Raw genomic sequence first — 40,723 nt, 5'->3', positions numbered from 1 at the left:
CCTGCGCACTGCAACCGCGGTACTGCCGCCCGGCAGTTCGTGTCTGCCAGGCCCTGCTGTCTCTCTGGGCTACGAGAGAAACCATAACCACACCATCGACCAATGTCTACTCCCGTCGGCATAGATTTTCTAGAGTTGGATGGTGAGGTACGGTCATGCGCAGTAATGGAGGGCGACACGTCGGGGCCGAATCCCCGCGATCGCATCAGGCATACCCCAGGAGCAGTCGAGGAGACGGTGACCCACATCCAGAAGGAGAGCCGGCCCGGCCGGTTCTCCGTCCAGACCGAGGTGGTCGACGGCGTCCTCGTCGTGACCGTGGACGGCGAGATCGACCACGACGTCAAAGACGTCCTCAGCCAGGCGCTGGCCTCTGAGGACGGCATGGCGCCGCCCCGGATCGTGGCGGATCTCAGCGGTGTGACCTTCATGGACTCCAGCGGGATCAACGTCTTCGCCGCCGCCCACCTGCGGGTGAGCCAGGCTCAGGGGTGGCTGCGCATGGCCGGCGCCCAGGAGTCCGTCGTGCGTCTGCTGCAGATGGTCGGCGTCGACACCTTCATCCCATGCCATCCCACTGTCGAGCAGGCTCTGAAAGCCTGACCGCCCCGACTTCAGCCGGGCCCATGGCGTCCTGGTGACGGCGCGGCTGCACCTGCAACTCCTGGCCCACCGGCACCGGCCCGCCTACGCCCAGGCCGACTTCCGCGACCGTGTGCAGTTTGACGCCGGCGCGCCGAGAGACCTCCCGCAGCACCTCGAACCCGGTCGCCGACGGAGGCCAGCGTGCGTACGACCTCGCGCGGGTGCTCGGCGGCGGTGTCACGGAGCAGGCCGGGCAGGTCGACCGATTCCGCTTCGCGTTCCGATGTCGGCGCTCAGATGCGGGGTGGTGTCGGCGGCGAGCGAGGACTGCGGATCTGCTGCGTCCGGGGTCAGCCGGTGCCACCATGCGGGCGTGGCCTGCTTGACCAGCGGGGTCGTCGCCTGCAGAGTCGGGAGGCGGCGCCGCAGCGGCGCACCGCCTCACTCTGCCGGCCGGTCCGCCCGTCCACAGATGGCAGGCGGCCCTGACACCCAGGAGCGGCTGATCCGATGGTCCTCGACCTGGTGGTGATCGGTATGGCAGTCACCCTGGGGCCTTTGCACAACAGTGCCTTCATCCTGCTTCTCTCCTCGCGGCACGGCGTCCGCCAGGGTCTGGCGTTCCTGTTGTCGTGGCTGGCCAACCTGGTCGTGGTGATCGCCTGTGTGATGCTGCTGACCGGCGGTCAGCCCCCGGCCCGTCACAGCGTGCCCTCGACCGCCGTGATCGTTGCGAAACTCGTCATCGGCCTGGCACTGGTGCTGTACGGCGCACACCGGCACCGCCGGCCGCCCCGCCCGCACGGCCCACCCCGCTGGACCGCCCGGATCGACAACGCCTCCCCGGCCGCGGCAGCCGGCCTGGCATGGTTGCTGCAGCCCTGGGCGCTGGTCGGCGCCGGCGCCGCGACCGCCGTCGACGCGAACCTCTCCGCCCTCTCCGACTGGCTCGCACTGGCCGGCTACTGCCTGCTGGCCACACTCAGCCTCATCGTCATGGAGATGTACGTGGTCTGGGCGCCCGCGGTCGCGAACACCCGGTTGAACGCCCTGCGGAGCTGGCTCGCGCAGCATCAGGAACAGCTGGTCGTCACGCTCTCCCTGCTCCTCGGCCTGTGGCTGGCGGCCCGGAGCATCGCCGAGCTGGTCGCCGCCTGACAGCGGAGGCCCCGGCGGCGGCACCACCACTCCCCCACGCGTTCCCGGTGGTGGGGCGTATGCCGACCGGCTCCTGCTCGACGACAAGGCCGCCGAGGACGAGGCCGCCGTTCTCTCCCTGGTCCGTCGACCGGCCGGTGCCACACGAATCGGCTCCCACGATGCCCTGGGCGTGCGGCGCCGTCACGGGATCGGCCACGGAGCCTGTTGAGCAGTGGCGTCGACAACACCCGAACTTCGATGTCACGCGCTCGAGTTCAAATGACACAGAGGCTCGGCGCCGTGCGCACAAGGGCGCTCGCAACGCCCCCGACACTCGCAACAAGGGTAAATGAAAAGGTTAAATTCAGGGTCTAGTGGTCCGGAGCGGAGGTGACTCAAGGCGCGGTGAACAGGGTCGGGAAGCGGGGCGCGAGCCAGGGCTTGCGCCCCCAGGCAAGTACCTGACCCTGCCCGATGGCCCGCCACGGGTTGCGGCGGCCCAGCGCTATGAGGAGGAAGGTCACGGGTTCGATCAGGATGGTGCAGTCCGGACGTTCCAGCGGCGTCGGAGACACGTTTACGGCGCCGTCGCCCAGGCTGACGTCGAACGCCGCGCCGCCCCGGAGGCGGATGGTGTAGCGGACAGTCAGATCAGCGATGGCGTCCGTGTCGACGACGCGCGGCATGACCGAGAGCATGAACGGCATGCACAGCCCGACCCGGTCGGGGTCGATCATGTGCGGGCGCTTCAATGCCCGAGCGAGGTCGTAGCCGTGGCCCAGCATGTGCGTCAGCAGGTACGACGCGAGAACGTGCCGGTCCATGGGACCCAGTGGCGTGACCAGTGCCGGCCCGGCGGTGCTCTCGTCCCTCGCGACCCGATCCACGGCGTCCAGGAATACGTCGGCCTGCTCTGTGATCATCGACGCCAGCGGCTGCGCGCCGCGCTGCCCGAACGTGGCGAGGGCCTGTGCGTTGGCGGCGGCCAGACTCTGCGGCGTGCCATCCCCGTAGGGGCGTTCGTGCCCGGCTGCAAGGTCGGCCATCAACTCATTGGCCAGTGCCAGGTGGGCGGCCGCCTCGCCGACCGTCCACTGCGAATCCGGTACGGGAACGGCCGTGCCGGAGGCGCTGTTCAACAGCGTGGCGATGTCACCGGCGGTCTCACGTATCGCTCGTGCGAGCCCGGCGGGTAGCGGCCCGTGTATGTCCTGCTGCGCCGTAGGCTGCATGCAGCCTTCCCCCTCCCGCCTACCGCGTCCGTCGCGTGTCAGGCGCGCCGAACCCAATCAGACCCGAAGGCGCGCGACAAGCCCTGGCACTCCACGGTGTGCTCCGGCCTCGGGGTGCGGTCCGATGCGGTATGCGGACCTGCACGTGCGGCCTGATGCGTTACGCGTACTGCCAGGCGATACCAGGCGACCGGCAAGGATCTGCTCAACGGCACGTCCGACGACCAGTTCCACAGCTCTCAGGCCTCCGCCCGCTTCTCCGCCGCGCAGGGCAGCGGTCCGCTGCTGCACGGCGTCATGTGACCTGTGGGGGTGCCTCAGCCCCAACGTGTCTCGGGCGGCGCAGCTCCCATGGACGAGACGTGGCGGGCGTCGCGGCCACGTGCCGCAGCGGCCGCTCAGAGGTGGCCGTCCAGGAACTTCCGTACCTCGGCGATGGTCGTAGGCCCCGTGCCGTGCGCCACCGCCTCTCCCTCCTTCAGCAGGACGTAGGACGGCGCTCCGGTGATCCCGTAGCGCTCGGTTGCGGCCGGACAACGCGTGATGTCGGCGCGGACGGCCGTCAGGCGGCCCGTGTAGTCGTCGGCGATGTCACCCATGACGAGGTCCATCGCACGGCAGGGCTCGATTGCCTTGGGCCATGTCCCGGTGAAGTATGCGAGGACGGGGACTGCGCTCATCCCGAGGATGAAATTGAACTCCGCGTCCTCACGGGGTTGGTGAACCCGCTTCGCCATGGAATCTCCTGACCTCACGTTCCGTCATTCCATCCCCATCATCCCTCGCGCGGTGTGCCAGGCCGGCCCGGTCGGTCGTCCGGTTGACCTGTCGGAAGGGAGGCATGGGGCCGTCGCAGAACCACGGTGGTCCCCGGCGCGAGCGGCCCGGTCCCCCGCCCCTGGTGACCGGCCTGGCCGCCCCGCCGGTCACCCAGCTGCAGCCCGCCGCGCGCCCGTGGGTCAGCTCGTGCCAGGGCAGCGCTCTCCACGACGACATGAAAGCCGTTCTCCAGGGCATAGCGGGCCAGATCGCCGACCAGATGCTCGATGAGCGCGTCGACGAGCGGGCCGGTGCGCATCGTCCACCGGATCCAGTCGAGCCGTATCCGCCACCGCGCTTCTCAGAGACAGCGCCCCGACGGGCTTCCCGAGGCCTTGTCTGTCTTCACATCAACCCACCGGGTCTCAGCCGGCTGATACCGCTCTTCCCCGGGCCGCATGAGCCAGCTGATGGCGCCGAGAACGAGGCACGGTTCCTGGACCGCTCGCGGACGCGGTCGTGGGCGGTCGAAGTAGGCGTCAGCTGACCCGAAGACCGACCGCCAGCGTCAGTTCAAGGACCCGGTGTGGCGATGCGAGATCCGGAAACAGCTCCCGCAGCTGCGACATCCGGTACCGGACCGTCTGGGGATGGACGAACAACGCCGCCGCCGCCTCGTCCCGCCTGCCCTGGTGCAGCAGCCACGCCCGCAATGTCTCCTCCAGCCGCCGTGCGGTCGCGACAGGCAAGGCCCGCAACGGTGCGAGGGCTCGGGCACGCAGGTCTGCGAACGCGTCCACGTCGGCGCTCAGCACCAGCTCGGGCAGGTGGTCCTCGGTGTCGCGAATATCAGAGGAGAGGGAGCGCGCGCGTATGGCTCGTGCGTACGAGGCGGACGCACGAGTCCATGGCCGGGCCGGGCCGACCACGGCGGTGCGGTCGGTCAGCTGCCGCAAGAGATGTGATCGGTCGGCATCGGGGACGAGCAGCACACCGGTGGCGTCCGGCAGATCGTCGAGGACGAGGGTGCTCGGGTCGAGCGCGCGGTAGGCAGGCCGGGCCTGGGCGGCGGGCAGCAGGACCGCGGTCAGCGAAACCGGAGGCTGCCACCCGGCCCGTTGAACAGAGGCCAGCAGCACGTCCGGGCTCGCGCCGGCGAGGAGGTCGCGGGCCAGGTGTTCCAGGTGGCGCTCGTGGGCCCTGCCCCGGGCGGCCAGTTCGTCGGCGTGGCCCGCGGCGCTCGCGGCGGAGAGCTCGTCGATGTAGGCGAAGGTCAGTTCGGCGAACTTGGCGACCTCGGCGGCGGGCAGACCTGCGGGTACGGCACCCGCTGCCAGGCATCGCCAGGCCACGCGGGCGCCGACGCGGTAGGCGCTGAGCAGGGCGTCCATCGAACGGCCGTCGCGCACCTCGCCGCGGCCCAGCTCGTAGGCCGCGTCTCCGGCGTCGCCGCCTGTGGCGTTCCCGCTCGCGAGGTCCAGGTAGTGCCCCAGGGCGGTGCGGACGGCTCGGCGGATGGTGGCGCCCATGCGGCCCGAAAGGGCGTTGGCGTAGGGAGGGACCTCGTCGATGATCGCCTGGACGACCTCGTCGGCGGTGGTCTTCAGCGCGGCCCGAAGTGCGGTGACCGTCGTCTCGTCCAGGGCCAGTTCGCTGGCCCTCCGGATTGCATGGCTCACGTTTTGTTCCCTGCGAACAATTCAGCCGACCAGATTTACGTCCTGCGGTCAGGACTTTACGCCTTGAGGCGCAGCAAGCTGGAGTCATGACGAGTGCAGCCCTCCGCAGCAGGGCGTGGAAACTGCTGGAGATGGTCACGACGCCGCTGCTGCCGTCGGACTACCTCGACCTGGTCAGCCCGCTGCGTGCGGGCGCTGACCTGCGTGGGCGCATCGAGGCCGTGCACCCCGAGACGGGTGACGCCGCGACTGTCGTGATCAGGCCGGGACGGGGCTGGCGCGGCCACGCAGCCGGTCAGTACGTGCGGATCGGGGTCGACGTCGACGGGGTGCGCCTGTGGCGTGCCTACTCCATCACCTCGCCGACGAACCGCCAGGACGGCCGCGTCACGATCACCGTGAAGGCGATCCCGGACGGCAGGGTCAGCAACCACCTGGTCCGCAGGGCGAAACCGGGCACGCTGATCCAGCTCGACCAGCCGACCGGTGACTTCGTGCTGCCGCAGGCCAAGCCCGCCAAGGTGCTCTACCTGACGGCCGGCAGCGGCATCACGCCCGTGATGGGCATGCTGCGCGACATCGAGTTCGACGACGTCGTCATGGTCCACTGCGCGCCACAGCCGCAAGACGTGATCTTCCGCAACGAACTGCACGACCTGGTCGCGGACAAGAAGCTGCGGCTCACCGAGGTGCACACCGACACGGACGGCATGCTCGACATCGCCCGTCTCGACGAACTCGTGCCCGACTGGGCCGAGCGCGAGACCTGGGCTTGCGGGCCCGCGGGCCTGCTCGACGCCGCCGAAGAGCACTGGACCGAGCACGGCGTCCAAGAGCGTCTGCACACCGAACGCTTCCGCCCCGGCATCGTCGTCGCCGGCGACGGCGGCGAGGTCACGTTCAGCGCCACCGGCAAGACCGTCGACGCGGACGGCGCCACGCCGTTGCTGGACATCGGCGAGGAGGCCGGCGTGCTCATGCCCTCCGGGTGCCGCATGGGCATCTGCTTCGGCTGCGTCTCGCCGCTCAAGGCGGGCGCCGTCCGCGACCTGCGCACCGGCGAGATCACCGAGGCCGAGCCGGGCGTCCTCATCCAGACCTGCGTGTCCGCCGCGGCGGGCCCCTGCGACATCGAACGGTAGGAGCACCTTGACCGCCATCGACCCCACCGCCCACCTGACCGCGGAGCAGATCGAGGAGCTTGGCCGCGAGCTGGACGCGATCCGCGACGAGGTGATCGCCGGCCGCGGCGAGAAAGACGCCGCCTACATCCGTAAGGTCATCTCGGCGCAGCGCAAGCTCGAGCTGGTCAGCAGGGGCGTGCTGCTGTTCTCGGTCTTCCCGCCCGCGTGGCTGCTCGGCACCGCCGGTCTGTCCGTGGCGAAGATCATGGACAACATGGAGATCGGTCACAACGTCCTGCACGGCCAGTGGGACTGGATGCGAGACCCGAAGATTCACTCCACCACCTGGGAGTGGGATCACGTCTCGCCGTCCGAGCAGTGGAAGCACTCGCACAACGAGCTGCACCACACGTACACCAACGTGATCGGCAAGGACAACGACCTCGGCTACGGCATCATGCGCGTCGACGAGGACCAGAGGTGGCACCCGTTCCACCTCGGCCAGCCGCTGTGGAACTTCATCAACGCCTGCTTCTTCGAGTACGGCATCGCAGCGTACGACCTGGAGCTCGCCAAGAACCTGCACAAGCGCCGCCGCAAGAACCCGGAGTTCCGCGCGCGGGCCAAGGCCGTGGGCCGCAAGATCCGCAAGCAGGTGCTCAAGGACTACGTGATCCACCCGCTGCTGTCGGGCCCCTCGTTCCTCCCCACGCTCGCCGCCACGTTCACCGCGAACCTGGTCCGCAACGTCTGGACCCACTCGGTGATCATGTGCGGGCACTTCCCCGAGGGCGTGCAGGTCTTCGAGCGCCGGTCGATCAAGGACGAGACGCGCGGCCAGTGGTACCTGCGCCAGATGATGGGCTCGGCGAACATCAGCGGCAGCAGGGCCATGCACTTCATGACCGGCAACCTGTCGCACCAGATCGAGCACCACCTGTTCCCGGACCTGCCGAGCAACCGGTACGCCGAGGTCGCGGTGAAGGTGCGCGCGCTGTTCGAAAAGTACGAGCTGGAGTACGTCACCGGGCCGCTGCCCAAGCAGGTGTTCTCCGCGTGGCACAAGGTCTTCCGGCTCTCGCTGCCGAACAAGAAGCCCAAGGTCAAGACGCCGGACCGCGAGCAGGAGCTCGTCGCGGCCTGATTCCCGGTATTGGTTCAGATCTTTCGGCCGTACCGGCGGCACCGCCGGTTTCGGTGAGATCCGCTGCTGACGGTGGGCGGCCGCGACATCAGACCGTACGACACGGGATCCGGGCAGCCCGGTGTCCGGCGCGCTGCCCGGACGTGCGCCAGGAGCTCAGCACACAGCCCCCGGCGAGGTGTTGTGGTGCGCTGACCTGCCGTGGTCGGGCCGGTAGTCGGGTGCGTACGCGCACTCGGTCCGCCGACGGGCGGGCTGGGCGGAAGGCATGGGCTGTGACGTGGACACTGCCGGAACCGATGCTCGCCGCCCCTGTGTCCGACCCTGCGCTGCTGCCGGTAGGGCGACGTGCCGGGGTCCTGGCAGCGTGAACTGGTGGTCCGGGGTTCAGGATCCGGTGCGATAGCGGGTGAGCATGAGGGCGACGGCTTCGTCCACGATCGTGGTGTCGGTGGGGTCGGGCGGGACGAAGTCGGTCCGTACGAGCTGGGGCCACAGGAGCTGGCCGCAGATCATGCCGAGGAACTGTTCGGCCACTGCGGATGCCGGCTGTGTCTGTCCGTCGGCCGAACGGAAGTCGAGTGTGCCGGCCTGCGCTTCGGCGTCCAGGTAGTCGCGGAGCCGGTCGAAGAAGGGTCCGCGGTCGATGGCGAAGCCGGTGCCGACGATGTCGGCGAGTTCCGGCATCTGGGGAAGTTCGGTGATGATGAGGCGGCACAGCGCCGCCGTGCCGGGCCGCGAGACCAGGCAGGCGTAGTCGCGGCCGATGTGGTCCAGACCGTACCGGGGGTCACCGGGCGGGGGCGGTTCGGCGTACTGCACATCCAGCTGCCACTGCTCGGAGGTGACGGCCGCGAACAGCGCGGCCTTGGAGGGGTACCGCTTGAAGAGGGTGCCGGTGGAGACGCGGGCCTCCCGGGCGATCTGGGCCAGGGAGGTCTTGTCGTATCCCCGGGCGAGGAAGAGGTCGCGGGCGGCGCGGATGATGCGCGCGCGGTTCTCCGCTTTGATCTGCGCGTGATACCCGGCCTGGCACGTATCGCCACCGGTTTCCGCTCGGTCACGGTCCGCCACCGACATACCCACGCCCCTCGCCCGTCTCCCAGCCGCATCCTCGCTGTCAGAGAACGGTCTGGCCACCGTCCAGGATAAGGTCCTGGCCCACAGCGAAGGCGGAGACATCGGAGGCCAGGTACACGACGGCTTCCGCGACCTCCTCGGGCAGACCCATGCGCCCCAGCGGAATGCCGGAGCTGATCGCCTCCAGAACCGCCGTCTGCTGCGCGGGATCCTCGATCCCGAGCTTCGAGTACAGCGGGGTGTCCACCGGGCCGGGACTGACCGCGTTGAACCGGATGCCGTGCGACCTGAGCAGGTCCGCGTTCCACGACCGCATCAGGGAGCCGACAGCCGCCTTCGTCGCGGCGTAGGCGTTCGACTGCCCGTAACCGCCGTGCGCGCTGTTGGACGCGTTGAGGATGACCGAGGACGGGTTGGCCAGCACGGGCACCAGGGCCTGCGTGAGGAAGAAGACGCTCTTGACGTTGATGTCGAAGAGCCGGTCGAAGCTGTCCTGCGTGTGGTCCTCGAACGGCCGCCAGTCCGAGACGCCGGCGTTCAGGAACGCCACGTCCAGCTCCCCGAAGTGTTCACGCACCCGCTCCGCCAGGCCGCGCTGCGCATCGAGATCGCGCGCATCGGCCCGCACCACCGGCACCTTGTCCCCGAGGATCTGCCGCGCCTTGTCGATGCTGGCCGGGGTGACCCCCGTGACCAGCACGTCGGCCCCTTCCGCGACAAAACGCTGCGCGGTCTCCAGACCGATCCCACTCGTGCCGCCGGTGATGAGGGCGCGCTTGCCCGCAAGACGATTCATGTTCCTTGTTCCTTGCCGAGTCGTGAGGTAAGTCGATGGACTCACCACTTGAAGGTAACTCCCGCGCCGCCCTGGAGGCAAGTCGATCCACTTACCATCGGCGCCTGGAGCGGTTCGGCCACGCCGGAGAAGGCGGCCGACACCGGCTCGAAGGCCATGCCGCTGCCGTCCTCGAGGAGCCGGGCGACGGTGGTCTTCCCGACGCCGGGCGGGCCCGCAGGATGGTGGAGCCGAGGCGCTGCCGGGCGACCGTGCGGGCCCGGCAGCGGCGTCCGCGGCCAAGAGGTGGTCCTGCCCGACGACGTCTTCCAGCTTTGTGGGGCGCAGGCGGTCGGCGACCGGCCGGGAGGACTCCTCGCCCAAGAGCGGCAGGTCACTACGCCCGGTTCCATCGGTCTGCCGGGTCGCAGACGGGCGTGCGCGGACGGGGCGAGCCCTTTCACGGGACGCTGACGAGCGAGGGCTCAGTCGTTCGCGGGGAAGCTCGCGACGCTCATCGGGCACCGGGGCGGTCGCGTCGCGGCAGCCGCTCGGCGACCAGGCCGTAGGAATCCTCGACCGCGTCGGTGACCAGCCGCTCGGTGATGCCGGGTCCCGGCCCGAGCGAGATCCAGTGGCGTTTGTCGAGATAGCGGCCCGGTGTGATCGAGGCGTAGCCGCGTACGTGAGCGCGGGCGTGTTCGGGTTCGCACTTGACCGTGATGATCTGATCGTCCGGGTCGTCGGTGACGATCAGGAACACCTTGCCCGCGACCTTGTACACGTCGAGTCCCGGGGTGAAGGGGTAGCCGTGGCTGACGTCGGGGAGGGCCAGGGCCGCCTGGCGGGCGGTGTCCTGGAGCCGGTCACCGGCCGCGTTCACCGGGCCGCCCGCGTGCCGGTGCCGTAGGTGTGCGGGTCGACAGGCCGCTCGGCCCTGGGCAGATGGGCGACGACGAGCCGGTAGGAGTCGGTGACGAGCTCCCTGACGAGCTCCTTGTCGACTCCTTCTCCGCTCTCCAGGGTGATCCAGTGCTTCTTGTTCATGTGGTAGCCGGGGGTGATGTGGCTGTACTGCTCCCGCAGGGCGTGGGCCTCGCCGGGGTCCGCCTTGAGGATCACGACGGGACGCCCCGGGACTTCGGTCATCAGCATGAACACCTTGCCGCGTACCTTGTAGACCTCCCAGTCGGGGCCGAAGGGGTGCTCCAGCCGGGCTCCGGGGAGTTCCTCCGCGCAGTCGGCGGCGGTCTTGTGCAGGGCCGATCCGTTCATGGGTGGTGAGCCTTCTCAGGTGGTGACGGACTGTGGCATCGAAGGAGGCGGAGGGCGCGCCGCGCGGGCGCGGTGGCACGTCCCATCCTTGCGTCGAAGCCGACTGGAAGGGCGGTAGGCTGCGGACACGTGATGGTCGACAAGCGACACTCCGGGCCGAGCAGGCAGGCCGGCCCAGCTGCGGTCCCGCTGTACGGTTTCCTGCCCCCGGTCGGTACTCCGTACGGCCTTGAGGTGAGTACCGTCGAGGATTTCTTCGCCCAGCACGACGACTGGCCGTGGAACCCGCCCCGTCCGGGCCGTGCCACCTTCCACTACCTGATCCTGGTCACCGAGGGTGAGTTGCGGCACGACGTCGACCACGTCACGCGGACCGTCGCCCCCGGCCAGTGGCTGTGGGTGCGTCCCGGGCACGCGCAGTGCTGGCATCCGCCCGGCGCGGCCCGAGGCCCGTTCATCCTGTTCGAACCGGACGTGCTGCGGCCCGACCTCGCCGCTCTCCTGGCCCCGCTCACCGCGCACGAGGCCCCTGCCGTGCTCAGCCCCCACCCCGACGACACCGCCTGGCTCCAGCAGACCGCGCTCCAGCTGCTGGACGAACACCGCGCACTGGGGCGCCGCCCCCTCGGCGTCCACCACGCCCTGCGGCGCAGCCTGCTCGAATCGCTGCTGCTGCGCCTGGCCAACTCCCTGGGCATCGCCCCCATCGGCACGGCCACGGCCGGCGCGGGCCGTGCCGACAGGTACGGGCGCTTCCTGGACGCCTTGGAGCTGCACTTTCGCGAGCTGCACCACGCCGCGGACTACGCCGAGTTGCTCGGCTGCTCGGTCCGCACCCTGAGCCGTGCCGCCCGGGACGCCACCGGCAAGGGGGTACGTGAACTCATCGACGAGCGGCGCCTCCTGGAAGCCCGGCGCCTGCTGGGAGGTGCCCGGTGGGATGCCCGGGCTGTGGCCGTCCACCTCGGCTTCACCGACCCCGCGAACTTCGGCCGCTTCTTCCGCGACCGCACCGGTCTCACCCCGGCCGCCTTCGCGGCCGGCGAGGCCACGACCGTCCCCCCTCCTCTCCCTGGTTGACGATCTCGGTGGTTTCCGGCCGGGCGCAGGAGGTGTGCAGGCCCTCGCGGCAGAACTCCGCAGGTGCTGTCGGAGATGGCGAAGGGGGCGACGACCAGGTCGCCGCGCCTGACGGTGGTGACCTCCGAGCCGGTGTCCTCGACGACGCCGATGAACTCGTGGCCCATCCGGGCGGGAGCGTGAACCCCAGGACCGGCCCCTGCGCGAGCTGATCGGTGAACTGTCCACCCTCAGTCCCGAGTTCCGCAGCCAGTGGGCGGCGCACGACGTCCGTATCCGCCACGAGGGCATCAAGCGGTTGTGGCACCCCGAGGTCGGCGACCTGGAGCTGACCTACCAGCCCCTGGACCTGCCTCTGCCTCTGCCTCTGCCTCACCGGACCGTGCACGACCTGACCCTCTACACCATGAACAGCAGGTCAAGGCGGGAAACGTGTGCGGCCCCGGCCGGCGAGGACGCCGGCCGGGGCCGCAGAGGAAAAGCGTGGTCGTGAAGGGCGGTCGCCTACGCGGCGAAAGGCTCTGCGGGGCTTCAGCCGAACGATCGTCCCCGCAGGCAATAGGTGAGGCCCGGGGACACTGTCCCCTCCACAACCACGTTCTGCACAACACGGTCAACCGCGCGGGCATTCCCGCCCCGGCCACCGGCCGGAGCGGGCTCCCGTCCCGGCTCGGGGGAAACACGAGACGGGAGCCCTACCGCCATCTTCCCCGCACGCGGCCGTACGGGCGCGTCAGGAGCTGCGCGGTCTGCGCGCCGCCGTCTTCTTCGCGGTCTTCCTGGCGGCGGTCGTCTTCTTCGGCTGTGCCGGATCGTGCGAGGCGGTCGTCTTCTTCGGCTGTGCCGGATCGTGCGCGGCGGTCGTCTTCTTCGGCTGTGCCGGATCGTGCGCGTGGACCGCGGCCTCGCCCGTCTCTGCGCGGGGAGCATGCAGGACGGGCAGCATGCCTTGGCCGGCCTGGATGCCCGGCGAAGCCGGGCAACACGCGGTCGGGAAGCCGGGCAACACGCGGTCGGCCTGACGACGCGACACGCGGGGCCGGGCCGGCCGACTCGAAGGGCGCCGTCAGCCCTGGCGGGCCTTGAAGCGCGGGTTCTTCCTGTTGACGACGAAGACCACGCCCCGGCGGCGGACCACCTGAGCCCCCGGTTTGGACTTCAGTGAACGCAGGGACTTACGCACCTTCATGGATCTGCTTCCTTCTGTTCGGATGACGGCCCGCGGTCAGGACCGGGCCGTGGCTGCGCGGCCATAGCGGCGCTCGAACCGCTCCACCCGCCCAGCGGTATCCACGACCCGCGAGGTCCCGGTGTAAAACGGATGACTCGCCGATGAGATCTCGACATCGATCAGCGGGTAGGTGTTGCCGTCCTCCCACTCGATCGTCTCAGCCGAGGCCGCTGTGGAGCGGGTGAGGAACAGGGCGTTTGCGGCGCGGTCACGAAAGGCGACCTGCCGGGTTTCGGGATGGATGCGGGGCCTCACGGGGTTTCCTTCCTCATGGCCGTCCGCCCGGGGCGGAGGCGTGGTTCAGCGTTCCTCGCGGAAGGGGACGTGCGTCCCGGCGAGCGGGTCGTACTTGCGCAGGACGAGCCGGTCGGGGTCGTTGCTGCGGTTCTTGCGCGTCACGTAGGTGACGCCGGTCCCGGCCGTCGACTTCAGCGTGACGACGGGACGCACGGTGCTGCGTGCCATGAAGCCCTCCTTTCACCGACACCACCGGCATTGACCGGCGTATGTCAGGTTCGTGTCATGGAACAACCGCTCCTGCCGTCCCATTCCCGACCGGCACAGGAGCCCCACTGCCGCAGGCACGTCAGCGCGGCCGCTTACCGACAGGCCGGCATGGTCACCCATGCGCCGCGCATGTGCCTGGCGTCCACAGGGCGGGCGGGCTCGGAACTCGCCTGGCGGGCACGGGTCAACCGCCTCCGGCGCGTTCCGGTCCGGCGGCGGTGAGCGGCCCGTTCCCGCTTCGCCAGCCGCAAGGCGGAAATGGGCAGATCCGGCCCCATGACTTCCTCGACGTGATCCACCGGAGGCTGCCGGACTTCCCGAGCGGGTCCCTGATTCCGTTGGATTTGAGGTCTCGCCCTGTGGGGCGCCGCAAGAACGTGCGGAGGGGGTCCCCGCCGGTAACAGGAACCCCCTCGTTCCCCGATGGGTCGTGCTGCCGAGCCCAGGAAGACAGGACAGTTGCTACGGGGTGCGGCCGGGCCGCCGTCTCCCAGCTCATCACCGAACCGCCGTCACCACAAGATCGTTCGCCCCTTCGGGAGCCTTCGGAAGGGACGCCGAGGCTTCGGAACGCCGTATATGCAGGTCACAGTGGTGCGGGCCGGGATCGGGGGCTGGCGCTGCGGCCGGGTGCACCGACGGCCGCAGCAAGAAGCCGGTCGATATGCGACACGGACCGAAGACTTCAGAAATAAATCGGAATACCCGTCAGCGGGTAACGGAAAAGCGGAATGCTGATCCGGCAGGAGATGCCTCGCCCCTTATTGAGTTCCGCTCGCGAAACAGTCATGCCGCGGAACTTCACTGAATACAGGAACGGGGAATTCGAAACCCTCGTGGTCCGGCCGGTAACCGGGCACGGGGTGCTCCGGGCGGTGTACTGGCGCCGCGCCCAGGAAGACAGGAATTCGTTCATGCTGCATCGATACAGTCCTCGCCTCCGGCAGCAGTCCCCGGCCGGTGTGCCCGGCATCATGACGGCCCTCCCCGTGGGAGGTGTGTGATGGTGTTTGATCAGGTGCCCGGCAGGCGGCAGGCGGAGCATGACACCGTGCCGCCGGGGATCGGCAGCCAGCAGCAGTTCCGTGAGGAACTGACGAGGCTGCGCACCGGGCTCGGCGTGTCGCTCGCCCAGCTCGAGCAGGCCAGCCAGCGGCAGGGCAAGAGGCTTCCGCCGGCCACCGTCTCCAATGTGCTGTCGCGGGACAGGCTGCCGGAGTGGGAGTTCGTCGCCGATTTCCTGGCCGCGTGCGGTCTGGACGAGGCGCAGCGCGGGCCCTGGCAGCAGGCCTGGCGGGAACTGGCCGCGGCATCCCCGGCCTCCGGTGGCCCTGACGCCGCGGCCGCGCCCCCTCCCCCGGTCCCTTCCCCTTCCCCTCCCCCGGCCGTCACCCCGCCGCCGGTTCCCTCCCCGCCGGCAGCGCACCCCGGCAAGCCGCCGGCGGAGTCCCCGGCTGTCACCCCGCCTGCGGACGGCGGCCGGTGGCGGGCATGGCGGGCCGGCCTGGCGCGGCACCGCGCCGGCGTGGCGGTCTGCGCCGCCCTCGCGCTCACGGCGGCCGCCACCGGCGTGTATGCCGTCGACCAGCACGATCAGAACGTGCGGCACGGCGAGCAGCGGGAAGAGGAGAGGCAGCGGGAGGAGAAGTACCGCAAGGAGCACTGCGGGACCCAGAACCCGGCGCTGGTGACCGAGGCCGGCGGGGAATGCACGGGAGTGACCGACGGCCTCGACCGCTCCGACGTGTTCGGCTCCGCTCTGGAGCCGGTGCTGACGGCCATCGGCGCGGAGAACCACCGGGCGACCCGCGCCGGCCAGTACGTCACCATCGCGTTCCTTGCGCCGCTGACCTCGGTGGGCAAGGCAGGCAAGGCCAAGGACCTGACGCTCGACCAGTTCGTCGGGGAGGTCGAGGGCGCCTACACGGCCGTCGAACGGGCCAACACGGACGACGGCCCGCTGAAGATCCGTCTGGTCCTGGCCAACATGGGCAGCGGCGAACTGCACTGGAAGGACACCGTCGCCGCGCTGGACAAGGTCGAGAACCTGGTCGCCGTCACGGGCATGGGGCTGAGCCAGCAGGAGTCCGTCGACGCCGCCCGCGCGCTCAGCGCGAAGGACATCCCCATGGTCGCCGACCTCATCACCGCCGACGGGTTCGACACCACCGGCGCCATCGGCAGCCCGAAGACGGGGCCGGAACGCATCAACGGGCTGGTCCGCGTCACCCTGACCAACGCGGCCCAGCTCAAGGCGCTCGGCGCGGAACTGGGCGGCGACACGCGCACCGCCGCGCTGGTGCGCACCTACGTGACCCCGAACGGAACCCGCGACTTCTACACCGACTCCCTCTACCAGGACTTCCGCACGGTCAGCGGGCTGAAGAAGCACCTCGACCCCATGGCGGACTTCTTCTTCGACCCCCGCGGCGGAGTGGCCTCGATCCTGGGCGCCATCGGCCAGAACCTCTGCAACGCCCAGCGCCCCGTCGACACCGTGTACTTCGCGGCCCGGGAGAAGTACCTGCCGGACTTCCTCCAGGCTCTCAGCCGGCGCAGCTGCCACCGCCTGCCCATCACCGTCGTCTCAGGGTCCGACACGGCGGCCCTGGATCCCAAGACGCTCACCGGCCTGAACCAGGAGGGCGAGGCGCCCATCGCCGTCCTGTACGCCTCCCTGCCCAGCGCCACGAGACTGCGCGACCCGGGCAACAGCGATCACAATCTGTACGAAAAGTTCCTCGAGGCCTTCACCGGCGAGCACCACGGGCAGAAGTTCCCCGCCGGCCACGCCACCCGCGGCTACTGGCCCGTCCTCGCCCACGACGCCGTCCTCACCGCCACCACCGCCATCCGCAACGCGACCACCCCCACCACCCCGCGCCCCAACCGGTACGCCGTCCTCAACCACCTCTACGCCCTCACCGACGGCGCCGTCCCCGCCGCCACCGGGCGCTTCGGCATCGACCGCACCGGAAACCGCACCACGGTCCCCATCACCATCCACCGCCTCGGCACCACCTCCTGACCGGGCCCCGGCCCCGGGCATCGCGGCCGCGTCGCGCGCCGGGGTGCCCGTCGTCATGCGGGCACCCCGGCCTCGTCCCATGACCGCGGCCGTCCCGGCCGGGGAAGGGCCGGGTTGGCCCCCGTGCTGGAGGCCAGTTCGGGCACGGTGAGAGCCTCGGTGAGGCGGGGAAGCGGCAGGCGCGGGTCGCCGGCCGCCGCCTGGCGCGTCCAGACGTCCGGGTCGTGGCTGAGCCGCTCGATCAGATCGGGGCCCGCGGCCGGGTCGCGGACGGCCAACTGCCGGCAGATCCCGTCCGGATGGCCCGCGTAGCGGGCGGCGAGCCCCTCGCGGGGGGAAGCGGGGGTGACCGGTCGCCATCCAGGCGGAGAACCATGCCCGCACGCGATCGTCACACCTGTCACTGCCACGCAAACGCTGACCGGGCCGGGGGGAACTCCGGACCCGGTCAGCCCGCTCCATCTGCTCAGTGCACGCGTCCGAGGTGGATCACGCTGACGCGGACCTGCTGATCGCTGATTTCGTACATCACGCGGTAAATTCCGACGTGGATGCGCAGCAGGTCGGCGCTGCCGAACGCGCCGTCGGGACGGGGTTCGTCGGCGAGGCGGTCGACGGCTGTGAACACCTGACGCACCCCGGCCGGGTCGTCTTTGGCGAGCCGCTCCACCTGGGCGAGGGCCTCGGGCTCCCAGACGACCTCGTAGCTCACGCCTCGGCTCCACCGAATACGCGGCGGTACGCCTCGTCATGCGGGACGCCGGCGTCGTCGCCCCGGGCCTGGCGCGCACGGTAGGCAGCCAGGGCCCGCATCTCCTGCAGTTCGAGGGCATCAGCGGGGCTGACCAGTATCGCGATGGTCTGCCCGTGGTCGGTGATGGCGACCGGTTCACGGGTGGCGCTGACCTCGCGCGCGATGGCGCCCAGGCGGGCGCGGGCTTCCACGATCGAGTAAGTCGTCTCCATCATGCACACCACCTTACACAAGTGTGCACATCGCAGCAGCTTCTGACTCCATCGGGTGCTGCTGGAGCCTCGGGCTCAACCGCGACGCGCAACATGGTCCACGCCGGCGGCTGCCACCTGGCGGGCAAACGGCCGCTCGCGAGGCATCGGGCCCAGCGACGCGCGCCGGCTCGCCGAGGGCATTCCCGCCTGCACTCACTGCCGGCCGGACAGCGGACTGGGCTATCTGGTGGGATGAGGTCAGGCGCTCCCGGCGTTTCCGCGCGGTGAACGTGCCCGCTCCGTACGGCACAGTGGCGGGCCGTTCGACAGGAGACCGCCCGGGGGCCGGTGCCTGGCCTACGCTGATTTCCCTTGACCGGTGTCCGCCGCGGAGTCGGGCGTGGCACTCACGGGCAGGAGCCGGGGGCGTTTCGCGGTGCGGCCGTCGCCGGAGGACTGACCGCGCAGACGGCGTGTGAGCCAGGGGCCGAGGTATGCGGCCGCCCAGCGCAGTTCGGCTCCTGCGGCTTGCCGGCCCGAGGGAACCCTGTGCGGCGGGAGGGGGAGCGTCCAGGCGTCGTCGCTTCCGGGCAGGTGGATGGCCTGGGCGAGGGCTGCGGCGATACGTTCGTGGCCGAGGGGGCTTGCGTGGAGCCGGTCTGCGGTCCACAGCCGTGGGTCGGTGGTGACGGTCTGTCGGCCGGTTTCGGCGACCGCGACCCCGTGACGGGCGGCCGCAGCGCGGATACGGGTATTGAGGTCGAACACGCGGGACCTGATGGGCCGGGCCAGGGGCGCGATCTTCCCGATGTCGGGGAAGGTCAGTGTCACCACCTGGGTCCCGGCATCCGTGAGCGCGGCGAACATCTCTTCCACCTGCCCGGCCACCTCCGCGGCGTTGTACCGGGGCCGGAGCAGGTCGTTGACCCCGGCGACGACGGTGGCCAGGTCGGGGCACAGGGCCAGGGCAGACCCCAGCTGTTCGGTGCGGACCTGGCCGGCCGTACGTCCGCGTACGGCCAGATTGGCGTACCGAAGCCCGGGGTTGAGGGCTGCGAGGTGCTCGGCGAGCCGGTCGGCGAAGCCGCGTAGGCCGACGTTGTCGTCCCCGTCGCCCAGCCCTTCGGTCTGGCTGTCGCCCAGGGCGACGTAGCGCACGTATCCACCGCTGGGCATGAGCCGTCCGCCTTCCCTGGTCCGCCATCACATCATACTCAAGAAAGTGACTAGTCATATCAGTGAGTATCAGGAGAGGTCATGAAGGCTGTTGAACGACTTTCACGGGTACGCCGGCAGGGCGTCGTCCCTTGACGTCAGGACCGGTGCGGCCTGCGCCCGGGATGACGCCCGCCCGGCTCACCAGGTCTTGCCGGCCTGCTCCCGGACCGTGCGGTTGATCCGGTTGAAGAAGTTGGTCATCGCGATCTCCAGGGTGATCGCGCCCAGTTGCTCCTCGCTGAAGTGGTCGGCGGCGGCGTCCCAGATCTCGTCGGTCACGCCCGCCGCGCCGTCCTGGAGCCGGGTGGCGGCCTCGGTCAGGGCGAGGGCCGCCCGCTCCTCCTCGGTGTAGAAGGGCGTCTCGCGCCACGCGACCACGTGGTGCAGCCGCTCGTCCGTCTCACCGGCCTGCTTCGCGGACTTGACCGTGGCGAAGACGCACGGGCTGCAGCCGTTGATCTGGCTGACACGCAGATGGACCAGCGACAACAGGCGCTTGTCGACGCCTCCGGCGTGAATCGCCTTGTAGAGGTGCCGGATTGCTGTGATCACGTCGGGATCGGCCGGGCTCTTCATACGTGCTTCCATCGGTCCTGCTCCTTCGTCGGTGGTGCATCGGTTACCTGCGCCCTTCCGGGCCCGTCATCACCCGTGACGGAGCAGAACCGAGGAAGGTAACAACATGTCCGACACCAGCCCGACGGACCCGGTGGCCGAGACGTTCGAGGCCCAGCGCGACCGGCTGCGCGCGGTCGCCCACCGCATGCTCGGGTCGCACGCCGACGCCGAGGACGTGGTCCAGGAGGCCTGGCTGCGGCTCTCCCGCCAGGACACGGCGACCATCCACAACCTCGCCGGCTGGCTGACCACGGTGGTCGGCCGGATCAGCCTCGATGTCCTGCGATCGCGCCAGGCCCGCCCGGTGGCGGCCTACGACGACGCTCTGTCCGACCTCGTGGTGACGCTCGACGACAATCCCGCTCCCGAGGACGACGCGGTGCTCGCCGACTCGGTCGGGCTCGCGCTCCTCGTGGTTCTGGAGTCGCTCGGGCCGAGCGAGCGGCTGGCATTCGTACTGCACGACCTGTTCGCGGTGCCGTTCGACGAGATCGGCCAGATCCTCGGCAAGTCCACCGCCGCCGCCAAGATGCTCGCCAGCCGCGCCCGCAGGAAGGTGCAGGCGACGGAGCGGCCGACCGGTGTCGGCCGGGAACAGCGAGATGCGGTCCGGGCCTTCCTGGCAGCAGCTCGCCGCGGCGACTTCGAGGAACTGCTGCGGGTACTCGACCCCGAGGTGAAACTGACCGTCGACACCCCGGCCGGCGTGGTCATCACCCTCGGTGCCACCAAGGTCGCCGCCGGCGCGCAACTGTCCGCCAGCGCGGCCGCGCGGGGGCGGGCGGTGCTCGTCAACGGCCTCCCGGGGATCATTTCCTGGCGGGAGGACGGCACTCCGCTCTCGGTCCTCGCGTTCACCGTCGTCGACGGCCGGATCACCGGCATCGCGATCGTGATCGACCCGGCCAAGCTCGCGCTGCTGGACCTGCCGGATCCGGTGTGAGTCCCTGCCGGGGCAGGCCGCCGTCAAATCGCGGTCGGACCCTCGCCGACGAGGGCGCCGGCCGCGGCCCTGCGTTACGGCGTGTCTGCGGTCAGCTCACCGTGGGGTCGTCGTTGGTGAGGGAACCCGACAACTGCCGCGCCAGTGCCCGCTCCACCTCGGTGAGCGGCATGTCGGGCCGCAGCCGCTCCGGGTGGCCCGGGGGCGGTTCGACGACACCGGGCATCGGGCCGCGCCCGGCCCCGGGCCCCTGCCCCTGTTGCTCGCAGCCACGCGGCCGGGCGCGCAGGGTGTCCTTGTCGGGCCCGGGCTGTACGGGCGCCTCGTCGCGCCCCACCAGCCCCAGGCACATCAGGCCGTAGGCCACCAGGGACCGCCATACGGGCAGGACACAGTGCCGGACGACGATGCGTCCCGCCCGTGCGGCGGCCGTGGGGTGCCGCTGCCGGCTGTGCAGCGCGTCCCGCGCGGACCATTCCATGCCCTTCCTCCGCTCCCCCCGGGGTTGGCCGGTCGGCTCTGCACAGTGCCCGAGAAGACTCGGGTCTCGGTCGAAGCCGGCTGGGCCTGCGCCTGGGATCCGCCTGCCGGCTTCGTTGGTGTGCGGCGAGGGCGGCCGACGAGGGGTTCGGGCAGCCGGTGGCCGGGGCAGCGGGAACCTGCAGGCTGTCATGACCAGGGCCCGGGGCGGGTGGCGCGAACGACGGGGCCGGGAGACGGTGACCGGTACGCCGGGGCGCCGCCGGTCTCAGGGGCGTGCCATAGGTTGCCCGCCATGACTGGACTCGGCCCCGTCGCCTGGCCACCTGCCCCGATAAGGACCGAACGGCTCGTGCTCCGCGGGTCCGGGGCCCGAGACCGTGCGGCGTTCATCGAGCTGTTCGCCTCGCCGGAGGTGGGCGCCTACATCGGCGGCCCTCGGCCGCGTGATGAGCTGGAACGCGCGGTGCCTGAGGTGCCCGGGCGGCGCCCCGGCCTTTTCGTGGTCGAGGCCGACGGAGCGATGATCGGCACCATCGAGCTCAACCGGCGCGACGCGGAGCATCGCAGTCAGGTCCGTCCGGATGCCGGGGAGGCCGAACTCGGCTACCTGTTCCTGCCGAAGGCATGGGGACGCGGATACGCCGCCGAGGCGTGCGCGGCAGCGCTCGGCTGGTTCGCCGACGCGCTTCCCGGCGCGCCGGTGGTGCTCTGCACCCAGACCGCCAACGACCGCTCGATGCGCCTCGCGGCGAAGCTGGGGTTCACCGAGGTGCAAAGGTTCCAGGAGTGGGGCGCCGACCAGTGGTTCGGCGTGTGGTCCCCGGCCGCTCCGTCCGGCTGAGCCAGGTCGTTCCTCCCGGATCAGGCAGCGGACCAGATGAAGATGCCTGCGGTGTGGAGGGGCTCCTGGCGGGCACCGGCCTGGCCCTGTCGGCGTGATCGTCAGAAGCTGCCGAGGAAGCGATGCCACCAGCTGGGCCGCCCAACGTGCCGGGGCGGCCGGCTCGGACCGTAGTCGAGCTCCAGGCAGTTCCACCCGGTCGAGGTCCAGGGTCCGCGCCGGCGATGGCGTCCACGGGCTGGGCGGTGACGGGGGCCGGCCGTCCCGTGCATCGCCGAGGTGCTGTCCGGCCGTCAGCCGACTCGGCTCCCCGCAGTCGGGGCGGCGGCTCCCGTCCGCAGTCCTTGCCTGTGCCTGCCGGGCCCGTGGGCTGGGTGTGTCGTGTCGTCAGCTCTGCTTGCCCGGGGGTGCGGGCGGCGGGGGTGCGGGCGGCAGGATCCGGGGGCCCAAGGGCTCGGCCGGTGGTGCGAGCGAGCGCAGTTCGCGGGCGGCCTCCGCGCGCGCTTCCTCGTCCAGGGAGGGGTCGCCGGCCAGCCGTCGCAGGATCAGCGGGCCGTCCGGGTCCCCGGCTTCGACGAGGCGGCGGGCCGCCACGAACCGGGACAGGCCGTCGAGTGTGGGGTCCTCGGCCAGGGTGCGCAGCAGTGCGGGAAGCCGCGGGTCTTCGTGGCGTGCCAGCTCTCTGGCCGCTGAGCGCCGGATGAAGAAGTTGATACGGGGATCGAGGGCGAGCTCGTGCAGCAGGTCGGCTCCGCGGGCGTCGCCCGTGTAGGCCAGGTTCTGGGCGGCGTCGAAGCGGTGTTCGTCGTCGAGGCTGGTGTCCTGTGCCTGGGAGTGCAGGAGGCCGGGTCCGTAGGAATCGCCCTGTTCGATCAGGTGCTGGGCCGCCTCGGCCCGGTCCTGGGGGCGTGCGCTGCCATCGCGGGCGAGGGCTGCGAGCAGTGTCCGGGCCTCGGGAACATGTTGGGTCGCCAGGGTGCGCCCGGCCAGGTAGCGCAGGGACGAGTCCAGTTCGTGGGAGGACGCCAGGTCGCGCAGGAGGGTGTGGGCGCGGGGGCCGCAGTGCCCGAGCCAGGCGATGGCTGTCTCCCGGGTGGCCGGGGTCAGCGCGGTCTCGGTGGCGAGGCGATGCAGGAGGTGGGGGGCGCGGTCGTCGTGGCGTTCCATGAGCTGTGCCGCGGCCAGGCTGCGGGCGGACTCTGCGAGGCCGGTGTCCGCCGCGATGCCGAACAGCAGCTCCGGGACGGCGGGGTCGCGAAGCCGTGCCAGGCCCTCGATCGCGCGGGTGCGGCAGAGGCTGTCGAGTGTGGCGCACGCCCCGAGGTCGCGGAGCACCGAGGGCACCCGCGCGTCGGTGTGTTCGCACAGCCGCCCCACGACGAAGGCCCTGCGTCTGGGGTCCAGCGTCATGTCGAGCACCAGGGACTGCAGCAGGCCGATCGCCCGCGGCTCGTTCAGGTCGGCCAGTTCGAAGGCTGCTTCGGTGCGGATCGAGACGTGCACAGCGGTGTCGGCGGCGAGGGAGCGGAGGGCGTCGGCGGCCCGGGAGTCCTTGAGGTCGGCCAGCTGCTGGACGGAGATGCGGCGGTCGAGGTGGGCCCGGCCGCCGTCCCGGGCCAGCTTGTCGAAGACGTCGGGCGCGTCCGCGCTGCCCAGGGCTGCCAGGGCGGAGGCGGCGCCGGCCCGTGATCCTTCGTCGCGGACGACTCCTGTCGCCGTGGTTCCCGGTTCCTCCAGCGCGAGGGCTCTCAGCAGCCGCCGTCCGCGGGGGTCGCCCGTACGCCCGAGGTCCCAGGCCGCTCTGACCCGGGCATGGCCGTCGAGGCTGGGGTCACAGGCCAGGAAGAAGAGCACGTCGGACAGATCGGAGTACCCGTGGGCGGACAGTTGGCCTGTCGCCCACCATCGGAAGCCCTCACCGATGGTGGGGTCGTGGGTGAGTTCGAGGAGGAGTGCGGCGGTGCCGGGATCGCCGCTGTCCGCCAGCAGCCGGGCGGCCCACTGCCGGGAGAAGACTTCCACGTTCCGGTCCCGCGCCAGCGCGTGCAGTACCCCGGGCAGTCTGTCGTCCTGGAATGTCGCGAACTCCATTGCGGCCGCGGCCCGGTAGAGCGGGCTGACGCCGGGGCCGCCGGCTACGGCGCAGTAGGCGTCGACGACTCTGGGGTCGAGCAGGCCGGCCAGTTGCTCGGTGGCGGCCGCCCGGTGTGCCGAGCGGGCCCGCTCGCTGACGGCGAGGGCGTACAACGTGTCCGGGACTCTGGGGTCGTCGTGGTCCGCCAGCCGGCGTGCCGCCCACAGGCGGTGGCCGGAGTCCTGGGCCTCGCTGACAGCCAGGTCATGGAGCATGTCGAGGACTTGCGGGTCGCCGAGTTCCCGTAGCTCCGTCAGGGCCGCCACGACAGCGCTCCCGTGCAGCGCGCCGGACTGCACCAGGGTGCGGAGCGTTCCTCTCACCCGGGGGTCGAAGATGCGGGTCAGCGCCACGACGGCCTGGGTCCGGTCGCTTTCGGTCTTTCGGCTGTTGCGCGCGGCCCTGGTCAGCCCGCGCGTCGCCGCGGAGACGACGTCGTCGGGCAGGGCTGTGCCGAGCCGGGCGAGTTCGGCGAGGAAGAGGCAGCCCTCCAGACCTCCGAGACGGGCCGTGCGCCGTAGAGCGGGCGCTGCTTTGCGTATCGCCGCCGGCGAAGCGAGGTCGATGAGGAATCCGAGGTAGGAGGTGTCGGCGTTGTGCCACCGGGCCAGGGCTCTGCGCAGCAGGCTCGTGGCCGGCTCGCTCGTGGCGTGGCGGGCGGCGCAGTATTCCAGCAGCGTCTGGTGGACGAACACGTGGTCGCCGGCGTGGAAGGTCAGCAGGCCGCTGTGGCGCAGGGCGGTGGCGAGGAACTGCTGCCATTCGTCGGGGGGAACGGCGTGGGGCGGGGGCGGGGGTGCGGCGTCCGGGTGGGACCCCAGGATCTCGGTCGCGCGCAGTGTGCTGCCCTCGCGCCGCTCGGCGGCAAGGAAGTCGATGAGCTGCGGCAGCCGGCCCAGGGTGCGCTCGGCACAGGTGACAGCCTCGTCTCCGTAGCGCCGGAACCCGGTGCACAGTGCGCGGGGGTTGCCGGGCTCGGCCGGGTTGTACTGCCGCTTGTGGAGCATCCTTGCGAACTCGGCGTAGATCTGGCCGCGGACGGCCGGCAGGGGCTGGCCCGGGGTCGCCGCGTACAGCTGGCACAGCAGCGACGCCATGAGAGGGATGCGTGCCAGGCCCGCCAGGTGTGAGCGCTCGAGGTCGCCGACGAACAGCTGCGCCAGCCGGCCCGGGTCGCTGAGTCCATAGGCCGAAAACCAGCGATGGGCCACGTCCGCCAGCTCCACGAGCTGGAAGCGCTCCAGCTCGTAGCGGCCGACAGCCGGGCCGAGCAGGTCCAGCTCGCTCTCGGGGAGGGGACGCGTGGCGATGACGAAGCGGTAGTGCGGACGGTCCGGGTTCTCTTCGACCGAGCGCAGATGCCGCAGGACCCTCCACCGTCTGATGGGGTCCGCTATCTCGTCGAGTTCGTCCACCAGCACCAGCCAGCAGGCGCGTGGCGTCGGCGGCTCCAGGAACAGGGCCGGGGGCAGGGTTTCGACCAGGCCCTTGAGCCCTGAGCGCACCGCGCCCGCAAGGGCGGTGTCGAGCGCCTGGCCGTCCAGCGCCGCGGCGGGGACGAGTACCGGGACCACGCCCTGGCCGGGGTCCTGCCGCCAGCGGTCCACGCCGACTGCCAGGAGGGTGCGCAGGAGGCTGGACTTTCCCCCGCCCGCCCCCGCGAGAACGGCACACATCTGGGTGCTGCCCAGGATCCGGTCGATCGCGTCACCCTCGAACGGGAGCCCGTCCTGCGCCAGGCTGCCCAGCCGCTGGCGGACGTAGACGTCGTCCAGCGACGGCCCGGCGCTGGGCAGCATCGCGGGATAGGGGTGTTCCTTCGAGGTCTCGGCGGCGGCCGCCAGGTACTGGGCGAGCCAGCGGTCACGGTGGCGGGCGTCTTCGGGCGCGTCGGGGAACACGTTGACCTGGATGCCTCTGTCGCCCTGCTGGATCGCCGCGGGGGCGTGGAACGTATTGCCGGACACCTCGCGGCGCGCGCTGCCGGAGAACGCGTCAGCGGGGCCGCCCTCCCCCTCGGCTTCATCCAGCATTCGATGCCGTCGCCTCACTGCCAGCAGGTCCCGTCGCAGTACCGCCCACGATACCGGCGGCCCTCTCCCCCCGGGCCCTCTCCCCCCGGGCCCTCTCCGCCCGGGGGCTGCCGCGCAGGCGCCGGGAGCACTGTCTGAAGAAGCGGGCAATCCCTGTCGCCGGCAGCTTCGGATTACCCACGGCGCGGGTTCGTCATGAGCCGCGCGCGAGCACCCGCCGGCACGAGGGATACGGGCACTGGCGGTGCGCTCCCGGGCTCTCGTGCACGGCGGTGCGCGAGAGCCCGGTCCACGCTCCGGCCGTGTCCTGCCCGGTCCAGGTCCCGGCCGTATCCTGCCCGTTCCACGCTCCGGCCGTGTCCGGGGCATGTCGTCCCCGCCGGACGGTCGTCCCCGCCGGGGCGGGCCCCGAGCCCGCTGCACGGGGGTGGCAGAAGGCAGGGGGCCCGCTTGTCCCCCTGCTTCCGGGCGAGGGGCCGGACCGGATGCACCCCGCGCGGGCGGGGCGGAGTGGGGCGGGCGGAGCGGGTACCGGTCCCCTCCCCCAGGCCGGTCCGGGCATGGGTCCGGGCCGGTCCTGGCATGGGTCCGGGCCGGTCCTGGCATGGGTCCGGGCCGGTCCTGGCATGGGTCCGGGCCGGTGCGGGCATGGGTCCGGGCCGGTGCGCGCGGAACGCAGAAAAGGGCCCGCCGTCCCGGGGAACGTCCGGGACAGGCGGGCCTGATGTGGCGTCAGTCGTCGGGCGGAGGGGCATCGCGGGGCGGCCGGCGGCCGGGCGCGGCAGGGAGACGTGGGTCCGCGGCCGGGCGCCGCAGGGAGATGTGGGGCGCCGCAGGGAGATGTGGGTCACATTCGGCGGTGTCACATTCCGGGGGGCGGGCCCGTCGTAGAGGTGTATCTGTCAACGACGCGAGGGACACGTCATGGAAGCCCGTTTGAACCTGTTCGGCAGCGAGATCGCAGCCAAGACCGTGAAGTACATCAACACGGCGAGCATGGTGATCATCAAGGAGTCGACGCTGCCGAAGGCGACCCAGAACCTGGTGATGCTCCGCGCCAGCCAGATCAACGGCTGCGGCTACTGCACCGACGTGCACAGCAAGGACCTCGCGCACGACGGCGAGAGCGCGCTGCGCGTCAACCTGGTCGCGGCCTGGCGGGAGACCAACGCCTTCACCGAGGCCGAGCGCGCCGCGCTGGAGCTGACGGAGCAGGGCACCCGGATCGCCGACGGAGCCGGCGGGGTCACCGACGAGGCCTGGGCGAACGCCGCCAAGCACTACGACGAGGAGCAGCTGACCGCGCTGACGCTGCTCATCGCGCTCATCAACGCCACCAACCGCTTTCTCGTCATCAACCGGCAGCCCGGCGGCGACTACCAGCCCGGCCAGCTCGGCTAGGCAGACGTACGCGACAGGCCGATGTCCCGGCTACCGCTGAGCGGTGCCCCGGGACATCGGCCTTGTCGTGTCTGGGGGCGGGCCGGGGTGTCAGTCGCCGCGGTAGGCCAGCCGGGTGGCGAGGCGGGAGAACTCCTGGCGCCAGGGCCGGCCGAGGGCCGGGGTGGCCAGTGCGGCGCAGGCCTTGTCGACCAGGCCGGCGATCCTGCGTTCGGCGGTGGCTTTCGTGCCGCTCTCGTCCAGGAGGCGCCGCAGCAGTGCGGCGTCCGCATGCCCGTTGCGGGCCAGGAGGGCGCCGGCGTGCGGGGAGCGTTCCGCGGCGAGGGCCAGGAGCAGGGTCGTCCTGTGCCGGGCGGGGCCGGGTCCGGTAGGCCGGTCCGTGTCCTGGGTGGGGCCGAAGACGTCGATGAGGTCGTCGCGGAGCCGGCACGCCTCGCCGAGGGCCAGGCCGTAGCTCTCGAAGGCGGGGGCCAGCTCGGGGCGGCCGGCGAGCAGGGCTCCCAGGACCAGGGGGCGGTGGAGCGTGCCGCGGCCGGGCCCGGGCACGGCCCGGTGGCCAAAGGGCGCGGAGCCGGCGACGTCCTCGGCGGTGGCCGCGGCCGCGTTGTCCGGGTGCGGGCCGGTGGCCGGTTCGGTGCGCAGGTCGTTCCACACCGTGCGGGCCGCGGCGGGCAGCCGGGTGGCCAGTCTGTCGGCGTATGCGCGGGCATGGTCGCCGAAGAGCGCGACGTCCTCGGCGGCGGAGGTGTTGTCGTCGTGGAGCCGGGCACAGGGGTGCTGGTGCAGCAGTCCGAGGGCGGCGCAGGTGTCGACGGCGACCGGGTCTTTGGGGTTGCCGCCCGCGGCCAGGAATCCGCTCACGCAGAACACCGGCCGCAGCCGTGTGCCGCCGTCGGCGACGAGTGCGGCGAGGTCCTCGGCCGGTTGCGCCGCCCGGGGCCCGGTGTCGTCAAAGCGGTGGGCTTCCTGTTGTGCGCGGAGGTGGCGCAGTCGGTGTTCGACGAGGGCGAGCATGCCGGTGCGGGTCTGCTGGATCGAGCCGGTGTCAGCGGGGGGCGCGGAAACGCTCGTCATGGCAGGCCTTCTTCGCTGGGTGTACGCGGACGGGGCGGGGCCCGGGCACGGGCGGGGGCGCGGGCGGGGTCCGGGCGCCGGCGGGGGCGGGGTCCGGGCGCGGGCGGGGCCTGGCCTGGGGCGGCGGTCGTCGGCCACCGGGTGCCGGGCGGACGCGGGTGCCGGGCGGGTGCGGGTGGCCGGGGGTGCTCGTTCGCTGCCGGCCGCTCGGCTCGGTGCACTGCACTGCACTGCCCTGCCCTGCCCTGCGCAGCGCTGTGGTGTGGCGGGCGGCCGGTCCGGTCCGTCGGGGGTGGTGGTGCGTGCGCGGTGGGCTGCCGGTCAGGCCGCGGTGTTGTGTTCCGGCGGGAGGATCAGGGTGGGTTCGAGGGGGACGCGGGTGGCGGCGGGCTCTTCGTGGATCCGGGGCAGGGCGGGGCGTTCGCCGCGTTGCTGGCGCCAGCCCGCCTGGGCGGCCACCACGGCGACGTAGGGGATGAGGAAGGCGCCGGCCAGGGCGCACAGGGCGAGGGCGGGCCAGCGGTTCCAGGTGGCGGCCATGACGACCACGCAGGCGCTGCGTACGAGCATGGCGGCGAGGTAGCGGCGCTGGCGGGCGCGGACGTCCTGGGACAGGCCGGTGCGGGCCTGGGTGATGGACTCGGGGCGGGGGCCGTGCCGGTGCCAGGGGGTTCGGCGCATCGGGCCTCCGTGGACGCTCCGGCGTTCGTGCCGGATGGCCGGAAAACAAGGGGGGAGCGGGCTCCCTGGGGAGCGGGGCGGGGCTCGTGTGGTGCGGGGCTCGTGTGGTGCGGGTGCGCCTGTGCCGCCGGTGCGGGCCGGCGGTACGGGGGCGGCGCGGGCGGTCTGTCCCCTGACCGTCCGCGCCGCCGGGTCAGTGCAGTTCCTGGTCCGGTTCGCGTTCCGGGAGGGCGCTGGGCCGGGCGGTGTCCAGGTGTCCGTTCGGCGAGGCGTGGCCGTCCGGGGTGTGGTCGAGGTGGGCGCGGGCCTGCCGCATCTCCTGCGGGGTCGGGTGCGGGACCTGTCCGCCGTACAGCCAGCGGCTGAGGCGGTGGCGCAGCATCTCCTTGCGGGCCCGCGGGTTGGGCACTCCGTCGTGTTCGGCCGCGGGCGCGGGTGCCGTCTCGCGGATCTCCCTGGCCAGCAGGGCGTACTCCTGGCCGCGGTCGAGGGGTTCGTGGACCTCGACGAACTCGCCGTGCGGCAGCCTTCTGATCTTCCCGGTCTCGCGGCCGTGCAGGAGCTTGTCGCGGTCGCGCAGCTGGAGGCCGAGACAGATCCGCTTGGTGACGACGTAGGTCAGGGCCGGGACGAGGAAGAACCCGATCCGTACCGCGTAGGTGATCTGGTTGAGGGAGAGCTGGAAGCGTTCGGCGAGGACGTCGTTGGCGCCGCCGAACAGCAGGACCAGGTACAGCGCGACGAAGGCGCAGCCGAAGGCGGTGCGGGTGGGGTGGTCGCGGGGCCGGTCCAGGAGATGGTGTTCGTCCTTGTCGCCGGTGACCCAGGCTTCGAGGAAGGGCCACAGGGCCAGGACGAGCATCATCAGGGTGGGCAGGACGACGGCCGGTATCAGCACGCCGAAGTTGATGGTGTAGCCGCCGGGGGTGTTCCATTCCCAGGCGGGGAAGGCGCGCAGGGCGCCTTCGAGGAAGCCCATGTACCAGTCGGGCTGGGAGCCCTGGGAGATCTGGTCGGCGCGGTAGGGGCCGAAGGACCAGATGGGGTTGATCTGGGCGATGCCCGCCATCAGGGCGAGGACGCCGGAGACCAGGAAGAAGAAGCCGCCGGCCTTGGCCGTGTAGTGCGGCATCAGGGGCTGGCCGACGACGTTGTTCTCGGTGCGGCCGGGGCCCCGGAACTGGGTGTGCTTGTGGTAGAAGACCAGGATCAGGTGGATGACGGCCAGGGCCAGCATGATGCCGGGGATCAGCAGGATGTGGAGGCTGTAGAACCTCGGGACGACGTCCTGGCCGGGGTATTCGCCGCCGAAGAGGAACATGGTCACGTAGGTGCCGACCACGGGGATGGCGAGGGTGACGCCTTCGGCGATGCGCAGGCCGGTGCCCGAGAGCAGGTCGTCGGGCAGTGAGTACCCGAGGAAGCCCTCCAGGATGACCAGGACGAGGATCACGAAGCCGATCAGCCAGTTGACCTCGCGCGGCTTGCGGAACGAGCCGGTGAGGAAGTGGCGCAGGGTGTGCAGGCAGAGTGCGCCGATCATGGTCAGGGCCGACCAGTGGTGCAGCTGGCGGATGAACAGGCCGCCGCGTATCTCGAAGCTGATGTCGACCGTGGAGGCGTAGGCCCTCGACATCGGGATGCCCTGGAGCGGGACGTGGGAGCCGTGGTAGACGGTCTCGGCCATGCTCGGCTCGAAGAACAGGGTGAGCCAGGTTCCGGTGAGGATGAGGATGACGAAGCTGTAGAGCGCGATCTCGCCGAACATGAACGACCAGTGTTCGGGGAAGACCTTGCGGGCCAGGAATCCGAAGTTGTAGATCCCCAGCCGTCCGTCGGCCCAGTCGGCGATGCGCTCGCCTTTGGGCGCTTCGGCGCGCCCGCTCGGCGGAGCCTCCTCGATCGTGCTCATACCCGCGCGCCCTCCCGTCGCCGCTCGGCCGTCACAGGCACACCCCGCCCGGCCGGTGAGCGGTCGGGGGTGGGGGCGGCCTGCCGCGGCGCAAGCGGGCCCGTGCCCTGGAGCGGATCGAACGCTATCGACGCGTGAGGTGGGCGATCAACCGCGCTCAAGCGATACTCGAGTCTGTACTGGGCTGGTTCTCGGGCGAGTTGGGAGCCGGGCGGACGCACACCGTCCCTCCCTTGGTGCAACAGGGCTTTTTTTGCAGGCCTGTTGGTGGTGTGCGGGTGGCCTGTGTTGTTCAAGTGGACTTGCACGGGGGCTGGTTGCTCCACTCTTGTCATGCTCGAAGCGTAGGACCGGGCCGTTTGTGCACGCGACGGCGCGAGGTGGCCATGCGGCTGGAATCTGCCGCTCGGCGGCGGGCGTTCAGCGTTCACGGGCGGCGCGGGTCTCCGGCCGGCGCCGCGGCCGGCGGCTGGGCGGGCGGGCCGGCGGGCCGCCGCCGGGCGGAGCCCGCGGGGGCCGCGGTGACGGGGGTGTCCGGGGCGGCGGGGCGGCGCTTTCGCGCCTGCGGGCCGTGGGTGAGGCTGGGCGGCGCCGCCGGGTCCTGGCCGCTGGTTCCCGCGCGCAGTGCGGCGTGCAGGACGCGGGGGTGCAGCGCGGCGGTGGGCGCGGCGGCCGTCTGGTGCTGCTGGAGCAGCAGCGTCGCCGCACGGGGGTCCGTGGTCGCGGCGGCCGCGATCCGGGCCGCATAGCCCCGGGTGAGCCGGGTGCGCAGGCCGGCCGTCCCGCCGTGGTCCGCCCGGGCCGTGTGCAGGCTGCGCAGGCTCGCCTGCCAGGCGGGGGCGATGCGGTGGGCGAGGGCCTGGCGCAGCCGGTAGCCGAGGCCGACGGCGCTCTGGTGGGCGGCCAGCATGTGGTCCAGGACCAGGGCCTGCTGCACGGCGAGTGTCATGCCGTGGCCGTGGGCGGGGGCGAGGGCGGCGAGGGCGTCGCCGACGACGAGGAACTGGTCGGGCCAGCGGCGCAGCTTCTCGTAGTGGTGGCGGCGGTTGTCGGTGCGGGCGCAGCTGTAGACCGGGCCGAGGGGGGTGGCGGCCTGGAGGAGGTCGTGCAGCAGGGGGTGGGGCAGGGCGGCCGCGGCGTGCAGCAGGCCCTCGTGGTCGGTGGGCGGCGGTGTGCCGTCGCCGCAGCTGAGCGAGACCGACCAGCGGCCGCCTTCGACGGGGCTGAGGATGCCCTGGCGGGGGTTGCCGGGTGAGGCCATGAGCAGCAGGCTCTTCCAGTCGGCGACATGGCCGACGGGGGGCGTGAACACGGCGGTGGCGTAGGTGGTGGGGGCGGTGACGACGGTCCGCGGGGGCGGGGTGTAGCCGAGTTCGGCCAGCCACCGGGGGGCGTGCGAGGTGCGTCCGGAGGCGTCCACCACGAATTCGGCGGGGATCAGACGCCGGGGTGTCCAGCCGTCGGGCGCCTGCCGGTCCCGGCCGCGTGCCCATACCCCGGTGACGGTGTCGTGGGGGCCTTCCTCCAGGGCGACGACCTCGTGTTCGGTCAGGAAGGCCACCTTGGGGTCGGCCCGCAGGCGGTCGCGTATCACCGAGTCGGTCAGGTCGCGGCCGGCGCTGAGCATCGACAGGCCCGAGTCGAACCGGGGCAGCCAGCCGCCGGGGCCGAGCAGCAGCATGTCCTCGGGCATACGGACACGGACCGCGCCGGCGCGGGTGAGGTCCTGGCCGATGCCGGGGAAGAGCTGCTCCAGGCCCTGCTGGGCGGCGGTGGTGAGGGGGTGCGTGTGGCGGGCCTGGGGCAGGCCCCGGCGCCGGCCGGGTCCGCGCGGCAGCCAGTCGCGTTCGATGACGGTGACCCGGTCCATGAAGTTGGCCAGGGCCCGTGCCGCGGTAAGCCCGGCGAGGCTGGAGCCGATCACCACGGCGTGGCCGTGGCCGCCTGTGTCTGCGCGTGCGTGCGGACTCAACTCGGCGGCCCTCCCTGTGCGTTGTGGTTGCATCATGCGATGCGGGCCGCCGGTGGGGCAGGGCGCGTTCCGGCCGGTCGGGGGCGCCGTCGCCGAGGCGGCCCGGCCGTGTTCACGGCGGGAGCGGCTCGCCGCCCGGGGCGAGCGGGGCGATGTGCCTGGTGGGATGCGTACGCCGCGGCCACCGTCCGGCGCCGGACCGCCCCGGCCGGCAGGGGCGGGCGGCGGGCGGGGGTTCAAGTGAGTGTCGAGGGATTCACGAGGGGGGCTCCGGCGTGCGTCGAGGACCCGGCGTGCCGCAGGTATCCCTGCCGGGGGGCCTGGTCCTGGCTCGACGGCGAAGGGAGCGTGGGTTCACCTGGTGACAGGAGGCTGCCGCCGCCTTGTTCGGGCCGGGAAGGCTGTGTCCCCCCGGGACGAGAACTCCGCACGCGTGATGCTCGTCCGGGCTGGTCTCACCCCGGCCGGCGCTGAGGCGTAAGGCCACCTGGGGCGTCGCCCCAGGTGGCCGCCTGAGCCAGGAACCCACTCCCTTCAGGGCGGGGAGGATTCACGCGTTGCGGTAGGCGACTCGGTGGGCCATGGCGGTGAGTTCGTCGCGCCACGTCTGGGGGACGGGGGCGTCGGCGATGGCTTTGCAGCCGCGTTCGACGAGGCCGGCGATGTGCTGTTCGACGTCGTCGGGGACGCCGGTGTCCACGAGCCGGCGGCGTACCTCGTCGGGGGCGTGGCCGGGCTCGGTGATCAGGCGGTGGATGTGTGCGTCGCGCTGCATCGCCCAGCCCAGCAGCAGCGTCATCTTGTGCTGGGTGAAGTCCAGGCCGGCGGGTTTGCCGGTGTCCGCGGAGTCGCCGAAGGCGTCCAGGAGGTCGTCGCGCAGCTGGAAGGCCTCGCCCACCGCCTCGCCGTACTCGGTGAAGGCGGCGGCCAGTTCGCGCTGTCCCGCCGCGCTCGCGCCGACCACCAGGGGGCGGTGGATGGTGTAGCGGCCGGATTTGATCAGGGCGATCCAGCGGGAGAGCTCGGGGTCGACGGAGAACTCGGCGGCCGCGGCGACGTCCATGTACTGGCCGATCATCACTTCCGAGCGGAGCTTGTTCCACTCGGCGAGGGCCGTCCGCGGGGCCTTGGACATCAGCTCGCCCGAGTAGACCAGTGCCAGGTCGCCGACGAGGAGGGCGACGCCTTCGCCGAAGCGGCGTGACTCCCCCTGCCATCCGCGGCTGCTGTGCAGTGCGGTGTGCTTGGCGTGGACGGTGGGCAGGCCGCGGCGCTGGTCGGAGTCGTCCAGGACGTCGTCGTGGATGAGGGCGGAGATGTGCAGCATCTCCAGGGCCGCGGCGGCTTCGACGATCCCGGGGTCGTCCGGGTCGCCGCCGGCGGCGAGGTAGCCGGCGATGCAGAAGGCGGGCCGGATGCGTTTGCCGCCCGACGCGGTCAGTTCCGACAGCGCGTCGATGGCGACGACCGCCCGTTCGTTCACTTCGGCCCACTCCTGGCGTTCGGCCGAGAGGAAGGAGCGCAGCCGGTCTTCGACGCGTCGCAGCAGGTCGGTGCTGGTGCGGCGGGCGGCGGTCCCCTCGGGGCCGGACCGGGTGGTCAGGTCCGTAGTCACACGTGTCTCCTCAAGTAGGTGTACGGGCGCTGGTGGCGGGGCGCCGGGGGTGGCGGGCCGTCCGGCCCGTCGTTCCCGGGTCCGGGCCGGCCGCGCGGGTGGCGGCGGCGGGCGGAAAGGGCGGGCACGGGTGCGGGCCCCGGGTGCGGGCGGGCCGTCGTTCCCGGGTCCGGGCCGGCCGCGCGGGTGGCGGCGGCGGGCGGAAGGGGCGGGCACGGGTGAGGGCTCGGGTGCGGGGCGAGCCTGGAGTTCCCCTTTAGGGGCGATCGATTGCGAATGGTGCGCGTTGACACCCTCAATTGCGCCGTGGAAGTCTCCCCAGTGCACCCATAGTTACGTCTGGGCAGCATCGGGGGGTCGGAACGCACACGACGTGCTTTGTCCGCTGAACACATCAGAACCGGTACTCGCGGGGCCGGATCCGAACTCTCTGCCGGAATTCACCGGCGCAGACCGTCCGGTCACCACTGCGGTTCATTTTTCGGTGGTTCTCGGCGCGGGATCCGGTCGCGGCGCCCCCCTTTTTTGAGGGTCACCGATCCGACATCGAATGCAGCGATCAGCACGGGGAATTGATGGAGCCGTGCCGGTCGCAGGGCGAGCCACCTCATGAAGGAGATTCATGGAGTTTCACGCATGCCCCGGAAACCACACCCAGGAACTCCGCGCGGCCGCCGGGTCCGTCCTCTGTGTCCCGTGTATCAGGCAGGTGGAGTGCAGTCTGCGTACGCTTCCCGGGCTCTACCAGGAGAGTCTGCACAACGTGTCCCCCATATCCAGGCGGCTGAGCCAGACGAGGGTGTCCGGGAGCCGCAGCAGGGATCATCTGAACCTGTCGGCGCTCGATGCCCGGCACAACATCCTCGCCATTCTCGAGTCGTGGTCGGGATTCGTTGCGGAAAAGCTCGGCAAAGCCGCCCCGCAGCGCGGTGTCGGCCAGCTTGCGCGGTTTCTGCTGCTCAATCTGGAGTGGCTCACGGCCCAGCCTGTGGCTGCCGATTTCGCGGACGAGATGGAGGGGCTGCGGGCTGAACTGCTGTGCACCGTCGATCCGGGTCCCGGTGATTTCCGCGCGCTCATCACGGAGTGTGTGGTGGACAACTGCCCGGGGACGATCAGCACTTCGTCGCAGAACGCCCCGGACGCGGGAAGGGGCAGCATCGGGTGCTCGTCGGGGCATACCTGGGAAATGCACGAGTGGATCACTCTGCGGCCGCTGATGGAGCGGCGGCAGAGGGCGGTCAGCGCATGACCAGGCCGCCGCGTCACCGGCTCGTTCCCACGAATGTGGCCGCTCTGGCGGCGGGGGTGTCCGAGGCGACCATCCGCAAGTGGGTGAGCCGCGGGAAGATCACCCGCTACGGCACGCCGGGTCGGTCGGAGTTCGACATCGACGAGCTCACGCAGATCGCGCTGCGGCGCCGGCCCTGACACCCTGCGGGGGACGGCGGCGTTGCGTGCCCGGGTGACCGCGCTGTCACGGCGGTCGGCACCGGCGACACCCGGTCCCGCCCGCCCGCCTGCCCGTCTGTCTGCCCGTCTGTCTGCTTGCTGCTTGCCTGTCTGCCGGGCTCCTACGCTCTGTTCGCGGGCGGCAGGGACCGTGACAGGGCGCGGTCGGTGAGGGCGCCGGCGGCTCCGGTGTAGGCCTGCGGGGCGAACAGGTCGGTGAGGTCGGTGGCGCCGAGGGCGGCCGCGGCCCGGCCGTCCTCGGCGAGGAGGTCGGCGAGGGTTTCGCCGGTGCGGGCCGAGCGGGCGGAGGCCTCGTTGAGCAGCCGGCGTGCCTCGGTCTTTCCCAGCAGCGGCGCCAGGACGGCGGCGATGCGTTCGGAGACGATCTGCCCTGCGGTCAGGGCGGTGTTGGCGCGCATGCGCCGTGGGTCCACCGACAGCTGCGAGGTCAGTTCCACGGCCTGGTGGGCCGCTCCCCCGGCCAGCCGCAGCAGGGCGCGCAGGGGTTCCCACTCGGCGTGCCAGGCGCCGGCGGAGCGTTCGTCCTCGCTCGGCATGCAGGCCAGCACGGTCGCCGCGAGCTGCGGTGACTGCAGGGCGGCGGAGCGGATGGCGGTCGCGAGGACGGGGTTGCGTTTGTGCGGCATCGCCGAGGACGCGCCGCGGCCGCCGGGCGCCGGCTCGTGCACCTCGCCGGTCTCGGTGCGGGTCAGGCAGAGCACGTCGACGGCGATCTTGCCGAGGGCGCCGCACAGGAACGCGGCGGCGGTGGCCACGTCCACCACCGGGGTGCGCAGCACGTGCCAGGGCAGGAGGGGGGCGCTCAGCCCGAGTTCGGCCGCGAACGCCTCGGTCAGTTCCCGCACGTAGGCGGCGGGCTCGACGCCGGGCGCGTGCTGGAGGTATCCGGCCAGGGTGCCGGCGGCGCCGCCGAGCTGGACGGGCAGTCCCCGGGCGCCGAGGTCGTCGAGTTTGTGGGCCGCGTCCAGGACGAGGTGGCGCCAGCCGGCCGCCTTGAGGCCGAAGGTCGTCGGGACCGCGTGCAGGGCCAGGGTGCGGCCCGCCATGAGCGTGTCGCGGTGCCGCGCGGCGAGGGCGGCCAGCGCCTGATCCACGCGGGCCAGGTCGGCGCGGATCAGGCGCAGGGTGCGGTGGGCCACCAGGACGCTCGCCGTGTCGAGGATGTCCTGGCTGGTGGAGCCGCGGTGCACGTAGGCGGCGGCGTCGGGGTCCTTTGCCGCGACCAGCGCGGTGAACTCCCGTACCAGCGCCACCACCGGGTTGGCGGACTCGCGGGCCTGGCGGGCCAGGGACGCGAGGTCGAGGCGTTCGGCGCGCGCCGACTCGGTGATCACCCGGGCGGCGGCGCCGGGCACCGTGCCGAGCCGGGCCTGGGCCCGGCTCAGTGCCGCCTCGGCGTCCAGCATGGCCTGCAGCCACGCGCCGTCGGACACCGCGGCCGCGGCGGGGGTGCCCGCCCAGACCGGAGCGAGCAGACCGCAGTCCTGCTGCGCCGCGGCCGCGGTGAGGGTGGTGTCAGTGGGCATGCGAGAGTCCTTGGTGTGGATGCGTGGGGGCCTGGCCGCCGTGGGCGGCGGTGTTCTCCCCGGCGCCGGGCGGGATGCGGCCGGCGCAGACGAGTGCGGCGCGGGCGATGGCGTCGGAGTCGGTGAGGGTGACGGAGTTGACGCCGGGGCGGATGCCCGCGGCCGTCACCCAGTGCACCGACTCCGTGGGCACGCCGAAGGCGAAGCGGCGCGGGTGGGGCCGTCCGGCCGCGTCGATCAGGCGGAACGGGCGTGTGGTGACGGCCAGTCCGTCGGTCTGGTGGCTGCCGGTGGGGCGGGTGCGGATGCGGTAGGCGGTGCACTGGCCGGTGGCCAGGAGGTGGCGCAGGAGGGGGTCGGCGGTGCGGGTGAGGGTGATCTCGGGCAGGCGTGCCTCGACGAGGGCGTCGACCCGTACGGCCGAGCCGGGTACGAGGGGTGAGCTGACGGTGTATCCGCTGTTGTCGGCGTCGACCTGTACGGCCGGTCCGACGACGTGCAGGACGCCGGCCTCGATCAGCGCGATCATCTCCTCGACGCGCCGGGCGGGCGGGCCGATGGACAGGTAGGCGTTGAGCGGGGTGTACCAGTTGTCCAGGTCGGTGCGGTAGGAGTCGCCGTGCAGGCCGCCGTGGTCGACGGCGAGGCGGATCTCGTTGCGCAGGTCGCGCAGGACGTCGAGGGCGGCTTTGAGGGGGCCGCTGACGTTGCCGCAATGGGCTTCGGCGACGTCTTCGCGCAGGTGGTCCAGGAGCCAGCCGGTGAAGTCGTCGGGGCCGGTGAACTCGCGGTCGCGGTAGGGGCGGGCGATGAGTTCCCAGTCCCAGCGGTCCTTCTCGCCGATGCCGTGGGCGGCGATGACGGCGTCGGTGTGGTGTGGCTGCGGTCCGGCGGCGAGGTAGTCGTCCTGGAACTGCTGGGCCCGGGCGGTGTATCCGCGTGAGGTGAGCAGGGTGCGGTAGTAGACGGCCTCGACCTCGCGGGAGATCAGCGGCCACAGCTGGTCCTTGAAGTCCAGGCCGGTGCTCTCGTGGGTGCGGCGCAGCCGGGCGATGTGCTCGGCGGTGAGCAGGAGCGGTTCGTGACGGCCGTGGGGGCCTTTCTCGTTCTCGCCGCGGGCCTGGTAGGGCACGCCGCGCCGGGAGGCGGCGTGGATCTGCGGTTCGCGTCCGCAGGGGTGGTAGACGAGGCGGCCGCTGACGCGGGTGAAGGTGCCGCCTCGGCCGGCGGTGAGCTGGGCGAGGTGGTCGAAGAAGTTCAGGCCGAGGCCGCGCAGCAGCACCGTCGTGCCGGGGTGCAGGACGTCGAGGTCGACGTCGGCGGGGTTGGCCGGCGGGATGTAGAGCAGTCCGGCCTGCCGGGCCCGGGCGGTGACGTCGCGTTCGGTGGCGTCCGCGCGGACCGGCAGGTGTCCCTGGCACAGGATCACCGCGTCCAGGCCCGGCAGGACGCTGCCGTCGCTGAGCGTCACCCGCTGGAGGGCCGCCTCGCCGGTGTCGGGGTCGTCGTCGAGGGCGACGGCGAGGTGGGGGTGGGTGCTGACGGTCAGTCCGGCGGGGGCGCCGTCGGTGACGCGCTGGTGGGCCCAGCGCAGGTAGTGGCCGTAGAACGCGCGGGTGGGGTAGGTGTCGGAGTCCAGCCGGCGGGCCTCGGCGAGGGCTTCGGCCGGATGGCCGTCGCCGAACTCGCCGGCGCCGAGGGCGAGGGCCCACTCGTGCAGGCTCGGTCCGGGCTCCAGGGGGCCGCGCAGGTCCACGCTGGCGTCGGTGAACACCGATATCTGTCCGGCCACGGTGTTCATGAGGAGGTGGCGGGACTGGTCGGTGCGCCACACCTTGCCGGGGCCGGGCGGGTAGGGGTCGACGACATGGACGTGGACGGTGCTGCCCTCGGGCTGCGAGCGGAAGTTGGCGCACAGCCGCTCGAGAACCGAGAGTCCGCGCGGGCCGGCGCCGATCACGCACACGGAGCGATGTCTCGTTGTCATGTTTCCTGTTTCTGCCGTTGTCGAGCAACAGAGCGAGGGCCGCTGGGCACGGGGCTGTGGAGGACGCCTGTGGCCCCCGCCCCCTTCACCACTCGAGGAGCGCGAAGCCCGCCGCCATGCCTCCGCCGAAACCGGCCAGGAGGATCAGCTCGCCCGGGTGGAAGGCGCCCGCACGGGCGGCCTCGTCCAGGGTGATCGGGATGGAGGCGGCGCCGGTGTTGCCGTAGCGGGTCAGCGTCAGGTGCATGGTGGCGCGGGACAGGGCCAGTTCGGCGAAGACGGTGTCCAGCATGACGCCGTTGGCCTGGTGCGGGACGAAGTGGCTGATGTCGTCGGGGGCGACGCCTGCCTCGTGCAGGAACTGCTTGGTCAGCGCGGGCAGGCGGTCCTCGACGAAGCGGCGTACCGCTCGGCCGTCCATCGTGAAGTACTGCCGGCCGGCCTGGAGGGTGTGCTGGTCCAGGGGCAGCCGGCTGCCGCCGCCGGGCACCTGGATCAGGTGCGCCAGTTCGCCGAAGGTGTGGTGGGCGACGTGCCGGATGCGTGCGCCGTGACCGGTGCGGCCCAGGACCATCGCGCCGGCGCCGTCTCCGAAGAGGACGACCGTCCTGCGGTCGTGGGGGTCGAGGATGCGGGAGTAGACGTCCGCGCCGATGACGAGCGCGTGGCCGCCGCGGCGGGCGAGGATGCCCTCGACGGCGGTGAGCGCGAACACCTCGCCGGAGCAGACGGCGTTGATGTCGAAGGCGGCCGCGTCGGCGGCGCCGAGGTGGTGCTGGACGTAGGCGGCGGTGGGCGGCTGGGGCCGGTCGGGGGTGGAGGTGGCGACCACGATCACGGTGAGCTGGTCGGCGGTGATGCCGGCCGATTGCAGCGCGGCCCGTCCCGCGGCCGTGGCCAGGTCGGAGGTGGCCTGGTCGTGGGCGGCCCAGCGGCGTTCGCGGATCGCGGTCTTGGCGGTGACCCAGGCGTCGTCGACCGCGGCCGCCGCGCCGACTTCGTCGTTGGAGACAACCCGGTCCGGCACAAAGGCACCGGTGCCGAGGATCCCTGTATCGGTCATGCGCCTGCCCTCCCCTCACGTGGTGGTGGTGCGCTGGCTGTGCGGCCGGCCGGCGGGTGCGCGGCCGTGACCGACCCGCCGGGCGGGCGGGCCGCCGGGGGCTGCCGCTCGTCGTGTGCGGGTGCGTTCGGTGCCGGCCCCGGCCCCGGCGCGGCGCCGGGG

Annotated in this window: 40 protein-coding genes and 2 pseudogenes; 14 read left to right on the top strand and 28 right to left on the bottom strand. The window is 71.8% G+C overall.

All coding sequences use genetic code 11. The annotated features are described in order from the left end of the window. Positions 1–237: 237 nt before the first annotated feature. The gene (locus tag ACFWBD_RS36375; protein WP_385676744.1) at positions 238–603 is read left to right on the top strand and encodes an STAS domain-containing protein; all 366 of its coding nucleotides are present in this window, start codon (positions 238–240) and stop codon (positions 601–603) included. A 492-nt stretch (positions 604–1,095) separates the two neighbouring features. Beyond that, entirely contained in the window at positions 1,096–1,743 is a 648-nt protein-coding gene (locus ACFWBD_RS36370) for a GAP family protein (protein WP_385676741.1), read from the top strand. Between the two features lie 377 nt (positions 1,744–2,120). Here the strand turns inward: ACFWBD_RS36370 and ACFWBD_RS36365 are convergent, their stop codons facing one another. The 3 genes from ACFWBD_RS36365 to ACFWBD_RS36355 form a co-directional block, all read right to left on the bottom strand. Continuing rightward, positions 2,121–2,957, bottom strand: coding sequence for a maleylpyruvate isomerase family mycothiol-dependent enzyme (locus ACFWBD_RS36365; RefSeq protein ID WP_385676738.1), 837 nt, complete (start codon positions 2,955–2,957; stop codon positions 2,121–2,123). A gap of 398 nt (positions 2,958–3,355) precedes the next feature. Continuing rightward, entirely contained in the window at positions 3,356–3,694 is a 339-nt protein-coding gene (locus tag ACFWBD_RS36360; protein ID WP_385676735.1) for a thioredoxin family protein, read from the bottom strand. Between the two features lie 561 nt (positions 3,695–4,255). Beyond that, positions 4,256–5,395, bottom strand: coding sequence for a PucR family transcriptional regulator (locus ACFWBD_RS36355; RefSeq protein WP_385676732.1), 1,140 nt, complete (start codon positions 5,393–5,395; stop codon positions 4,256–4,258). Positions 5,396–5,481: 86 nt separating this feature from the next. On the opposite strand from ACFWBD_RS36355, the gene ACFWBD_RS36350 reads away from it, so the two are divergent. Together ACFWBD_RS36350 and ACFWBD_RS36345 are read left to right on the top strand one after the other, a co-directional pair. Then, positions 5,482–6,537 (top strand): ferredoxin reductase, encoded by a 1,056-nt coding sequence (locus ACFWBD_RS36350; protein WP_385676729.1) that lies wholly within the window; start codon positions 5,482–5,484, stop codon positions 6,535–6,537. Between the two features lie 7 nt (positions 6,538–6,544). Continuing rightward, a complete protein-coding gene (locus ACFWBD_RS36345; protein ID WP_385676726.1) occupies positions 6,545–7,663 on the top strand; it encodes a fatty acid desaturase family protein in 1,119 nt (372 codons plus the stop codon). A gap of 387 nt (positions 7,664–8,050) precedes the next feature. Here ACFWBD_RS36345 and ACFWBD_RS36340 read toward each other — a convergent pair whose 3' ends face one another. From ACFWBD_RS36340 to ACFWBD_RS36325, 4 genes are all read right to left on the bottom strand, one after another. Beyond that, on the bottom strand, positions 8,051–8,743 hold the full coding sequence (locus ACFWBD_RS36340; protein ID WP_358342372.1) for a TetR/AcrR family transcriptional regulator: 693 nt from the start codon (positions 8,741–8,743) through the stop codon (positions 8,051–8,053). Between the two features lie 40 nt (positions 8,744–8,783). Beyond that, entirely contained in the window at positions 8,784–9,539 is a 756-nt protein-coding gene (locus tag ACFWBD_RS36335) for an SDR family oxidoreductase (RefSeq protein ID WP_385676722.1), read from the bottom strand. A 493-nt stretch (positions 9,540–10,032) separates the two neighbouring features. Beyond that, positions 10,033–10,401 (bottom strand): MmcQ/YjbR family DNA-binding protein, encoded by a 369-nt coding sequence (locus ACFWBD_RS36330; protein ID WP_385676719.1) that lies wholly within the window; start codon positions 10,399–10,401, stop codon positions 10,033–10,035. After that, the gene (locus tag ACFWBD_RS36325; protein WP_385676716.1) at positions 10,398–10,793 is read right to left on the bottom strand and encodes an MmcQ/YjbR family DNA-binding protein; all 396 of its coding nucleotides are present in this window, start codon (positions 10,791–10,793) and stop codon (positions 10,398–10,400) included. Before ACFWBD_RS36325 ends, ACFWBD_RS36330 begins: the two co-directional genes overlap by 4 nt. 234 nt (positions 10,794–11,027) lie before the next feature. Between ACFWBD_RS36325 and ACFWBD_RS36320 the strand changes: the two genes are divergently transcribed. After that, positions 11,028–11,873, top strand: a complete 846-nt coding sequence (locus ACFWBD_RS36320; protein WP_385676713.1) for a helix-turn-helix domain-containing protein — start codon at positions 11,028–11,030, stop codon at positions 11,871–11,873. A gap of 50 nt (positions 11,874–11,923) precedes the next feature. On the opposite strand, the pseudogene ACFWBD_RS36315 reads toward ACFWBD_RS36320, so the two are convergent. Beyond that, positions 11,924–12,040: pseudogene (locus tag ACFWBD_RS36315) on the bottom strand (alcohol dehydrogenase catalytic domain-containing protein); the annotation flags it as partial. A gap of 32 nt (positions 12,041–12,072) precedes the next feature. Between ACFWBD_RS36315 and ACFWBD_RS36310 the strand changes: the two are divergent. Beyond that, positions 12,073–12,366, top strand: coding sequence for a hypothetical protein (locus ACFWBD_RS36310; protein ID WP_385676747.1), 294 nt, complete (start codon positions 12,073–12,075; stop codon positions 12,364–12,366). A 240-nt stretch (positions 12,367–12,606) separates the two neighbouring features. Here the strand turns inward: ACFWBD_RS36310 and ACFWBD_RS36305 are convergent, their stop codons facing one another. From ACFWBD_RS36305 to ACFWBD_RS36285, 5 genes are all read right to left on the bottom strand, one after another. Continuing rightward, entirely contained in the window at positions 12,607–12,819 is a 213-nt protein-coding gene (locus ACFWBD_RS36305) for a hypothetical protein (protein ID WP_385676710.1), read from the bottom strand. Between the two features lie 120 nt (positions 12,820–12,939). Further along, on the bottom strand, positions 12,940–13,062 hold the full coding sequence (gene ykgO / locus ACFWBD_RS36300; protein ID WP_385676707.1) for a type B 50S ribosomal protein L36: 123 nt from the start codon (positions 13,060–13,062) through the stop codon (positions 12,940–12,942). 36 nt (positions 13,063–13,098) lie between these two features. Then, a complete protein-coding gene (locus ACFWBD_RS36295; protein WP_385676704.1) occupies positions 13,099–13,359 on the bottom strand; it encodes a type B 50S ribosomal protein L31 in 261 nt (86 codons plus the stop codon). 45 nt (positions 13,360–13,404) lie between these two features. Next, positions 13,405–13,569: a 50S ribosomal protein L33 gene (gene rpmG, locus ACFWBD_RS36290; protein WP_385676701.1), complete on the bottom strand. Its 165-nt coding sequence runs from the start codon at positions 13,567–13,569 to the stop codon at positions 13,405–13,407. Between the two features lie 727 nt (positions 13,570–14,296). Next, a complete protein-coding gene (locus ACFWBD_RS36285; RefSeq protein ID WP_385676698.1) occupies positions 14,297–14,527 on the bottom strand; it encodes a hypothetical protein in 231 nt (76 codons plus the stop codon). Positions 14,528–14,614: 87 nt separating this feature from the next. Between ACFWBD_RS36285 and ACFWBD_RS36280 the strand changes: the two genes are divergently transcribed. Next, entirely contained in the window at positions 14,615–16,639 is a 2,025-nt protein-coding gene (locus ACFWBD_RS36280) for a helix-turn-helix domain-containing protein (protein WP_385676696.1), read from the top strand. Positions 16,640–16,692: 53 nt separating this feature from the next. Here the strand turns inward: ACFWBD_RS36280 and ACFWBD_RS36275 are convergent, their stop codons facing one another. From ACFWBD_RS36275 to ACFWBD_RS36265, 3 genes are all read right to left on the bottom strand, one after another. Beyond that, entirely contained in the window at positions 16,693–17,043 is a 351-nt protein-coding gene (locus tag ACFWBD_RS36275; RefSeq protein ID WP_385676693.1) for a hypothetical protein, read from the bottom strand. Between the two features lie 62 nt (positions 17,044–17,105). Continuing rightward, complete coding sequence (locus tag ACFWBD_RS36270; RefSeq protein ID WP_385676690.1) at positions 17,106–17,351, bottom strand: type II toxin-antitoxin system RelE/ParE family toxin; 246 nt, start codon at positions 17,349–17,351, stop codon at positions 17,106–17,108. After that, the gene (locus tag ACFWBD_RS36265) at positions 17,348–17,608 is read right to left on the bottom strand and encodes a type II toxin-antitoxin system Phd/YefM family antitoxin (RefSeq protein WP_385676687.1); all 261 of its coding nucleotides are present in this window, start codon (positions 17,606–17,608) and stop codon (positions 17,348–17,350) included. The genes ACFWBD_RS36270 and ACFWBD_RS36265 overlap by 4 nt, the downstream gene beginning before the upstream one ends. Before the next feature lie 52 nt (positions 17,609–17,660). Between ACFWBD_RS36265 and ACFWBD_RS36260 the strand changes: the two genes are divergently transcribed. Then, on the top strand, positions 17,661–17,843 hold the full coding sequence (locus ACFWBD_RS36260; RefSeq protein ID WP_385676684.1) for a DUF6233 domain-containing protein: 183 nt from the start codon (positions 17,661–17,663) through the stop codon (positions 17,841–17,843). 101 nt (positions 17,844–17,944) lie between these two features. On the opposite strand, the gene ACFWBD_RS36255 is transcribed toward ACFWBD_RS36260, so the two are convergent. Beyond that, entirely contained in the window at positions 17,945–18,763 is an 819-nt protein-coding gene (locus ACFWBD_RS36255; RefSeq protein ID WP_385676681.1) for an SGNH/GDSL hydrolase family protein, read from the bottom strand. 180 nt (positions 18,764–18,943) lie between these two features. Then, positions 18,944–19,393, bottom strand: a complete 450-nt coding sequence (locus ACFWBD_RS36250; protein ID WP_385676678.1) for a carboxymuconolactone decarboxylase family protein — start codon at positions 19,391–19,393, stop codon at positions 18,944–18,946. Positions 19,394–19,487: 94 nt separating this feature from the next. Between ACFWBD_RS36250 and ACFWBD_RS36245 the strand changes: the two genes are divergently transcribed. Further along, a complete protein-coding gene (locus ACFWBD_RS36245; RefSeq protein WP_385676675.1) occupies positions 19,488–20,366 on the top strand; it encodes a sigma-70 family RNA polymerase sigma factor in 879 nt (292 codons plus the stop codon). Between the two features lie 91 nt (positions 20,367–20,457). On the opposite strand, the gene ACFWBD_RS36240 is transcribed toward ACFWBD_RS36245, so the two are convergent. After that, on the bottom strand, positions 20,458–20,847 hold the full coding sequence (locus ACFWBD_RS36240; RefSeq protein ID WP_385676672.1) for a DUF6059 family protein: 390 nt from the start codon (positions 20,845–20,847) through the stop codon (positions 20,458–20,460). 294 nt (positions 20,848–21,141) lie between these two features. Between ACFWBD_RS36240 and ACFWBD_RS36235 the strand changes: the two genes are divergently transcribed. Next, positions 21,142–21,690 carry a GNAT family N-acetyltransferase gene (locus ACFWBD_RS36235; RefSeq protein WP_385676669.1) on the top strand — a complete coding sequence of 183 codons (549 nt, stop codon included), beginning with the start codon at positions 21,142–21,144 and terminating at the stop codon, positions 21,688–21,690. Between the two features lie 387 nt (positions 21,691–22,077). Here ACFWBD_RS36235 and ACFWBD_RS36230 read toward each other — a convergent pair whose 3' ends face one another. Next, a complete protein-coding gene (locus tag ACFWBD_RS36230) occupies positions 22,078–25,857 on the bottom strand; it encodes a hypothetical protein (protein WP_385676665.1) in 3,780 nt (1,259 codons plus the stop codon). Positions 25,858–26,781: 924 nt separating this feature from the next. On the opposite strand from ACFWBD_RS36230, the gene ACFWBD_RS36225 reads away from it, so the two are divergent. Continuing rightward, positions 26,782–27,258 (top strand): carboxymuconolactone decarboxylase family protein, encoded by a 477-nt coding sequence (locus ACFWBD_RS36225; protein WP_385676662.1) that lies wholly within the window; start codon positions 26,782–26,784, stop codon positions 27,256–27,258. A 90-nt stretch (positions 27,259–27,348) separates the two neighbouring features. Here ACFWBD_RS36225 and ACFWBD_RS36220 read toward each other — a convergent pair whose 3' ends face one another. From ACFWBD_RS36220 to ACFWBD_RS36205, 4 genes are all read right to left on the bottom strand, one after another. Beyond that, positions 27,349–28,332, bottom strand: coding sequence for a polyprenyl synthetase family protein (locus ACFWBD_RS36220; protein ID WP_385676659.1), 984 nt, complete (start codon positions 28,330–28,332; stop codon positions 27,349–27,351). Positions 28,333–28,653: 321 nt separating this feature from the next. After that, entirely contained in the window at positions 28,654–29,013 is a 360-nt protein-coding gene (locus ACFWBD_RS36215) for a DUF3099 domain-containing protein (protein ID WP_385676656.1), read from the bottom strand. 193 nt (positions 29,014–29,206) lie between these two features. Further along, positions 29,207–30,925 carry a cytochrome bc complex cytochrome b subunit gene (locus ACFWBD_RS36210; RefSeq protein WP_385676653.1) on the bottom strand — a complete coding sequence of 573 codons (1,719 nt, stop codon included), beginning with the start codon at positions 30,923–30,925 and terminating at the stop codon, positions 29,207–29,209. Positions 30,926–31,352: 427 nt separating this feature from the next. Beyond that, the gene (locus ACFWBD_RS36205) at positions 31,353–32,897 is read right to left on the bottom strand and encodes an FAD-dependent oxidoreductase (protein WP_385676650.1); all 1,545 of its coding nucleotides are present in this window, start codon (positions 32,895–32,897) and stop codon (positions 31,353–31,355) included. A 400-nt stretch (positions 32,898–33,297) separates the two neighbouring features. Between ACFWBD_RS36205 and ACFWBD_RS36200 the strand changes: the two are divergent. Then, positions 33,298–33,413, top strand: a pseudogene (locus ACFWBD_RS36200) (RNA-guided endonuclease TnpB family protein); the annotation flags it as partial. 34 nt (positions 33,414–33,447) lie between these two features. Here ACFWBD_RS36200 and ACFWBD_RS36195 read toward each other — a convergent pair. Further along, complete coding sequence (locus tag ACFWBD_RS36195; RefSeq protein WP_385676647.1) at positions 33,448–34,512, bottom strand: polyprenyl synthetase family protein; 1,065 nt, start codon at positions 34,510–34,512, stop codon at positions 33,448–33,450. 763 nt (positions 34,513–35,275) lie between these two features. On the opposite strand from ACFWBD_RS36195, the gene ACFWBD_RS36190 reads away from it, so the two are divergent. Both ACFWBD_RS36190 and ACFWBD_RS36185 read left to right on the top strand, forming a co-directional pair. Beyond that, positions 35,276–35,764, top strand: a complete 489-nt coding sequence (locus tag ACFWBD_RS36190; RefSeq protein ID WP_385676644.1) for a hypothetical protein — start codon at positions 35,276–35,278, stop codon at positions 35,762–35,764. Further along, positions 35,761–35,943 (top strand): hypothetical protein, encoded by a 183-nt coding sequence (locus tag ACFWBD_RS36185; RefSeq protein ID WP_028807395.1) that lies wholly within the window; start codon positions 35,761–35,763, stop codon positions 35,941–35,943. Before ACFWBD_RS36190 ends, ACFWBD_RS36185 begins: the two co-directional genes overlap by 4 nt. Before the next feature lie 143 nt (positions 35,944–36,086). Here the strand turns inward: ACFWBD_RS36185 and pcaB are convergent, their stop codons facing one another. The 3 genes from pcaB to ACFWBD_RS36170 form a co-directional block, all read right to left on the bottom strand. Continuing rightward, positions 36,087–37,511 carry a 3-carboxy-cis,cis-muconate cycloisomerase gene (pcaB, locus tag ACFWBD_RS36180; protein WP_385676640.1) on the bottom strand — a complete coding sequence of 475 codons (1,425 nt, stop codon included), beginning with the start codon at positions 37,509–37,511 and terminating at the stop codon, positions 36,087–36,089. Next, positions 37,501–39,498 carry an FAD/NAD(P)-binding protein gene (locus ACFWBD_RS36175; protein ID WP_385676637.1) on the bottom strand — a complete coding sequence of 666 codons (1,998 nt, stop codon included), beginning with the start codon at positions 39,496–39,498 and terminating at the stop codon, positions 37,501–37,503. Before ACFWBD_RS36175 ends, pcaB begins: the two co-directional genes overlap by 11 nt. 85 nt (positions 39,499–39,583) lie before the next feature. Further along, positions 39,584–40,561 (bottom strand): 3-oxoacyl-ACP synthase III family protein, encoded by a 978-nt coding sequence (locus tag ACFWBD_RS36170; protein ID WP_385676634.1) that lies wholly within the window; start codon positions 40,559–40,561, stop codon positions 39,584–39,586. Positions 40,562–40,723: the final 162 nt, after the last annotated feature.

Origin of the sequence: Streptomyces sp. NPDC060002 (assembly GCF_042737245.1) — a bacterium.
Classification (GTDB): Bacteria; Actinomycetota; Actinomycetes; order Streptomycetales; family Streptomycetaceae; genus Streptomyces.
The sequence above is the reverse complement of the archived record's forward strand: the minus strand, read 5'-3'. Positions and strand labels throughout refer to the sequence as shown.

What these genes read in the sequence shown, in the direction of transcription:
- ACFWBD_RS36365 (WP_385676738.1), bottom strand. Translation starts at nt 2,957, where the DNA reads ATGCAGCCTACGGCGCAGCAGGACATACACGGGCCGCTACCCGCCGGG.
- ACFWBD_RS36370 (WP_385676741.1), top strand. Translation starts at nt 1,096, where the DNA reads ATGGTCCTCGACCTGGTGGTGATCGGTATGGCAGTCACCCTGGGGCCT.
- ACFWBD_RS36255 (WP_385676681.1), bottom strand. Translation starts at nt 18,763, where the DNA reads ATGCCCAGCGGTGGATACGTGCGCTACGTCGCCCTGGGCGACAGCCAG.
- ACFWBD_RS36280 (WP_385676696.1), top strand. Translation starts at nt 14,615, where the DNA reads ATGGTGTTTGATCAGGTGCCCGGCAGGCGGCAGGCGGAGCATGACACC.
- ACFWBD_RS36360 (WP_385676735.1), bottom strand. Translation starts at nt 3,694, where the DNA reads ATGGCGAAGCGGGTTCACCAACCCCGTGAGGACGCGGAGTTCAATTTC.
- ACFWBD_RS36235 (WP_385676669.1), top strand. Translation starts at nt 21,142, where the DNA reads ATGACTGGACTCGGCCCCGTCGCCTGGCCACCTGCCCCGATAAGGACC.
- ykgO (WP_385676707.1), bottom strand. Translation starts at nt 13,062, where the DNA reads ATGAAGGTGCGTAAGTCCCTGCGTTCACTGAAGTCCAAACCGGGGGCT.
- rpmG (WP_385676701.1), bottom strand. Translation starts at nt 13,569, where the DNA reads ATGGCACGCAGCACCGTGCGTCCCGTCGTCACGCTGAAGTCGACGGCC.
- ACFWBD_RS36185 (WP_028807395.1), top strand. Translation starts at nt 35,761, where the DNA reads ATGACCAGGCCGCCGCGTCACCGGCTCGTTCCCACGAATGTGGCCGCT.
- ACFWBD_RS36335 (WP_385676722.1), bottom strand. Translation starts at nt 9,539, where the DNA reads ATGAATCGTCTTGCGGGCAAGCGCGCCCTCATCACCGGCGGCACGAGT.
- ACFWBD_RS36350 (WP_385676729.1), top strand. Translation starts at nt 5,482, where the DNA reads ATGACGAGTGCAGCCCTCCGCAGCAGGGCGTGGAAACTGCTGGAGATG.
- ACFWBD_RS36305 (WP_385676710.1), bottom strand. Translation starts at nt 12,819, where the DNA reads ATGCTGCCCGTCCTGCATGCTCCCCGCGCAGAGACGGGCGAGGCCGCG.
- pcaB (WP_385676640.1), bottom strand. Translation starts at nt 37,511, where the DNA reads ATGCCCACTGACACCACCCTCACCGCGGCCGCGGCGCAGCAGGACTGC.
- ACFWBD_RS36210 (WP_385676653.1), bottom strand. Translation starts at nt 30,925, where the DNA reads ATGAGCACGATCGAGGAGGCTCCGCCGAGCGGGCGCGCCGAAGCGCCC.
- ACFWBD_RS36240 (WP_385676672.1), bottom strand. Translation starts at nt 20,847, where the DNA reads ATGGAATGGTCCGCGCGGGACGCGCTGCACAGCCGGCAGCGGCACCCC.
- ACFWBD_RS36265 (WP_385676687.1), bottom strand. Translation starts at nt 17,608, where the DNA reads ATGATGGAGACGACTTACTCGATCGTGGAAGCCCGCGCCCGCCTGGGC.
- ACFWBD_RS36340 (WP_358342372.1), bottom strand. Translation starts at nt 8,743, where the DNA reads ATGTCGGTGGCGGACCGTGACCGAGCGGAAACCGGTGGCGATACGTGC.
- ACFWBD_RS36285 (WP_385676698.1), bottom strand. Translation starts at nt 14,527, where the DNA reads ATGAACGAATTCCTGTCTTCCTGGGCGCGGCGCCAGTACACCGCCCGG.
- ACFWBD_RS36220 (WP_385676659.1), bottom strand. Translation starts at nt 28,332, where the DNA reads ATGACGAGCGTTTCCGCGCCCCCCGCTGACACCGGCTCGATCCAGCAG.
- ACFWBD_RS36225 (WP_385676662.1), top strand. Translation starts at nt 26,782, where the DNA reads ATGGAAGCCCGTTTGAACCTGTTCGGCAGCGAGATCGCAGCCAAGACC.
- ACFWBD_RS36250 (WP_385676678.1), bottom strand. Translation starts at nt 19,393, where the DNA reads ATGGAAGCACGTATGAAGAGCCCGGCCGATCCCGACGTGATCACAGCA.
- ACFWBD_RS36230 (WP_385676665.1), bottom strand. Translation starts at nt 25,857, where the DNA reads ATGCTGGATGAAGCCGAGGGGGAGGGCGGCCCCGCTGACGCGTTCTCC.
- ACFWBD_RS36175 (WP_385676637.1), bottom strand. Translation starts at nt 39,498, where the DNA reads ATGACAACGAGACATCGCTCCGTGTGCGTGATCGGCGCCGGCCCGCGC.
- ACFWBD_RS36325 (WP_385676716.1), bottom strand. Translation starts at nt 10,793, where the DNA reads ATGAACGGATCGGCCCTGCACAAGACCGCCGCCGACTGCGCGGAGGAA.
- ACFWBD_RS36245 (WP_385676675.1), top strand. Translation starts at nt 19,488, where the DNA reads ATGTCCGACACCAGCCCGACGGACCCGGTGGCCGAGACGTTCGAGGCC.
- ACFWBD_RS36215 (WP_385676656.1), bottom strand. Translation starts at nt 29,013, where the DNA reads ATGCGCCGAACCCCCTGGCACCGGCACGGCCCCCGCCCCGAGTCCATC.
- ACFWBD_RS36170 (WP_385676634.1), bottom strand. Translation starts at nt 40,561, where the DNA reads ATGACCGATACAGGGATCCTCGGCACCGGTGCCTTTGTGCCGGACCGG.